Origin of the sequence: Actinomadura sp. J1-007, assembly GCF_009793335.1 — a bacterium.
GTDB classification, from domain to species: domain Bacteria; phylum Actinomycetota; class Actinomycetes; order Streptosporangiales; family Streptosporangiaceae; genus Spirillospora; species Spirillospora yumaensis.
The window spans coordinates 1310962-1367374 of the sequence record NZ_WING01000001.1 but is presented as its reverse complement, the minus strand read 5'-3'; the positions used below and the strand labels follow the sequence as shown (position 1 = coordinate 1367374).

Genomic DNA, 56413 nt, shown 5'->3' with positions numbered 1-56413 from the left:
CTCGGCCGCATCGAGCAGGTCTGCGGCGAGATCCGGTCCGGCGACGCGAAGACCACCGAACGCGCCTGACCCCCGAGCCCCTGCCCGCACGGGCGTCTGGCCACCCGGGGGCCCGAGCGCCTGACCGCGCCGGGGCCCGAGCATCTGGCCGCCCGCCCGCCTGGACGGCCTGGCACCTGGACGGCTGGGCGCTGAACGATCGGGCGCTGAACGATCGGGCGTACGGCGGCACCGGCGGCGCTGCGGGACGGTCCGTTGCGTTGCGGATATCGTGCTCGGGTGCTCGCACTCGTCACCGGCGCGGCCGGCTTCATCGGGTCCCACCTCGTCGACCGGCTCCTCGCCGACGGCCACGAGGTCATCGGCGTGGACGACCTGTCGTCGGGCTCCCACACCCGTTCCGACATCGAGTTCTGGGAGATGGACGTCGCCGACCCGGCCCTCGCCGAGCGGGCGGCCGGGCGGCGCCCGGAGGTCGTGTGCCACCTCGCGGCCCAGGTCAGCGTGCGCGCCAGCGTCGCCGACCCGCTGCACGACGCGCGGGTCAACGTCACCGGCACGGCCAACGTGCTGGAGGCCGCCCGCGCGGCCGGCGCGCGCAAGGTGGTGTTCACGTCGAGCTGCGCCGTCTACGGCGTGCCCGACGCGCTGCCCGTCCCGCCGGACGCGGAGCTGCGGCCCGCGTCGCCGTACGCGGCGTCCAAGGTGTCGGGCGAGGTGTACGCCGGGATGTACCGGGCGCTGCACGGCATCGACGTCACCACGCTCACCCTCGCCAACGTGTACGGCCCGCGGCAGACCCCCGAGGGCGAGGCGGGCGTGATCTCGATCTTCACCGACGCGCTGCTGGCCGGCCGGCCGACCAGGGTGTTCGGCGATGGCCGGCAGACCCGCGACTACGTCTACGTCCTCGACGTCGTCGACGCGTTCGCGCGCGCCGCGGGAGAGCGGGGCGGCGGGCGGCGCTTCAACGTGGGCACCGGCCTCCAGACCACCGACCGCGCCCTGCACACGCTGGTCGCCGAGGCGGCGGGCGCGCCGGACGAGCCGGAGTTCGCCCCGCCGCGCCTGGGGGATCTGCCCGCGATGTCGGTCGATCCCGGGCCGACCCGCCGGGACCTCGGCTGGGAGCCCCGCGTCGCCCTGCGCGAGGGGCTCGCCGAGACCGTCGCCTGGGCGCGCGAGCGCGCCGCCCGGACGATCCCGTGAGGCGAATGATCACCTAAGGTGACGATTGCTTCACGCTTTGCTCACGATTCGCCGCATGCCTGTGTGACCTGGGCATCCCGCGTTAGGCTTGTGCCGAAATCAGCGACGGGAGCAGGCGTGTGCCCGCCCGAAAAGTGGGTATGCGCTGGCCCGGGTGGCCTGGACCGTGCCGGTCCGGGCGGCCGGACCAGAGCGGTCCGGGCGACCCGGATACGGGGGGAGGCAAGGAGCCATGCACGAGCGTGTCACGACGTCCGGTCTCGGCCGGCGCGCCATGACGTCGTCGTCGCTGAAGATGCCCAAGGGCGTGTCCTGGGTCTAGTCGGAGGCCGGTCCCGCGGGCCGGCGCTGACGATCCTGGCGGCGGCCCGCTCATTCGTCACTCCCGAGGGGGCGGCAATGCGTGGACTACCTCTCGCTGCCTGGGCGTACGTCTGCGGAGTGGCCGCCCTCGCGGCGGGCCTCATCGCGACGTCGTCCTTCCACGAGCTGGACTGGTACAAGCTGGCCGTGCTGGCCGTGCTGTTCCTCATCTGCGACTCCGCGCCGGCGCAGCTCAACGTCGAGCGGGCGAGGGTGTCGCTCAGCTTCGCCGCGAGCCTGGCCGGCGTGGTGCTGCTCGGCCCGGCGGGCGCGGCGCTGCTCGGCCTGTGCGCGGTGGTCACCGGGCAGCGCTTCTTCGCGCCGGTCAAGCGGCTGTTCAACGGGGCGCAGTTCGCACTCAGCGGCTACACCGCCGGGGTCGTGTTCGACCTGCTCGGCGGGCACCGCTACGAGCCGCGCCAGCCCCGGTGGGTCGAGCACGTCAGCGTGCCGTTCCTCGGCGCGCTCGGCACGTTCGTCCTGGTCAACCTGACCCTGATGGGCGGGGTGCTGCTGCTGAGCCGGCAGGCCGAGCTGCGCGAGCTGCTGCGCGAGAGCGGCCAGCTCGCCTTCGGCTGCCTCGGCTACGGCATGTTCGGGCTGCTGATCGCGGGGCTGTGGCAGCGGGTCGGCCCGTTCGCGGCCGTGCTGGTGCTGCTGCCGCTGTTCATCGCCCGCTGGGCGATGGAGCAGGCGCACGCGCAGCAGCAGGCGCACGCCGCCACCCTCGCCGCGCTCTGCCAGGCCGTCGAGACCAAGGACTACTACACCCGCGGCCATTCCGAACGGGTCTCCCGCGGCTCGGTGATGATCGCGCAGGAGATCGGGATGCGGGCCGACCGCGTCGAGGCGATCCGCTACGCGGGGATGCTGCACGACGTCGGCAAGCTCGGCGTCCCGACCAAGGTGCTCCAGAAGTCGGGGTCGCTGACCGAGGAGGAGTTCGCCGCGATCCAGCTGCACCCGATGCGCGGGCTGGAGATCGTCCGCGAGATCGGGTTCCTGGACGAGGCGCTGGCCGGGATCATGCACCACCACGAGAAGATGAACGGCCGCGGCTACCCGATGGGCCTGGCGGGCGACGAGATCCCCGAGTTCGCCCGGGTGATCTCGGTCGCCGACGCGTTCGACTCGATGACCTCCACCCGCTCCTACCGGGCCGCCAGGACGATCGAGGAGGCCGTCGAGGAGCTGCGCCGCGGCATGGGCGACCACTTCGACCCGGCGATCGTCGAGGCGTTCCTGCGGGCGCTCGGCCGCGACGGGTGGGAGCCGCCGCAGCCGGTGGTGCTCCCGGACGACGACGTCGTCGAGACCACCCAGCAGGACCACGACGACCCGAGCACCCCGATCCGGGTGGCGGGCGACGGCGTCCGCCGGTGAGCGCGCAGCCGCACGGCCGCGAGCGCGCGGCCTGGCAGACGATCGACTCCGGCCAGCTCCTGCTGATCGCCACCGCGGGACTGATCGTGATCGTCGCGGTCACGCAGGTCGCGGCGGCCCGGCTGGAGCAGCCCGACGTCGCGATCGTGTTCGGCGTGCTGATCGCGCTCGGCGAGCTGTTCCGGATGGTGATGCCGGGCAACCGGGAGGTCGCCCCGATCGCGAGCGCGGGCGCGATCGGCTACGCGCTGCTGGTCGGCGTCGGCCCCGAGGGCGCCGCCGCCGACGACTGGCTGGGCGTGGTCGCGGCCCGCCACTCCCCGCTCCAGGTGGTCGCGGTCACCGCGGCCGGGATGCTGGTCGGATCGCTGCCGCACATCGCCGTCGGCCGCAGCCCGCGGTTCGACGCGATGGCCAGGCGGCTGCTGACCGTCGCGGTCGTCGCCCTGTGCTTCCGTCCCGTCCTCGGGCTGCACCTCGACTGGCGGCTGCTGCTCGCGGTGATGGGCGTGGTCGTCGTCGTCTCGTGCTTCACCGACGTGGTGACCGCCGCGATGATCCGCGCCGAGACCGTACGGGCCAGGTTCGGGATCGCGCTGCGCGACGAGATCCGCGCCAAGCTCGCGCTGTGCGCGGCGACCAGCGCCACCGCCATGCTGATCGCGGTCGCGACGACGGTGATGGGCCCGGCGGCGCTGCTGGTGTTCACCGTGCCGATCCTGGTCACGCAGTTCGCGTTCCGCCGCTACGCGGGCATCCGCGCGACCTACCTCCAGACCGTCCGGGCGCTGTCGCGGGTCACCGAGGTCGGCGGCTACGTCGAGACCGGCCACTCGCGCCGCGTCTCGCGCCTGGCGATCGCGATGGGCCGCGAGCTCGGCATGTCCGAGGAGGAGCTGCTGGAGCTGGAGTACGCGGCGCTCATGCACGACATCGGGCAGCTCTCGCTGGGCGACCCGATCCCGGGCGGCGCGACCGTGCTCGCGTCGCCGAGCGAGCAGCGCCGCATCGCCGAGCTGGGCGCCGAGGTCATCAAGCAGACCGGCGTGCTCGACCGCGTCGCCTACATCGTCCGGCTCTCGTCCCACCCCTACCGGACGGGCCACGCCGGAACGGCCGGCGAGGACCCCGCCGCCGCGCGCCCGCTGCCGCCGCCGCTCGCCGGGCGCATCATCAAGGTCGCCAACGCCTACGACGACCTCGTCGGCGACTCCGGCGACCGCGACCGCGGCGCGGCCGTGCTGGAACGCCTCCGCCTCGACTCCGCGTCCGAGTACGACCCGACCGTGGTCGAGGCGCTCAGCCGCGTCGTCGACCGCCGCCCCCGTCTGTGACGCGCCCCTCCCCGCCGGGCGCGCCGTACGGCCCGGAACGTTCCGGCCGTCTTTCGGACGGGTCTTCGTCGCCGACATGGTCCACCGGAGGGCCCCGCGCCCACTAGTCTCGGCGGCGTCCGGTGCGATGGCCGCCCGGCTGTGACGGAGGGAGGCCCGGTGTTCGAGTCGGTGCTCGTGGCCAACCGCGGCGAGGTCGCCAGCCGGATCGTGCACACCGTCCGCGCCATGGGGCTGAAGGCCATCGCGGTCTACTCCGACGCCGACGCCGACCTGCCGTTCGTCGCCGAGGCCGACGAGGCGATCCTGATCGGCCCGGCCCCGCCCGGCCGCAGCTACCTCAACGTCGCCGCGATCCTGGAGGCGGCCGAGCGGACGAACGCGCAGGCCGTCCACCCCGGCTACGGGTTCCTCGCCGAGAGCGCCGAGTTCGCCCGGCACGTGATCGAGCGCGAGCTGGTGTGGGTCGGCCCGCCGCCGCTCGCGATCGCCCGGATGGCCGACAAGATCAACGCCCGCAACCTGATGAAGGAGGCGGGCGTCCCGGTCGCGGCCGGCGTCTGGGAGCCGGTGCCCGACGCCGACACCGCCGCCGAGGAGGCCGAGCGGATCGGCTACCCCGTGATGGTGAAGGCCGCCGCGGGCAGCGGCGGCATCGGCCTGGCCGCGGCGCACGACGAGGCCGCGCTGCGCCGCGCGTTCGCGACCGTCCGCGCCGACGCCGAACGGTTCCTCGGGACGTCCGGCGGCGCGCCCGACATCCTGCTCGAACGGTACGTGGAGGGCGCCCGGCACGTCGAGGTGCAGATCCTCGGCCTCGCCGACGGCACCGTGGTCCCGCTCGGCGAGCGCGACTGCTCGGTGCAGCGCCGCCACCAGAAGGTGGTGGAGGAGGCCCCGTCGCCGGGTATCACCCCGGCCCTGCGCGAACGGCTGCTCGCCGCCGCCGTCCGCGCCGGGGAGGTCCTCGGCTACCGGGGCGCGGGCACCGTCGAGTGCCTGGTCGACCCCCTCGCCCAGGACTTCTTCTTCCTGGAGATGAACACCCGCCTCCAGGTCGAGCACCCCGTCACCGAGATGCTCACCGGCATCGACCTCGTGGAGCAGCAGCTCCGCATCGCGGCGGGCGAGCCCGTGTCGTTCGCCGGGCCGCCCCGTCCGCTCGGCCACGCGATCGAGTTCCGGGTGTACGCCGAGGACCCGCGGCGGTTCCTGCCGGGGCTCGGCGAGATCAAGGTGTGGGAGGAGCCGGTCGGCGACGGCATCCGCATCGACGCCGGCTACGCCGAGGGCACCGCCGTGACCGCCCACTACGACCCGCTGCTCGCCAAGCTGTGCGTGCGCGGCGACGACCGGCCCGCCGCACTCGCCAGGGCGCGCACCGCGATCGACGCGTTCCGCATCGAGGGCCCGGAGACCAACCTGCCGTTCCTCGCCGAACTACTCGACCACCCCGAGTTCGTGGACGGCACATACGACACCGGACTCGTAGACCGAATGCGAACGACCTGAGGCCCGGCCGCGCAAGGCTGGGGGCTGGGCGCGCAGGGCTGCGGACGGGCGCGAAGGCTGAGGGCCGCCCGCGTACGTGGCGGACCGGGCGCGTGAGGCTGGGGATCGGGCGCGCAGGGCTGGGAGCTGGGCGCGCAGGGCTGGGGACCGGTCGCGCACGGCTGGACCGGGCGCGAGGCTGCGGGCCGGGCGCGTGGGGCTGGGGGCCGGGCGCGCAAGGCGGGCTTGAGGTCTGCCGGGCAGAGTGGTGCGCCGGGGCTGTGCGTCAGTTCACGCGCCGGGCGGGACGCTCGGCGCGGCCGGAGAGGGGAGCGTCCGTGGCCGAGGTTCGCGCGGAGATGGTCGCCAGCGTGTGGCAGGTGCAGGTCGCCCAGGGCGACCGGGTGGCCGAGGGCGACACGCTCGTCGTCCTGGAGTCCATGAAGATGGAGATCCCCGTGCTCGCCGAGGACGCCGGGACCGTCGCCGCGCTGGCCGTGGCCGAGGGCGCCGTCGTCCAGGAGGGCGACCTGATCGCGGTCGTCGAGTAGCGGGCCGCCGGCCGCGCCGCTGTACCCTGCGGACGTGGAGAGCTACTGCGACCGTTGCGGCGAGCCCGCCGGAGAGGGCGGCCACGCGGCGTGCCGCGCCGCCCGCCGGATGGAGCCGCCCCGCTACTGCGCCCGCTGCCGCCGCCGCATGATCGTCCAGGTCACCCCCGCCGGATGGACGGCCCGCTGCTCCCAGCACGGCGACCTGACCTCGACCTGACCCGCCCCGGTGGGGTCCTGGCCCGTACCCGCGGCCGTGCCCACGCGGGTCCGTTCGACCTGTTGCGGCGCGGTCGTTCGCTTGGCCCCGTGCTGTTATGGCGGCCGTTCGCCTGGGGCCGTGCCGTCGTCGGCCGCTCGGGTGCCGGGGTCAGAGGTCTAGGACGTAGGTGATGAGGTCGACGTCGGGTGGGGCCGTCCAGTCGCGGTCGGGGGTGCGGGTGAAGCCCATCCGTTCGTAGATGGCGTGCGCTGCGGCCATGTTGCGCTGGGTGGTGAGCCGCATCCGGACGAGGCCCGCGGCGCGAGCCCGGTCCAGGCACGCGCGGACGAGGGCCGTGCCCGCGCCATGGCCGCGCGCCCGGTCCAGCACGGCCAGCATGCGGAACTCCGCCTCGTCCGGCCCGGCCAGCTCGGCGTACGCGCTGCCCGGCGGGCAGTAGGCCACCGCCCCGGCGAGCCGTCCGCCGACCTCGGCGACGAGCAGTTCGGACTTGGCGGCGCGGTCGGCGGCGTCGCGCAGCGTCGAGACGTACGGCGACGCGGGCGAGACCAGGCCGCCGTGCACGTACACCTCGACGGTCAGGTCGCCCACCGCGCCGTACTCCTCGGGCCGCGCGAGGCGGACGGCCACCTCCTGGCGCGCCTCAGTCATCGGCCGCGCTTCGCGTTCCGCGGGACGGACCGCGACCGTCGAACATGTTCATCGGGTGTCTCTCCAGCCCCCTGGCGCCGTTTCTGCCCACGACCATGTAGAGATCGTGCCGGATCAGAGTATCTGCGTCTATGGGGGATGAATCCTTGTTTGTCCGTCGCGGCCGCTCCGGCCCGCCGCCGTTCGCGCAATAGTCGTTAGGGGGTTGACGACGCCCGGTCCGGCGCGGTTGATTGGCGGCGACCGCTCGTTGTGGAGGCGTGATGCCGATTCCCCGCTCGATCCTCGGCAAGGACGACGTCGCGGACCTGGACCTCGAACTCGTCGCGGGCTCCTGGCCGGACGAGGTCACCGGGCATCTCGTCGTCAGCACGCCCGACCAGCGCACCCATCCCGTGCACGCGTTCTTCGGCGACGGGATCATGGTCCGGCTCGCGCTGCGCCCCGGCACGGACGGCGCCCCGGGCGGCCGGTGGGCGTGGCGCCCGCGCGTGATCGACACCCCGTCGGTGCGGCTGCGCCGCAAGCGCCCCGACCTGTTCACCGCCGGGCCGGTCGGGACGAGCTCGCCGTGGGGGTTCGTCAACTGCGCCAACACCGCGCCGCTGCCGTGGGGCGACCGGCTGTTCGCGACCTGGGACGCGGGCCGTCCCGTCGAGATCGACCCGGTCACCCTGGCGTTCGTCGCGGAGGTCGGGCACCGCGACGACTGGAAGCCCGCGATCGACCAGGCCGTGCTGCCGCTGGTGTCGTCGTCCGCGCACCCCGTCGTCGACCCCGAGCGCGGCTGCCTGTGGAGCGTCAGCCGCGACGTGCTGACCGGCGCGGTCTCGGTGATCCGCTACGACGGAACGGGCCGGCACGTGCGCCGCTGGGCCGTCGAGGGCGCGGCGCTCCCGCAGGCCACCCACACCGTCACCCAGACCCGCGACTGGCTGGTGCTCGCCGACACCGCGTACAAGATCGACACCGACGAGGTCTTCGGCGCGGACCGGACCGTCGCCAACAACCCCGGCGGACCCGTCCTGCTGGTCCGCAAGGCCGAGTTGGACGACCCCGACCCGGCCCGGACGACCGTGGCGTGCCGGACGTTCCACATCGCCCCCGAGGTGAACCACCTCTACGCCCGGTACGACGACTCCGACGGCGTCCAGGTCGTCATGGAGCACACGCCAGGCGTCGACATCGGCATGTACCTGCGCGAGGACGACGTCGACGCGTTCGGTCGCCCCGTCGACCCGGCGCTGCGCGGCATGTACTGCCACGGCATGACGCCCGCGCTGACGACCGTGCTCCGCTTCGACCCCGAGACGGGCGAGGTCCGCGAGCGCGCCCGCGCGTACGACCCGGAGCGCTGGTGGCAGGCCGAGCTGTCCGCGATCGACTGGAGCGGGGAGGGGCAGCTCGACCCGACCCGCCATCACATGGTCTTCCTCGGCTTCCATCCCGAGGCGGTCAACCGCCGCGCCCTCGCCAACTACGGCGACCGGATCGACACCTCCCTGTTCCCGAAGGAGGAGACCCCCGCCGTCCTCGTCACCTTCGACCGCGACGACCTGAAGCCGCTCGCGGAGTGGACGTACGCGCTGGACGACTACCCGACCTCGCCCGCGTTCGTTCCGCGCGGCCTGGGGGCGCCCGGCCGTTCCCGCTACGCGGGCGAACGTCCCGGCGGCCATGACGGCTACCTCGTCGTGGCCGTCCACAACGACGACCGGTTCCGCGTCGAACTGTTCGACGCGTCCGATGTCGCCCGCGGCCCCGTCGCTGTCCTCGCCCCGCCGCGCGGCACGACCGTCCCGTTCCTGATCCACTCGGCCTGGATGCCCGAGGCCCGTCCCGCCCGGCCGGTCTCGACCGCCTCTCGTTCGCGGACGACCTGGACGATCGCCTCGACCAGCTCCCGCCGGACCTCGCGGCGGTGGCCCGGGAGGTCGCCGCCGAACTCGCCGATCCGGACCGGTAGGCCGCGGCCGTGCGCAGCGGTCCCGGCCCGGCGCGCCCGCCCTCGCTCGGGCGTTTACAAAAAACGCTCGCTGAAGACTGTGGGGTTCTGCGAGCGCCGCTCTAGCGCCCCCGCGCTAATCTGCCGTTCGTGAGCGTGCTCGTGGTGACCGGAACCTGCACCGGGGTCGGCAAGACGGTGGTGACCGCCGCGCTGGCGGCGCTCTCCGCCGCCCGCGGAGCGCCCGTCGCCGTCGTCAAGCCCGCGCAGACGGGCGTCGCGCCCGGCGAGCCCGGCGACCTGGACGACGTCCGACGCCTCGCCGCGATCGACGACGTGCACGAGTTCGCCCGGTTCCCCGACCCGCTGTCGCCCGCCGCCGCGGCCCGGCGCTCCGGGACCCCGCCCGTACGGCTCGCCGACGTCGCCAAGAGCGTCGGGGAGCTGTCGCGCAGCCGCCGGCTCGTCCTCATCGAGGGCGCGGGCGGCCTCCTGGTCCGCTTCGACGAGGAGGGCGGCACGGTCGCCGACCTCGCGCGCTGGCTCGGCGCGGCCGTCGTCGTCGTGACCCGTCCGGGCCTCGGCGCCCTCAACCACACCGCGCTGACGCTGGAGGCCCTCGCGCACCGCGGCGTCCAGCTCGCGGGCGTCGTCATCGGCGCGTGGCCGGACGAGCCCGACCTCGCGATGCGCAGCAACGTGCGCGACCTGGAGACCATCGCGGCCCGCCCCCTCGCCGGGGCGCTCCCCGCCGGGGCGGGCGCCCTGGACCCCGCCGAGTTCCTCGCCGCCGCGCACCGGGGGCTGTCCCCGCTGTTCGGGGGCTCGTTCGACGCCGCCGCGTTCCGCGACGGCTGCGGCCTCACAAAGGAGAACCCGTGACCGACATCCTCGACGTGGCCCGCGAGCAGGTGCTGGAAGGCGGCAGGGGCCTGACGGCGGCACAGGCCCTGGAGTGCCTCACCCTTCCGGACGATCGGGTCGCGGACCTGCTCGCCCTCGCCCACGACGTGCGGATGCGCTGGTGCGGGCCCGAGGTGGAGGTCGAGGGGATCGTCTCCCTGAAGACCGGCGGCTGCCCCGAGGACTGCCACTTCTGCTCGCAGTCGGGCCAGTTCGAGTCGCCCGTCCGCTCGGTGTGGCTGAACATCCCCGAGCTGGTGCGGGCGGCGAAGGAGACCGCAGAGACGGGCGCCACCGAGTTCTGCATCGTCGCCGCCGTCCGCGGCCCCGACGAGCGGCTGATGTCGCAGGTGCGCGACGGCGTCAAGGCCATCAACGACGCCGTCGAGATCAACATCGCCTGCTCGCTCGGCATGCTCACCCAGGCCCAGGTGGACGAGCTGGCGGCCCTCGGCGTCCACCGCTACAACCACAACCTCGAGACGGCCCGCTCGCACTTCCCCAACGTCGTCACCACCCACTCGTGGGAGGAGCGCTGGGAGACCCTCCGCATGGTCAAGGAGGCGGGCATGGAGGTCTGCTGCGGCGGCATCGTCGGCATGGGCGAGACCGTCGAGCAGCGCGCCGAGTTCGCCGCCCAGCTCGCCGAGCTGGACCCCGACGAGGTGCCCCTCAACTTCCTCGCGCCCCGCCCCGGCACCCCGTTCGCCGACCTGCCGCTGGTCGAGGGCACCGAGGCCCTCAAGACCATCGCCGCGTTCCGCCTCGCGCTGCCCCGCACGATCCTCCGCTACGCCGGCGGACGCGAACTCACCCTCGGCGACCTCGGCACCCGCGACGGCATGCTCGGCGGCGTCAACGCCATCATCGTCGGCAACTACCTGACCACCCTCGGCCGCCCCGCCGAGCAGGACCTGGCACTCCTCACCGACCTCCAGATGCCCATCAAGGCCCTCTCCAAGACCCTCTAGCGAACGGCCCGGAGAGGGCCCCGACGAGCACCCGGCGCTCCCTTCAGCGGAGCGCCGCTCCCGCGGTCAGGTCTTCCAGGGCTTCCAGAGGCCGGTCGCGATGTCGAGGCCGAACGGCTCCGGCAGCCGGACGGTCTCGCCGAAGTCCCAGCTCTCCTGGTGGAGGTAGGCCGCCGCCCCCTGATCGGGGATCGAGTACAGCGTCGTGCGCCCGGCCTTGGGCGAGCGGTCGACGAGCAGGTAGTAGGGGATCTCCGCGTGGGCGTACCAGTTCCACTTCGTGCGCGTGCGCCTGTCGGCCGGGGGCAGGTCGTTCTCGGCGCCGCGCTTGGAGGTGACCTCGACGACCAGCTCGATCTCGTCCGGCGCGAGCTTCGGGAGGTCGGCCTCCCGGGCCCGGTCGAGGGCCTCGGCGGCCAGGACGATCAGGTCGGGGATGTAGCCGTCGCCCGTCCCGAGGTAGTCGATTCCGGTGACCTGCAAGGTCCTCCAGGCGAACTCCGGATCGGCGGAGCGGGCGGCCGACACGGCGTCCGCGACGTCCTGGACGATGCCCCCATGGGGGACTCCGGGGGGTGGGGACACGACGACTCTTCCTCCGATGACCTCGACGCGGGTTCCGTCGTGGGGGAGGTGCAGGTAGTCGTGCAGCTCGCCGCTCGCCCACAGGGCGTACGGCGTGTCCGGCAGTACGGCGACATGCTGCGGTATCTCGGCGGTTTGCACTCTCGGTGGCCTTTCCCTCACGATCTGTCTCCGGGTCATCGTAGGGAACGTGTGTTCTAAGCGTACCCAGAACGGGTGATCCGGTCGCCGAGCGTAGTCGAGGTGTCAGGACCTGCGGAGACGCGTGATGAACTTGTAGCGGTCGCCCCGGTAGAGCGACTGGGCCCACTCGACGGGCTGGCCCGTGGAGTCGAACGCGTGCCGGGAGAGCAGCAGCATCGGCAGGCCCACGTCGACGCCGAGGAGCTGCGCGTCGTGGGGCGTGGCGAGGACGGTCTCGATGGTCTCCTCGGCCTCCGCCAGGTGGACGTCGTAGGCGGTGGCGAGCGTCTCGTAGAGGGAGCGGTGCCGGGGCAGCTCGCGGCGCAGGCCGGGGAAGCGGCGGGCCGGGAGGTGCGAGGTGTCGATCGACATCGGCTCGCCGTCGGCGAGGCGGAGCCGGTGGATGCGCAGGACGCGCCCGCCGGGGCGGATGCCGAGCAGCCCGGCGAGGTGCTCGTCGGCGCTGACGTACCCGGCTTCGAGGATGCGGGTCTCGGGCCGCAGCCCGTGGTGGCGCATGTCCTCGGTGTAGGAGACGAGGTTGAGCTCCTGCGACACCTTCGGCTTGGCGACGAACGTGCCCTTGCCCTGGATCCGCTGGAGCCGTCCCTCCACGACCAGCTCGGCGAGCGCCTGGCGGACCGTCGTACGGGACGTCTCGTACTTCTCGGCGAGGGTCCGTTCGGGCGGGAGAGGGCTGCCGGGCGGGAGCGAGAGGATCAGCTCGACCAGCAGCTCCTTGAGCTTGTAGTACTTGGGGATGCGGGGGGCCTGCGCCGAGTGGTGCCTACCGATGTCGCTGAGCGGCGCGCGTTCGTAGCCCCCGTGCCGGGGCCCGCCCCTGACCTCCGTCACGGCATCTCCTCACGTTCATCATCGGTTGACCCCGATGTTACGTGTGAAGACTACGGGCGGTAGAGCACGCCACGGCGGCCAGGGCGTCCGCAAGGACGGTGAGGTCCGCCTCGTCCACGGAGGCGCGCGCGGTGAGCCGCAGGCAGGCCCGTCCCTTCGGCACGGACGGGGGGCGGAAGCAGCCGACCCGCGCGCCGTGGTCGGCGCAGATCGCGGCGGCGCGGACGGCCGCGCCGGGCTCGCCGAGGAACACCGGGACGACGGCCGCGGCGGGTGTGACGACCGTCTCCAGACCGGATGCGGCCGCGAGGTCCGCCATCCGGCGGGCCCGGTCGCGGGCGCGGGCGGGCAGGCCGGGGTCGCCCTCCAGCACGTCGAGAGCGGCGAGGGCCGCGCCCGCGGCGGGCGGGTTCAGGCCGGTGTCGAAGATGAACGCCCGGCCGGTGTCGATCAGCGTGTCGATGACCTCGGGCGCGCCGAGGACCGCGCCGCCCTGGGAGGCGAGGGACTTGGAGAGGGTGAGGGTGAGGACGACGTCGGGCTCGCCCGCGAGGCCCGCGGCGTGCGCGGCGCCCTGCCCGCGCTCGCCGACGACGCCGAACGCGTGGGCCTCGTCGATCACCAGCAGCGCCCCGTGCGCGCGGGCCGCGCGGTGCAGGTCGCGCAGGGGCGCGAGGTCGCCGTCCACGGAGAACACCGCGTCGGTGACCACGACGGCGTGCTCCTCGTCGCGTCCGGCGAGGAGCCGTTCGACGGCGGCGGCGTCGCGGTGCGGGGCGATCGCCGTACGGGCCCGGGAGAGCCGGCAGCCGTCCACGATCGAGGCGTGGTTGACCTGGTCGGACACCACGAGCGTGCCGGGGCCGGCGAGCGCGGTGACCGCCCCGAGGTTGGCGAGGAAGCCGGAGGAGAACACCAGCCCGGCGGCGCTGCCGGTGAACGCGGCGAGCCGGCGGTCGAGCTCGGCGTGCAGCCCGGTGGTGCCCGTGACCAGCCGCGACCCGGTCGAGCCCGTGCCCCACGCCCGCGCCGCCGCCGCGGCGCCCTCGGCCAGCCGCGGGTCGCGCGACAGCCCGAGGTAGTCGTTGGACGCCAGGTCGATGAGGCCGTCGTGGTCGCCGGTGCGGGGCCGCAGCGTCCGCCGCAGCCCGTCGGCCTCGCGGCGCGCGGCGGCCGCCCGGAACCTGGCCAGCGGATCGTGTCCCATGCGGGCATCCTGCCAGGCGGCCCGGCGGCGGTACGCGCGCGCGGGCACCAAATCCGATGGGCGATGATGGTCGCGTGCCTACCTTGACCGACCTGGTCCGCGACCAGACCGACCTCACCGACACCGATCTGGAGTGGCTGCACGCCCTGGTGTCCGACTGGCAGCTCCTCGCCGACCTGTCGTTCGCGGACCTGCTGCTGTGGGTGCCGCTGCGGTCCGCCGACGACCTGCCGTCCTCCGACGGCGGGGGCCGCCCGTCGCTCCGCGCGGACACCGGCGCGACCGTCCCCGGGTGGGTCGCGATCGCGCAGATGCGCCCGACGACCGGCCCGACCGCGTACCCCGAGGACCTGGTCGGCAAGGTCGTGCGCACCGGGCGGCGGGGGCTGATCGACGTGGCCTGGCGGGAGCGGCGCATCGTCCGCGAGGGCGACCCCGAATGGGGCAGCGGCATCCCGGTCCGGGAGGAGTCGATCCCCGTACGGCGCGGGGCCAAGGTCCTCGGCGTGATCCAGCGCAGCACGAACCTCTCGTCCGCCCGGACGCCGAGCCGCCTGGAGCTGACCTACCTCCAGAGCGCCAGCGACCTCGCGCAGATGATCGCCGAGGGGCGGTTCCCGGTGCCGGGGGAGGAGCCCAACCTGGTCCGCTCGCCGCGGGTCGGCGACGGGCTGATCCGGCTGGACCGTTCCGGCCGGGTGACGTACGCGAGCCCGAACGCGCAGTCGGCGTTCCGGCGGCTCGGCTTCCCGACCGACCTCGTCGGCGAGTCGCTGGGGGCCGTCACCACCGAGCTGTGCGACACCGGCGAGCCGCTGGAGGAGGCGCTGAGCGTGATCCTCAGCGGCCGGGCGCCGCGCGAGGTGGAGGTCGAGGCGCACGGCTCGGTCATGCAGCTGCGGACGATCCCGCTGGTCGTCGGCGGGACGCGCATCGGCGCGATCGTGCTGTGCCGCGACGTGACCGAGCTGCGCTGGCGCGACCGGGAGCTGATGACCAAGGACGCGACGATCCGCGAGATCCACCATCGGGTCAAGAACAACCTCCAGACGGTCGCCGCGCTGCTCCGCCTCCAGGCCCGCCGGCTGCGGATCCCCGAGGGGCGCGCCGCGCTGGACGAGGCGGTACGGCGCGTCGGGTCGATCGCGATCGTGCACGAGACGCTCTCGCACACCCCCGACGAGCTGATCGACTTCGACGACATCGCCGACCGGGTGATCCAGATGGCGGGCGAGGTCTCCACCCCCGAGTCGAACGTGACACCGAAGCGCACCGGCAGCTTCGGCGTGCTGCCCGCCGAGATCGCGACGCCGCTCGCCATGGCGCTGACCGAGCTGCTCCAGAACGCGCTCGAACACGGGCTGTCCGACCGGTTCGGCACCCTGGAGGTCGTCGCCTGCCGCTACGGGGAGGGCAACGCGCCCGCCGACCCGTTCGGCGTCGCGGTCTGGGGCGACTGGCCGGGCGGCTCGCCCGAGGCCCCGGCCGCGAACGGCGCGCCCGAGGGCGAGGGCCGCCGCCTCATCGCGGTCGTGGTGGACGACGGCGTCGGGCTGCCCGACGACTTCGACGTGGAGAGCAGCAACAGCCTCGGGCTCCAGATCGTCCGCACCCTGATCGTCGGCGAACTGGGCGGACGCCTGGACTTCCGGGCCCGCCAGGGAGGCGGCACGGAGGTCGTAGTGGACGTCCCACTGGAACACCACCGCCCAGGCCCACCCCCCCGCTGACCCCTACGGCCCCCGGCCCTGCGCTGATGTCTGCGGGTGGCGTCCGGCCCGCGCTGATCCGTGCGGTGCCCGGTCCTGCGCTGATGTCTGCGGGCGGCGCCCGGCCCGCAGTGATCCGCGTCGGCACGCGGCCCCGTGCTGCTGCGTGCGGGCGGTGCCCGGCCCTGCGCTGATCCGTGCGGTGCCCGGTTCCGCGCTGACGTGTGCGGGTGGCGGCTGGCGGGCGCTGGTGTGTGCGGGAGGCGTGTGTCCGGATGTGACAAGCGCCCGCGACGGGGTCGCGGGCGCTTGATGTCAGCGCGCGGGCGGCGGGTGCTGTCCGGCCCCGGAGGGTTCGGAGGCGTGCCGCTCGCGGGTGGGTTCCGCCGGGAGCCGGTGCGCGCGGGCCGTCAGGCGCGCGGCATGAGGCCGGTCGCGGCGGCGCGGGCGCGGGCCCGCGCGGTGCGGCGCTTGAGGGCGCGGCGCTCGTCCTCGCCCATTCCGCCCCAGACGCCCGAGTCCTGCCCGGACTCCAGCGCCCAGCGCAGGCACGCGTCGGTCACGTCGCAGCGCCTGCATACCTGCTTGGCCTCTTCGATCTGCAGAATCGCGGGCCCGGTGTTTCCGATCGGGAAGAACAACTCGGGGTCCACGTCACGGCAGGCTGCGCGGTGGCGCCAGTCCATGCGGTCCACTCCTCTGTCAGCGTGGCGGAGATACTCCACTTGTGAACGGTTTCACATGTCGCGACACACCCCGGGCGCTGATGGCTTGCCTCAGGGATGATTGTTGTGCGGCGCCGCGTGTCAGGAGGCCGACGGCGTTGGGGCCCCTGGCGGCTGGCGCACTTTGAGCGTGTCAGGGGCGTCTGGCCAGGCGCAAGACCTTTGAGAAGGGATTCTCAAAGTATGGGTGTCGCATGTGTCACATCAGTGGGTCGGGCCGGTTGCTTTGTTGTTAACAGGCGGCCCGTTCGGCCTCATATGACGATCCGTACCGCCTTGGGCACCGCCCGGAACACGATGTGCTCTCGCTCACCAAGGTAGTCGCCGTCCAGTTGAAAGGCCACGGGACGCTCCGCGCGCAATGTGAGCTCCGCCGCGTCGTGCACGTTCAGCACGTTGCGGCCCTGAACGGGGCGGGTGCGCGCGACCAGCATCTGCGCGAGCGCGGCGAGCGTCGGCGCCACGCCCAGCGAGCGCATCCCGAACACGTCCAGGCCGCGGGAGAAGTTGGCCTTCGGACTCGGATTCACCGGAAGGCTGCCGACGAAAGTCCATGGCGAGGTATTGGAGACGAACGCGAGAAACAGCCCCGATTCGGCGGGGCGTCCCGGCACTTCCAGCGTTACCGCGGGCCGCCTCCGGTCGGTGCCGGAGAAGAAATGGCGGACGGCGGTGCGCACATAGAGCGACGGGTCGGCGCGGGCGCCCTCGTCCCGCCGCCGCTCGACCTCGCGGACGACCTCCGCGTCCAGCCCGACGCCGCCGCAGAACGTGAAGTAACGCTCGGTGACGCCGTCGTACGAGGCGGAGCCGAGGCCGACGGTGCGGTGCCGGCCCGCGCGCAGCGCCTCCAGGACGACCCGGGTCGCGCCGAGCGGGTCGCCGGGCAGCCCGACCGCGCGGGCGAACACGTTGGCGCTGCCGCACGGCACGACGGCGAGCGCGGGCAGGTCGGGGGAGGGGCCGTCGACGAGCAGCCCGTTGACGGTCTCGTTGACGGTGCCGTCGCCGCCGAGCGCGATCACCACGTCGAACCCGTCGTCCGCCGCGCGGCGCGCGAGCTCGGTCGCGTGGCCGCGGTGCCCGGTCTCGGCGGTGACGAGGTCGAGATCGCCGGCGAAGGCCCGCACGAGCAGGTCGCGGGCCCGCCGGGAGGTCGAGGTCGCCATCGGGTTGGCGATCAGCATGGCGCGCACGGCGTCAGCGTATCGATGTCGGCAGGGCCCGGCGCCGGGCGACCGGCCGAACGCCCTTCCGCGCGCCCTTCCAGGCGGCCGCGCGGGCGGGGCGGAGGCCCGGCGGGACGGCGCGCGGGGGCGAGTAGGGTTTCGGATTGTGCAGAAGCGTCCCAGCGCCGTGATCGCCGCCGCCGCCCTCGAAGCCGCCGAAGGGCTGGCCGCCGTCGCCTTCGGCGCGTACGTGGGGGTGGAGACGGCCGTCGGGGCCGCCGTCGACCCGATGAGCGGGATCGGCGTGACCCTCCTCGCGCTCGCGGGCGGCATCGGGATGCTCGCCTGCGCGCGGGGGATCCTGCGCGCCGAGCCGTGGAGCCGCGCGCCGACGGTGCTGACGCAGCTGTTCGCGCTGCCGGTGGCGTGGTCGCTGTGGCAGAGCGACCAGCCGTTCTACGCGGTCCCGCTCGGCGTCGTCGCCGTGCTGGCGCTGATCACGGTCCTCAGCCCGCCGAGCACCGCGTGGCTCGTCCAGGACCGGGAGCTGGACGACGAGGACGACGAGGACGCCACGGCCGACGTGAACGACACCGGCACCGCTACAGGCGGGGCGAAGGGCGCGGGCCGGGAGGTCAAGGTCGGCGAGCCCGTTCAGGGGGGCAAGGGCGCTCAGGCCGCGAAGGGCGGCAAGGGGGCCGGGAACGCGAAGGGCGGTAAGGGGGCCGGGGGCGGGAAGGGCTCTCCGGCCGCGAAGAGTCCCAAGAGCCCCAAGAGTGCCAACGGCCCCAAGGGCGGCAAGAGCGCCTAGGCGGGTGGACGGGGCTCGTCCGCGCGGAGCCACCGGCGGGACGGCCGGGGCGCCCCTCGGCCGGGGCCCGCTCCGAGGATTCCAGGGAGGGCCGGCCGGGGGCGCCGGGGTCGGGCGTCGGTCACTCGTCGGCGGTGAGGCCCTCGCGGAGCTGGGCGAGGGTGCGGGCCAGCAGCCGCGAGACGTGCATCTGGGAGATGCCGAGCTCGGCGGCGATCTGCGACTGGGTCATGTTGCCGAAGAACCTCAGCAGGAGGATCTTCTTCTCGCGCGCGGGCAGCTTCTCCAGCAGCGGCTTGAGGGACTCGCGGTACTCCACGCCCTCCAGCGACTCGTCGATCATGCCGAGCGAGTCGGCGACGGCGGGGGCGTCCTCGTCCCCGGAGTCGGGGGCGTCGAGGGACACCGTGGAGTAGGCGTTGGCCGACTCCAGCCCTTCGAGCACCTCCTCCTCGGTCATCTGGAGGTGGGCGGCGAGCTCGCTGACCGTGGGCGCCCGGCCCTCGCGCTGGGCGAGGTCGCTGATCGCCTTGGTGAGCGAGAGCTTGAGCTCCTGGAGCCGGCGCGGCACCCGGACGGCCCAGCCCTTGTCGCGGAAGTGCCGCTTGATCTCGCCGACGATCGTGGGCGTGGCGTAGGTGGAGAACTCCACGCCGCGGCCGAGGTCGAACCGGTCGATCGACTTGATCAGCCCGATGGTCGCGACCTGGATCAGGTCGTCGAGCCACTCGCCGCGGTTGCGGAACCTGCGGGCCAGGTACTCCACCAGCGGCAGGTGCAGCTCGACGAGCTGGTCGCGGATGCGCTGGCGCTCCGGGTCGCCCTCGGGGAGCTGCGCGAGGCGCTCGAACAGGGCGCGGGCCCGCGCGCGGTCGGGGACCGCGCTGTCGGTGCGCTCGGTGCTCGCCGCGGCGTCGGTGGCGCCCGCGACGGTCGTCTTCTCTGTCACGGGGCCCCCGCACCGCCGCGGCGCTTCTGTAGCGTCACGGTCACCCGGTCGTCGGCGCCGACCCGGGCGTCCACCTCGCCCGCGAGGGACGAGAGGACCGTCCAGGCGAACGTGTCGCGGCTCGGCTCGCGCCCGTCCACGGTCAGCACCGCGACGGAGATCCGCATCGCGTCGCCGTTGAGCTCGAACTCGCAGATCAGGTCCGTGCCGGGCACCGCCTGGGCGAGGAGCATCGCGCACGCCTCGTCCACCGCGATGCGCAGGTCCTCGATCTCGTCCAGCGTGAAGTCGAGTCTGGCCGCGAGCCCCGCGGTGGCGGTCCGCAGGACGGACAGGTACGCGCTGGCGGCGGGAAGCTTCACCGTCACCACATCGCGTACGGACAACTTGGTACTGGCCGGCATTGCAGCGGTTTCCTCTGTCACGTCACTCCCTCGCAGGATGGTCCCGCTCCTTTGAAACTACCGCCTGCGGAGGCCGCTGCGAGACTTCGGCGCGCGTGGCTTTCGCACCAATGTCCGCGCTGACGAGACAGAAAGCTCGCTAAACGTTCTTCAACGGAGAAAATGGTCACCTTTCGCTCGCGGCGGCGGCGGCCTCCGGGGACCGCCGGGGCGGCGGCAGCAGGGCGCCGCGATGCCCGATGACGCGGGCCGCGAGGCGGTTGGCGGCCTCGGCCGCCGCGCGCGGCGGGGCTCCGCCGATCCGGGCCGCGAGGTAGCCGCCGTTGAACGAGTCGCCCGCCGCCGTGGTGTCGATCACCCGGGCGCCCCGGACCGCGGGGACCGCCTCGGCGTTCTCCGCGTCCGCGACGACGCAGCCCTGCTCGCCGACCTTGACGACGATCTCGCCGACCCCGGCGGCGCGGAGCCGCCGGACCGAGTCGCGGGCGGACGCGTCGCCGAAGACCGCGCGGTCGTCGGCCAGCGTCGGCAGCGCCACGTCCGTGCGGGCGAGCACCGCCGACATCGCCGCCGCCGCGAGGGCCGGGGAGGGCCATCCGGACGGCCGGTAGTTGCCGTCGAACGCCACGAGCCCGCCCCGGCGGCGCGTCTCGTCCAGCACGCCGAGCAGGCGGTCGCGGGCGGGCGGCGTCAGGATCGACAGCGTGATCCCGGACAGGTAGACCAGGTCGTGGTCGGCGATCGCGTCGTCCACCGAGTCCGGGTGGGCGGGGCCGAACAGGCCGCGCGCCGCCGACTGCGACCGGTAGTAGTGGAATGTCCGCTCTCCGTGCTCGTCGGTGCGGATCAGGTAGAGGCCGGCCTGGCCTCCGGGTCGGGCGAGCGCGTGCGCCGCGCCGACCCCGTGCTCGGCCCACGCGGCGCGCATCCGCTCGCTGTACGGGTCGTCGCCCACGATCGTCACGAACTGCGCGTCGACCGCGCCGGGCGGGGCGTCGCGCGCCAGGTAGGCGGCGGTGTTGAAGACGTCGCCCGCGTAGCCGACGGCGAGCCGGTCGGGCGCCACGTGACTCAGTTCGATCATGCATTCGCCGATGAGCGCGACCCGGGCGGGTGCGCGCCTTCCGATCGTCTCCAGAGCGGCCATGGGGCTCCAAAATCTCGTCGCTCCGCTCGACGATACATCTAGACAGCAAGTGATCTGATGACTAAGACTGCGGGTGCCGTGGTCCACAGGCCGCGCCCCGCCGTCCGTGCCGACACCCGCGAGGGACACCCACCAAGGAGGGCCGCCATGCAGGCGCCGACCGACCGCCCCGCCTTCGACGCAGACCCGATGCGGCGCTACGAGACCGACGGATACGCGATCTTCAGGAACGTGCTGGACGCGGAGCTGATCGAGGAGGCCGACCGGCACGTCCGCTGGCTCCAGGAGCGCCACCCCGACCGCACCGGCGAGGACCTGTCGCACGACCTGGTCGCCAAGGACCCGTTCTGGGTGCGGCTCGTCTCCGACGACCGCCTGCTCGACGTGGCGCAGCGCTTCGTCGGCCCCGACATCGCGCTGTTCGCGTCGGCCTACATCTCCAAGCCGCCGTTCACCGGCAAGCCCGTGCTGTGGCACCAGGACGGCGCGTTCTGGCCGCTCGACCCGATGCGGGTCGTGACGCTCTGGCTCGCGGTGGACCGCTCGACGCCCGAGAACGGCTGCCTGCGCGTCATCCCCGGCAGCCACAAGGAGGTGCTCCACGAGGTCCGCGAGCGCGGCGACGCGGGCGCGGTCTTCGGCGTGGAGAGCGCCGCCGGGGTGGACGAGTCGGAGGCCGCCGACCTGGTCCTGGAGCCGGGCGACGTCGAGGTCCACCACCCGAACATCATGCACGGCAGCGAGGCGAACGACTCGCCGTACCGGCGCTGCGGCCTCACCATCCGCTACATCCCGACCTCCACCCGCATCATCGAGGAGCCGCTGCCGTACCCGAGCGCGCTGCTGCTGCGCGGCGAGCCGGGCGTGAACGAGTACCAGCCGCGCCCGCGCTACGTCGAGGGACTGCACATGCCGTTCCGCGGCTGCGAGGACTGGGCGTAGGGGACCGCGCGTGACGTACCGACGCCATCGCCCCGCCCGCAACTGGGGCGCCCGCGTGCACGAGATCACCTGGGCCGGACTGCGCGCCGTGGTCCTGGAGAACGAGCTGCTGCGCGTCACCGTCCTGGCGGGCAAGGGCGGCGACGTCGCCGAGTTCTGCCACAAGCCCAGCGACACCGACTTCGTGTGGCTGTCGCCGGACGGGCTCCGCAACCCGCGCGACGTGGCGGGCGGCGCGTCCGACGACACCGCCGCGTTCCTCGACCACTACGAGGGCGGCTGGCAGGAGGTGCTCCCGAACGGCGGCGCGCCCTCCTCCTACCGGGGCGCCGCGCTCGCGCAGCACGGCGAGGTCGCGAGCCTGCCGTGGGACGCGGACATCGTGGCCGACGACGCGGGTGAGGTCGCGGTCAGGCTGACCGTCCGGGGCCGCCGGATGCCGCTGCGCCTGGCCAAGACGTTCCGGCTCCGCTCCGGCGAGGCCGAGCTGGTCGTCGAGGAGGAGCTGGAGAACGAGGCGGGCGTGCCGCTGGAGGTGATGTGGGGGCACCACATCGTGTTCGGCGCGCCGTTCCTGCGGCCGGGGCACCGGATCAGGCTCCCCGCCGGGGCCGAGGTGGTCCCGCATCCGGAGGCGATCGGCCCGGGAGGGCGGCGCCGCGTCCGGGAGGGCGGGCCGTACGCCTGGCCGCACGTCCCGTCCGCGGACGGCGGCGGGACGGTGGACCTCAGCGTGGTCCCCGAACGCGGCGCGCCGAGCGAGATCGTCTACCTGACCGGCCTCGGCGAGGGACGCTACGAGGTGATCGACCCGGGCGGGGGGCCCGGCCTGCGGGTCCGCTGGGACGCGGCGGTGCTGCCGTACCTGTGGCTCTGGCAGGAGCTCGGCGCGACCGTCGACCACCCCTGGTGGGGCCGGGCGTACGTGGTGGGGCTGGAGCCGTTCGCCGGATACCCGACGGACGGGCTCGCGGCGGCCGTCGAGAACGGCTCCGCGCTCCGCCTCGCCCCGTACGGCACGAGGAAGCTGTGGCTGCGCGCGGGCGTGGTCGAGGAGAGGGAGCGGCAGTGACGGAGCACGAGGACAGCGGCCGGAGTGCGGGCGCGCAGGGGGCGCCCGGTGCGGGCGGGCGGGACTTCGCGGGCAAGGTCGCCCTGGTCACCGGGGGCTCGCTCGGCATCGGCAGGGCCGTCGTCGAACGGCTCGCCGCGGACGGCGCGGCGGTGGCGTTCTGCGGGATCGGCGAGGACGCCGTCTGCGAGGCCGAACGCGACCTGCGCGCGGCGGGCGCGGACGTCACCGGCGTGACGGCGGACGTGACCGACGCCGCGGCGATGCGGGACCTCGTGGCGACCGCCGTGTCCCGGTACGGCGGCCTCGACACCGTGGTGACCTGCGCGGGCGTCCAGCGGTACGGCACGGTCGAGGACACCTCCGAGGAGGTCTGGGACGAGGTCCTCGACGTCAACGTCAAGGGCGTCTACCTGGCCTGCCGCGCGGCGGTGCCCGAACTGCGCCGGCGCGGCGGCGGGACGATCGTCACCGTCTCGTCGGTGCAGGCGTTCGTGTCGCAGGCCCGCGTCGCCGCGTACAGCGCCAGCAAGGCCGCGATCAACGCGCTGACCCGTTCGATGGCGCTCGACCACGCGGCCGACGGCATCCGCGCGAACACGGTCTGCCCCGGCTCGGTCGACACCCCCATGCTGCGCTGGGCGGCCGACCTGTTCCGCGGCGACAGGCCCCAGGACGAGCAGGTCGCCGAGTGGGGCCGCACCCATCCGCTCGGCCGCGTCGCGCGCCCGGAGGAGGTGGCCGAGGTCGTCGCGTTCCTGGCCGGACCGCGCTCCTCGTTCGTCACGGGCGCGGAGCACCGCGTGGACGGCGGCCTCCTCGCCGTCAACCCGGCCGCCCTCCCCGACTGACCCACTGGCCTGCTGCCTCACTGTCCCGCTGCCTCAGTGACCCACTGCCCCGCTGACCCACTGCCCCGCTGACCGAGTCCGCCGACCGACTCCCGGCCGTCACGGCCGTTCTTCGGCCACCCCGAGGCCGGGGCCACCCCCGAGACCAGGTTCCGGTTCAGGTTCACCGTTCTGCTGGAGGTTTCGCATGCACGGAAAAACCCCCTCAAGGCGAGCGCGCGCGCTGCTCGCGTCCGCGCTCGCGGCGGCGGGGATCGCCGCCGTCACGGGCGCGGTTCCCGCGAACGCCCAGGCGGGGGCGTCCGCCGGGCCGGTGTGCGCCGGCAAGCCCGCGCCGACGTTCGCCCAGGGCACGAAGAACGCCGCTCTGAACGACAAGTTCACCGCCTACGGCAACGACAACACCCGCCTGGACGACTGGACGGGCGCCGACTCCACCTACTCGCTGAAGCTGTCGGACGGGCGGATCGTCTACGCCTACTCCGACACGTTCCTCGGCAAGGTCAACCCGGACGGCTCGCGGCCGCTCGTCACGGACGAGGGCGGGACGACGCCGTTCCTCAACAACTCGTTCGTCGTGCAGTCCACCGCGGGCAGGCTCAGCACGGTCCACCGGGGCCCGGCCGCCGACCCGGTCGAGCCGATGCCGCCGCCCGCGCCCGCGCACTGGTACTGGGCGGGCGACCTGACCCAGAGCGGCTCGGACGTCCAGCAGATCTACCGCGAGTACTACGACCCCGACCCTGACAACGGCAATCCGTGGGACATGAAGTTCACCCGCAACGTCCTCGCGCGCTTCCCGACCACCTCGCTCGCCAAGCCGACCGAGGTGCGCGAGATGCCGTCGGCGACGGGCGTCCAGTGGGGCTCGGCGCTGCTCAAGGACGGCGGCTACACCTACGTCTACGGCACCGAGGACCACATTGGCAGCGACAACAAGAACGTCAAGTACCTGCACGCGGCGCGGGTGAAGGGCACCGACCTGCGCGGCGAGTGGGAGTTCCGGACCGCGGGCGGCGGCTGGTCGTCCGAGGAGGTCGACTCGGCCCGGCTGCTGAGCGGCGTCTCCAACGAGTTCAGCGTCACGCGGCGCGGCTCGCACTACATCCTGGTCAACCAGGACACCGAGATCGCGTTCGGCGCGGAGATCGACGTGCTGACCTCGTGCTCGGCGGACGGCCCGTTCAGCGGCGAGCAGACCGTGTACACCACGCCCGAGACCGGCGAGTTCGGCGACTACAGGAACAAGAACATCTACACCTACAACGCCCACCAGCACGCGTCCCTCTCGACCTCCGGAAAGCTCGTGATCTCCTACAACGTCAACAGCCTGGACCCGGACAAGGGGATCGACAACGACAACTACCAGCAGGTCAGCATCTACCGGGCCCGGTACGTCGACGTCCGGGTGAGCGGCTGACATGAACCCGGAGCCCACCGCCCGGCCGGCGTCCGCAGCGCGCGACCGCATGGACCCCGAGCTCGCCGGCGCCCTCACCGGGATGCCGTACGTCGGGCTGGCCGACCCCGGCGCGGCCCGCGCCGCGATGCGCGACCTGGTCGCCGTGCTGAGCGAGCCCGCGTCCGACGAGCGCGTCGAAGTGGCGGACCGGGAGGTCCCCGGGCCGCCCGGCGCCCCGCCGGTCCCGGTACGGACCTACCGGCCGCGGTGGGCTCCGGGCGCGTCCCCCTCCCGCGCCCCGGCGGCGGAAGGCGGCCCGGAGCCGGGACGCGACCGTTCGCCGGTGCTCGTCTACTTCCACGGGGGCGGCTTCGTCACCGGCGACCTCGGGAACGAGCACGCCCGCTGCCTGGACATCGCCGCGGACGGCATCGCGGTCGTGTCGGTGGACTACCGCCTCGCTCCCGAGCACCCGTTCCCCGCCGGGTTCCTCGACTGCTACGCCGCGACGGTCTGGGCGTACGAGCACGCGGCGGAGCTCGGCGCGGACCCGTCCCGGATCGCGGTCGGAGGCGGCAGCGCGGGCGGCGGCCTCGCGGCGGCCGTCGCCCTGCGCGCCCGCGACGAGAACGGCCCGCCGCTCGCGTTCCAGCTCCTGCTGTACCCGGTCCTGGACGACCGCATGGACACCCCGTCCATGCGGGCGTTCACCGAGCCGCCCCTGTTCAACCGCGGCGACGTCGCCCACATGTGGCGCCACTACCTCAAGGGCTCCCCGGACGCGGCGAGTCGCGGCGCGCCGGTGTACGCGGCGCCCGCGCGGGCCGGCGACCTGCGCGGGCTGCCGCCCGCCTACGTGCTCGCGGCCGAGTTCGACCCGTTGCGGGACGAGGACCTGGACTACGCGCGGCGGCTGATCGAGGCCGGGGTGCCGACCGAGCTGCGGCACGTCCCGGGCGTCTACCACGGGTTCGACGGCGTCGTTCAGGCGCGGGTGGCGCGTCGGGCGCTCGCCGAGCAGCGGCGCGCGCTGCGGGAGGCGCTGGGAAGTGCCGGCCGGGTGCTGGACATCACAGTCGACTAAGTGATTAGATGACTTTACTTCTTTCGGATGGTGAGGTGGCGATGTCCCAGGATGTGGCCCGGCCCAGCCTCTCGGACGCTCTGACCGAGCGGATGCTGGAGCTGATCAGGTCGGGCGGCCTGCGCGCCGGCGACCGGCTGCCGTCGGCCCGGGAGCTCTCGCGGCGGTTCGCGGTGACCACGCCGACGCTGCGGGAGGCGCTGCGGCGCCTGGAGGCCACCGGGGCGATCCAGCTCCGGCACGGCTCGGGCATCTACGTGGGCGCCGACCTGGAACGGGTCGTGATCCCCAACCCCAACGTCCGCACCCTCGGCGGCGGCCGGCTGCTCCAGCTCCTGGACGCCCGGCTGCTGATCGAGCCGCCGCTCGCCGCGCAGGCGGCGCGCCGGTCCGAGGCGGCCGACCTGGACCGGCTGCGGTCCGTCCTGGACGACGCGAGCCACCACCTGTCGGGCGACGACAACCGGCTGCACGACGCCAACATGGCGTTCCACCGCGCCGCCGCCACCGCCGCCGGCAACTCCGTCCTGGAGGAGGTCATCGACTCGCTGCTGTCGGTGCACGCCTCCGAGCAGCGCGAGATACAGCGGATCTTCGACGACCGCACCCGCGACTACGAGGAGCACCGGGCGATCCTCGGCGCCATCGAGCGCGGCGACGGCCCCGGGGCCGAGGACCACATGCGGGCCCACCTCGCCGAGGTCAAGGACGTCATCGAGGAACGCATCGCGGAGGGCTGAGCCCACCCGCTCGCCCACCCGCTCGCCCGTCCCTCCCACGCCCCACTCCCACTTCCACTCCCACTCCTGCGACGGCCGCACCCCCTCGGTTCGTCCGCCCCGTTCGCAACCCCGTTCGTCCACCCGTTCGTCCGCCCCGTTTGGCACGATCCAGGCGGCGGGGACCCGAGCCGCCCGGCGGCCCCCCGACCCACCACCCACCCCGAACGACCGATCTCGACTCTCGATCCCTCAGGGCACCCACCCCGAAGCAAGGAGGCCCCCCATGATGTCGTCGAAGCGACTGCGGGTGACCGCACTCACCATGGGCGCGCTGCTCGTCGCCACCGGCTGCGGCTCCGGCTCAGACGGCTCCGGCGGGAAGAAGTCGGAGCTGAAGCTCTACAACGACAAGGGCGCGTGGACGCCGTTCTTCGAGCAGATGGGCGCCCTGTCCAAGCAGCAGAACGGGCTCGGCGTGAAGCCGGTCGGCTACACCGACGAGCCGACCTACACCGCGTTCATCAAGACCTCGTTCCGCACCAAGGTCAAGCCGGACCTGTTCACCTGGACGACCGGCGGCCGCCTTGAGGAGATCGTCAAGCAGAACCAGGTCGCCGACACCAGCGACATCTGGCGCGCGGGCGTCCAGAGCGGCGACCTGAGCGCGGCGCTCCAGAAGTACTACACGGTGAAGGGCAAGCAGTACTGCGTGCCGCTGAACACCGCCTACTGGGGCATGTTCTACAACAAGAAGATCTTCGACCGGTACAAGCTGAAGCCGCCGACGACCTGGGCCGAGCTGATGAAGGCCGCCGAGACGCTGAAGTCGAAGGGCCAGGTGCCGTTCCACCACTCCTCGCCGACGTCGCTGTTCTCGTTCGTCTGGTTCGAGCAGCTCCTCGCGGGCACCGACCCCGACCTCTACGAGCGGCTGAGCAACGGGCAGGCGTCCTACACCGACCCGGGCGTGGTCAAGGTGATGGAGCAGTGGAAGTCGATGATCGAGGGCGGCTACTTCAGCAACCCCGGCGACAAGAACGACCCCGCCGACCACTTCAAGTCCGGCAAGGCCGCGATGGCGCTGATGGGCACGTGGTTCAACACGAGCATGACGCAGCGCGGGCTGAAGCAGGGCAAGGACTACGGCTTCTTCATGATGCCGAACGTCGCGCCGAGCCTGCCGAAGCGCTCGCTGGTCTTCGAGAGCGGCCCGCTCTGCTCGCTGCGCAAGGCGCCCGACGGCGAGGCCAGCACCAAGTTCCTCAAGTGGTGGGTGACGCCGCCCGCGCAGGAGAAGTGGGCCAACACCCGCGGCGACGTCTCCGGCAACCCGAAGGTCAAGGTCGCCGACCCCGCGCTCGACAAGATCACCAAGGAGGCCGGGGGCGCGGGCAACCGGCTCGTGCTGCGCTACTTCGAGGCCGCGCCGCCGCCCGTGCTGACCGAGGCGCTGAGCGGCTTCGACGGGTTCCTCGGCAAGCCCGGCACCTACCTGGACGTGCTCAAGAAGATCCAGAAGGTGAACGAGGAGTACTGGAAGACCCACGAGGACGGAAGCTGAGCCCGCCATGACAGCCAACGACGTCCTGCCGGGCCGCGCCCCGGTGATCAAGGGCAAGGGATCGGGACCCGGAGGCCGGGGCCGCGCGCGCGGCGGGCCGGGCGGAGGGCGCGGCCGCGGCCGCGCCGGACGGTTCGCGCTGTTCGGCCGGTTCCGGTTCCTGTACGTGTCGCCCGCGCTCGTCTTCGTGGCGGTGCTGCTGTACCTGCCGTTCCTGTGGACGGCGTACCTCAGCCTGACCACGTACGACGGGCTCGGCTCGCCCGCGTTCACTGGCCTGGACAACTACCGGCGGCTGCTGGAGGACGAGGCGCTGCTCACCTCGATCCGCAACACGCTCCTGTGGGTCGCCGGCACGACGCTCCTGCCGGTCGGGCTCGGCCTGCTCGTCGCCGTCCTGTCGTACGACCTGAAGGGCGGCTCGTGGTTCCGGCTGCCGTTCCTGCTGCCGTACGCGATGTCCGGCGCGGGCCTCGGCCTGATCTGGGGGTTCATCCTCCAGCCGGAAGGCATGGCCAACCAGGTGCTGTCGTTCCTCGGGATGCCGGGCGGGAACACCGAGTTCCTCCAGGACGGCCCGCGCAACACGATCGCGATGATCGTCGTGTGGGCGTGGCAGCAGCTCGGCGTCAACATGCTGCTGTTCGTCGTCGGGCTCCAGTCGATCCCGAAGGCGCCGATCGAGGCCGCCCGGCTGGACGGCGCGTCCGGCTGGCGGATGTTCCGGCACGTGATCTGGCCGCTGATGCGCCCGCTGACCACGGTCGTGTTCGGGCTGGCGCTGGTCGCGAGCCTGAAGACGTTCGACATCGTCTGGGTGATGACGCAGGGCGGCCCCGGGCGGACGTCGGAGACCCTCGCGGTGACCATGTACCGCGACGTGTTCGTGGCCGACGAGTACGGCTACGGCTCGGCCGTCGCCGTCCTGCTCACCACCATCACCGGCCTGGCCTCGTACATCTACCTGCGCAGGCAGGCCGGACGGGAGGGGACCTGACATGCGCGCCCGCGACCTGAGCGGCGCCGCGCGCCGCACGCTGCTGGTCGTCCTCGGCCTCGTCTGGCTGTTCCCGACGTACCTGATCGTGGCGAACGCGGTCCGCCCGGCGACCGACTACGACCCGTCCGACGCGGTGAAGCCGCCGTCGAAGCTGGGCCTGTTCGACAACATCGGCGAGGCGTGGGACCGGACGAACGTCGGCGACACCCTCCTCAGCACCGGCCTCTACAGCATCGTCGCCCCCGCCCTCGCCGTCCTCGTCGGCGCGCTCGCCGGGTACGCGATCGTGGTGCTGCGGCTCAGGCACGGCTTCGCCTGGTTCGTGGTGATCTTCGCCGGGACCGTCGTGCCGTTCCAGATGCTGCTGGTCCCGCTGTTCATCGGCTACAGCAAGGTCTCGCTGTACGACAACCGGCTCGGCCTGATCCTGGTCTACACCGCGATCAACGTGCCGCTCGCCGCCCTGGTCATGCGCAACTTCTTCGGCAACATGGCGGTCTCGATCTACGAGGCGGCCCGGATGGACGGCGCGTCCACGTTCCGCATCTTCTGGCGGATCTACCTGCCGCTGTCGTCGGCCGCGCTCGCCGCCGTGTTCATCCTGGAGTTCACCTACGTCTGGAACGACCTGCTGTTCGGCCTCACGCTCTCGCAGACCGAGACCGTCCGGCCGGTGTGGGCCGAGCTGTCGGCCCTCACCACCGACGTGTACGCCGGGACGCCCGTGCCGATCGCGCTCGCCGCCGGGCTCGTCGTGTCGCTCCCGACCGTCGTGCTGTTCCTGGTGACGCAGCGGCTGTTCACCCGCGGGCTCACGCTCGCCCAGTTCTAGTACCCACCAGAGAGGGGGAGACGGCTTCCGATGACGAGTCGTCTGCTACAGGCGAGCCTCGGCTCGCCCGACTACGACGGGATCCGCGACGCCCTGCGCCGCGACACTTCCACCGAGGTGCTCGCGGTGCGCGGCCTCGCCGTCCGCGCCGCCGTCCTGCCGCTGTTCAAGAGGGACGCCTCGGGCGCCCTGCTCCAGGCCGTCCGGATCACCGTGACCGGCTCCGAACGGCTCGGCGTCGCGCTCAAGGACGCCGGCGGCGCCGTCGCCGAGGGCACCACGAGCGTGGCCGCCGGCGCCCGCGCGGGCGCGCAGGGGGTCGCCACGCTGCTCGTTCCCGAGGTGGACGAGACGCGCCGGTTCACGCTGGAGGTGCGCACCGCCGGCGGCGACCTCGTCGGCGCCGCGCCGCTGGACGTCGCGCCGCAGCGCAAGTGGAACGTGTTCGTCGTCCACCACTCCCACCTGGACATCGGCTACACCGACACGCAGGGCACCGTCCTGCGCCACCACCTCGACTACCTCGACGCCGCGCTGCGGCTCGCCCGCGAGACCGACGGCCGCCCGGACGACGCGCGCTTCCGCTGGTCGGTGGAGTCGTCGATGCCCGCGCTGCGCTGGCTCGCGACCCGGCCGCGCGAGCTGGTCGCCGAGTTCGAGGAACGCGCCCGCGCCGGGAACATCGAGGTCACCGCGTTCCCCATGCAGCTGCACACCGAGGCGTGCTCGACCGACGAGCTGTACCGGCAGCTCCGCTTCGCCGAGCACCTGCGCGAACGGCACGGCATCGACGTCCGCTCCGCCATGCACACCGACATCCCCGGCGCCGTCGTCGGCGTCGTGGACGCGCTCAACGCCGCCGGCGTCCGCTACCTGGCCGCCGCGCACAACTGGGCCGGACGGTCCGTGCCGTACATCACCGGCGGCGACAGGCTCGGCCGCCCGTTCCGCTGGCGCTCGCCGGGCGGCGGCGAGCTGATCGTGTGGTTCACCGACACCCCGCACGGCATGGCGTACATGGAGGGCAACACCGTCGGCCTCGTCGACGGCTACGACCTGGCCGAGGACCTGCTGCCGCGCTACCTCGGCTCCCTCGCCGACCGCCCCTACCCGTACGGGCCTGGCACGTTCGGCTGGTACGCCGCGCCCGGCCAGGTCGGCGCCGCCAAGGACCCCGACGCGCTCGACGCCGTCCACCTGCGCGTCCAGGGCGCCCACGCCGACAACGCGGGCCCCTCGCTCGTCCCCGCCGACATCGCGCTGCGCTGGAACGAGACGTGGGCCTACCCGCGGCTGCGGATGGCGACCAACGCCGACTTCTTCGAGTACGTCGAGGAGCATCACGGCGACCGCCTCCAGACCCACGAGGGCGACTGGACCGACTGGTGGGCCGACGGCCTCGGCTCCGGCGCCCGCCCCCTCGGCTACGTCCGGCGCGCCCAGAACGTGCTGCGCGCCGCCGAGACCCTGCACGCCGTCGCCGACGACCGCGCGGGCGAGAGCACCGGCGCGTCCGCGTCGGTCGACGCCGCGTACGACCTCGCGGCCCTGTTCGACGAGCACACCTGGGGCGCCGCGAACCCGTGGGAGGACGCGGAGGAGGGCGGCGACTCCGGCGGCCTCCAGTGGACCCGCAAGTCGCAGGTCGGCTACCAGGCCCACGACGACGCGCTCGACCTGCTCCAGGCGGGCGCCGGCCGCCTCGGCGCCACGTTCGGCCCCGCGCCGGAGGCCCTCGCGTCGTTCGTCGTCGTGAACCCCGGCACGGCCGCCCGCACCGACGTGGCCCGCGCGTTCCTGCCGCGCGACGTCGTCGCCGTGGACGTCCCGATCGCCCTGGTGGACGCCCGCACCGGCGAGCGCGTCCCGCACCGCGAGGAGGAGGTCGACCCGGACGAGTGGCCCACCCGCCCCATCGGCCGCCACCTGGAGGCCGTCCTGCCGGACGTCCCCGGCCTCGGCCACGTCCGCGTGGACGTCGTCCCCGCCGCGGAGGCCGTGCCCGAGGGCGAGTCCGGCGGCGGCCGCGTGACGGGGCGGGAGGCGGAGGCTCTGGACACCAGGGACGCGACGATCGAGAACGAGTTCTACCGCGTCGCGTTCGACGTCGAGGAGGGCCACCTCGCCTCGGTCTTCGACAAGGCCGCGGGCCGCGAGCTCGTGAACCCGGACGCCGTGGCGGGCTTCGGCCAGTACGTCTACGACCGGTACGCGACCGCGCCCCACCACAACCACCTGTCCGGGCACGTGCTCGTCCACGACACCACGCTCCTCGGCGACCGCGCGATCGGCACCCACGCCACGGTCACCCGCCGCGAACGCACCCCCGCGGGCGAACGGCTCGTCGTCGAGCTGCGCGGCAAGGGCGTCGACTGGCTGCGCGTGACGCTCGACCTGTACGCGGGCGTTCCGCGCCTCGACATCCGCTACCAGCTCGGCAAGCAGCCGACCGCCACCAAGGAGGCGGTGTTCTTCGCGTTCCCGTTCGCGGTGCAGGGGCCGCCCGCCGCGTGGGAGCTGACCGGCGGCGTCGGCGGTACGCACGTCCCGAGCGTGCCGGGCTCGGCCGAGCACATGCGGCCGATCCGGCACTGGGTCGCGTTCGAGGAGCCCGGCCTGACCGTCGCGTGGGCGACGCTGGAGGCGCCCCTCGTGCAGTTCGGCTCGATCCACATGCCGTACGCGCCGTTCCCCCCGACGCTCGACGTCGAGGACGGCACGGTCTACTCCTGGGCGCTGAACAACATCTGGGACACCAACTTCCCGTCCCAGCAGAGCGGCGAGACGACGTTCCGCTACGCCCTCTCCTCGGCCGCCGCCGAGCAGGGCCACCGCCTGGGCGCCTCCACCGCCGCCGGGCTGACCGACCCGTTCGTCGCGGCGCTCGCGACCGGGACCGCGCCCGCCGCCGCGTCCGGCGCCTTCCTGGAGGTCGACGACCCCGACGTGCAGGTCACGTCCGTCGGCCGCTCCCGGCACGACCCCGCCGACCTGGTCGTACGGCTCCAGTCCCTGGCCGCGAGCCCGGTCGACGCCGGGCTGCGCGTGCCCGGCATGACCGCGGCGGCGGCGAGCGCCGGCCTGGAACGGGACGCCCGCGACCTCCCCGTCGAGGACGGCGCCACGACGGTCCGCCTTCCCGCGCGCGGGGTCGCGGCCGTCACCATCAAGCGGGTCGCGGCCGTCACCAACAAGCGCTGAGGACAACCACATATGAAGATCACCGATATCCGGGCCACCACGGTCGCCGTCCCCCTCGAAGCCCCGCTGCTGCACAGCAACGGCGCCCACTGGGGCCGGTTCGTCCGGACGATCGTGGAGGTCGAGGCCGACAACGGCCTGGTCGGCCTGGGGGAGATGGGCGGCGGGGGCAGAGCGCCGAGGTCGCGTTCGAGGCCCTCGCGCCCTACCTGGAGGGGCACGACCCGTTCGAGCTGGAGGCCCTCCGCTTCAAGATCGCGAATCCGACCGCGAGCCTCTACAACAACCGGACGCAGATGCTCGCCGCCATCGAGTTCGCCTGCGTCGACCTCATCGGCAAGCACCTGAACGTCCCCGCGTACGACCTGCTGGGCGGCCGGATCAGGGACAGCGTGCCGTTCGCCTCGTACCTCTTCTTCCGCAACCCTGGGCCCGGCGGCGCCGTCCCGGAGGTCCGGACCCCCGAGCAACTGGTCGAGCACGCCCGCGCGTTGAAGAAGGAACACGGATTCAGCGTCCACAAACTCAAGGGCGGCGTGTTCCCGCCGTCGCACGAACTTGAGTGCTATCGGGCTTTGGCGGAGGCGTTCCCGGGCGACCGCCTGCGCTACGACCCCAACGCGGTACTGAGCCTGGACGAAGGGCTGCGCTTCGGCAAGGCCATCGAGGATCTGGACAACGACTACCTCGAAGACCCGGTCCTCGGTCTGGAGGGCCTCCGCGCGGTCCGCGAACGCGTGAACGTTCCTCTGGCCACGAATACGGTTGTGGTGAACTTCGAACAACTGGCCGCGAATGTCCTGCGTCGTTCAGCGGATGTGGTCCTGCTCGACACCACGTTCTGGGGCGGCATCCGTCCGTGCATCAAGGCGGCCGGAGTGTGCGAGACGTTCCAACTCGGACTCGCCGTCCACTCCTCGGGAGAACTGGGCATCCAGTTGGCCACCATGCTCCACCTGGGAGCCGTCCTGCCCAACCTCACATACGCGGCGGACGCGCACTACCACCACTTGTCGGATGACGTGATCGAGGGCGGAAAGCTGCCTTATGAAAACGGAAGGATCGCCGTTCCGCAGGGGCCTGGCCTGGGTGTCTCCTTGGACCGTGACAAGGTCGCCGAGTATGCCGAGCATTACCGAGAGGTGGGCGACTATCCGTACGACCGCGACCCGAGCCGGCCTGGCTGGTACCCGATCGTTCCCAATGAGCGATGGGCCGATCCGGATTCGCCACTGATTCCTATTGGGTGATGAGGTGACCCCCCGTCGCGTTGTCATTGGGGGGCGGGCGCCTTCAAGGTGGCGGCGCGGCGGGGGAGGGGTGGCGGCGGGGGTTGGGTGGTGTTGGAGTTGGTGGAGCAGGGCCGCTGTAACGGGGGCGAGGCTGGTTTTGGTGAGTCGGGTTGGTGCACGTGATCGGTTGATGCTGGTGAGTTTCTGACGGGTTGGGGTGCGTGGCTGAGGTTGTTGTTTGTGTTGCGGTGGTCACGTGGCTGGGCTTGGTGAAAAGCGGGCAGCTAGGAAGGGAGTGGGCAGGGGGCGGTGGGGATGGCTCGGGAAAGGCGTTGGCTGGGCTTACTGCTTTCTCCTGTGGAGCTGGAGGCTGCGCAAGGTTGCGGCGGCTGGCCGCTTTCTTCTTTCGGGCGGGCTGGCGGAACGGCCGGCCTGTGGAACGGCGGGCCGGCTGCATAGAGAATGTTGGACAGAATTGGATTCTGTCTGATATGTCGTTTGCCCTTTCTTGTGTGGTCGAATAAACTGTGAGTGGTTGGTGGCGGAGAGTTAGATGGGGGGTGAGATCATGGCGGTGGCAATGGTGATGGCAGCGGAGAACGCAGTGGCGTTGCGCTGTGTGGGGGAGTTCGGGGAGTTGGACGACGCCGAATTGGTCGCGGCCGTCTCCGCGGCTCATCGGCAGGCCGCCCGTGCCCAGGCTCGCGAGCTGGAGGCCATCGCCGAATTGCGTCGCCGTCGAATTGCCGCCGAAGCGGACGGCGACCCCGACTACCGTGTCCTGACCGCACACGAATCGGTCGTTGAAGAAATCGCGGTCGCTCTGGCTGTCACAGGAAATGCCGCCGCCACGTTGGTGCACGTCGCCGAGCGGTTGTCGACCGATCTGCCCGCCACCGGTGAAGCGCTGGCGGCCGGACGCATCGATCTCGCCAAGGCCCGCGTGATCTGCGATCTGTCCGACGACCTGCCCGATGGCATCGCCGAACGAGCCGAAGCCGCCGTCCTCGACAAGGCGGCCGAGCAGACCACAGGCCAGCTCCGCCGACGCCTCAAGCGCATCATCGGAAGGCTCGCCCCGATGCCGCGCGGCAGCGGACTCGCGACACCGTTCAGGGACGGCGGCTGGAGGTCTGGGAGACCGGTACGGGCGTCGGGAACCTGTCCCTGCTGGACCTGCCCGCCGAGGACGCCCACGCCATCTTCAACAAGATCTCGGCCGCCGCGCGAGGTCTCAAGGGCGACGGCGACGACCGGCCCCTGGACATGATCCGCGCCGACCTGGCCAAAGGGTTGCTGAACGGGGCCGTACTGCCGGACGCCGTACGCGCCGTCCTCGTCCAAGCGCAGGCCGAGCCAGGGGAGCAGAGCGACGTCGCTCCCGCCGCCGCGCCGGTGGAGACCGAGGTCGAGACCCTCGCGGAGACCATCGACGAACGGCTGCACCGCGTCCGCCACGACGCGCGCCTTGGCCGTCGCGTGAACGAACTGCCCAGGCTGATCGGACGCGCCGTCCGGCAGATCCAGGACGACGTCGCCGCGCAACGCGACGGACTCTGCCAGGGCAACGAGCCCCAGCACGGGCACCCGAGCTACCGGCCTCCAGCGGAACTCCGCCGCGAGATCGAGGCCAGGCACGCGACCTGCGTGTTCCCGACCTGCAACCAGCCGTCCCGGCGCTGCGACCTGGACCATACGAGAGCCTGGAGACCCGGGACCCCAGGAATCACATGCAGATGCAACCTCGCCCCGGTGTGCAGGCGGCACCATCGCACCAAACAAAGCCCCGGCTGGAGGCTGCATCAAATCTGGCCCGGACTCCTGGTCTGGACGACCCCTTCGGGTGCCTGGCACATAGTCCGCCCCGAACGCCAGTGAGTTCCCAACCCTCCAAAACGCGCAGGTGCTGTGCGGCATCGGAAATCACGGACGGTGCCTCGCCATCCCGGACGATCCGTTCGCAGACGACGCGCAGCAGTTTCGCCGTCCGTCCTCGGCGCACAGCGCGGCCATCGAATGCGGCGATCACCTCTTCCGCCCGCCGCCATTCGCGCACCTGAACCAATGAGTTCAACAGCAGAACGAGATCGAGGCCCGCGTAAAGGCCCCCGTCCGCCGCAATCTGCTCCTGGAGCGGTATAGCCAAGTCCCAGCGCCCCAGGTGCCCGTACGCGACGGCCCGATGCCTGGCCAGTTCCGTAGCGTCGAGCCACCACGTCCACTGCGGATCCCGCGAACCGACACTCTCGCCCAACACCTGCCCGGCCCTGCCGAACGCAAGGAGCGCCCCGCGCTCGTCACCCAACTGCGCGAGCGCCCGGCCCCGCCGGATCTCGAACAACGCCCCACCCGCGCCGGCTGCGCTACTCCCAACGCACAGTCCGTGATCCGCACAGCTTCGGCGGCGCGCCGCACATAGGTGGCATGCATCGCTAGATGGGTGAGCTGGAAGCGTTCCATGTCACGGTCACCGGCTCTCCGCGAAAAAACCAGCGCATCCCGAACGAGACGTCGCGACAGGGCAGGCCGATCCGCGTCGTACGCCAGCCACGCGGCGATCTCCCCGGCTTCCCCCGCAGCGGCCAGCAAATCCCTCTCGACCCGAACGTCATATGCCCCGGCTCGGACCGTACGGCTCACGTCCCGAAAGAGCCGCAACGCCTGCGGCAGCACGGCACTCCCACCCCACACCCCATCAAGCCCAACCAGCCGCGCATTACCTTCCCGAACAGCTTCAACAAAGCAAACCCCGACCGGACGGCTGCGCTCCACTCTGCTCCCCGTACCCATCCCTCCCAACCACCCAAAGCGCTCACCCCCAACAACCACACGAACACCCACCAGCAACAAAGCGACCCGCCCGCTCCCCAGCCAGCGGCGGGACCGGTCGTCCTTTGACCTGATTGCCTGCAACCGCGAAAGCAGATCGGGGGCCCGCGGCACTCTCCACATCGGGCAGTGCGTCTCCGCGCTGAACCTTCAGCCGTTCAATCGCCTGAGGAACCCCAGAAGACGATTTCCGTCGGTCGGCCCTCCGGATCATGCAGGACGGTGCAGCGAGCGCAATGCCCTTCTGTCGGGTGAAGGGCGTGCGGGCAGTCGGGCGGGCAAGGGAGGGTTGGCTGGGAAAGGCGTTGTAGTGGCGTCCTGTGCTCGCGGAGGCGTATGTGCGTTCGAAGTCGTTCCGCGTGGGGCGGTCGGTGCCGAAGAAGATGCGGACCTCCTCGGACGCCAGCAGGCGGACGGCGCGGTATTCGTCCTCGCCACCGGGGCCGATCAGCCGGTCGTCGAGTTCGAGGATGCCGTTGTCGTTGGAGGCTGTCTCGTCCAGCAGGTTCCGGTAGTCCTCGATGCTGGTGGGGCGGCGCCACTCGTCCGGCCAGTCGGTGGACTGGAGCACATCGGCGAATTCCCGTTCCCGTAGGGCCGACATCGCGGCTGCGATGTCCTCCTGAAAGGGAACGAAGTACGTCCAGGGCTCGGCTCCCATGTCGTTCCTCCCACTCAGTGCGGGTTGTGGGTGGCTGGTTGGGGATAGTGCTGTGGCGGGTGGTCGTGGTTGTGTGGCGCGCGGTGTACGTTCGAGCTGCCTGGGGTGGGCGCAGTGGATATTGCCGGTCATGGCTCCCGGAAGCGCGGGGTTCCGTCACATGAAGTGTCCCAGGTGTGGCAGCAAGGACATGAAGGCCAGCGATGTCGGGCGGGCCGGGCGGCAGGTCGTCCGGATCGTCAGGAATCCCGTTCGGGGCTGGAAGGTCGGCAAGGTGTTCGTGGCCGACCACATCGCCAACATGTACCGGTGCGCCGACTGCGGGCACCGGTTCGCGCGGTGTTCCAACTGCCACAAGAAGTGGCCCGTCAACGCCAACGTCGAGGTCGGGGAGACCTACCGGTGCCAGCGGTGCGGTGAGCGGGTCGTGATGGCGGGGCGGTATGTGTGAACGCTCAGGAACGGGCCGTGTCGGTGAGGGCGTCGCCGGTGAGGCGGTAGACGGTCCACTCGTCCTGGGGGCGGGCGCCGAGCGACTCGTAGAAGCCGATGGCGGGGGTGTTCCAGTTGAGGACGGCCCATTCGACGCGGCCGTAGCCGCGTTCGTCGGCGATGCGGGCGAGCTCGGTGAGCAGGGCCTTGCCGTGGCCGCCGCCCCGGGCGGCGGGGGCCACGTAGAGGTCTTCGAGGTAGATGCCGTGGCGGCCGATCCAGGTCGAGAACGAGAGGAACCAGAGGGCGAACCCCACGACCTCGCCTTGGTGCTCGGCCACGTGGGCGAAGACCTTCGGCTCGGCTCCGAACAGGTGCTCCCGCAGATCCCCCTCCGTCGCCTTGGCCTCGGGGAGCGCTCGTTCGTACTCGGCGAGGTCGCGGATCAGGCGGAGGATCGTCGGGACGTCGTCAGGGGTCGCGGGCCGGATCATGCCTGCCAGGTTATCGGGGCGTCACCACTTGACCGGCTTGGTCTGGGTGTAGAGCCAGGTGTGGAACAGGCCGTCGAGGTCCTTGTGCGAGATCTTCTCCGCGAGGGCGATGAACTGCCGCGTGGTGACGTTGCCGTCGCGGTGCGCCTTCGTCCACGCCTTGATGAGGGCGAAGAACGCCTTGTCGCCGATCCGCCCGCGCAGCGCGTGCAGCGTCATCGCGCCCCGGTAGTACGCGGTGATCTCGAACAGCTCGTCGCGTCCCGGGTCGCCCGTCTTCCGGTTGAGCCACAGGTCGTTGTAGTACTTCCAGGTGGACGGCTGGTTGTAGAGGTAGTCGAACGTCTGCTGCGCGGTCTCGATGCCGTGCTGCTCGTTGTAGAGCCACTCGGCGTACGTCGCGAAGCCCTCGTTGAGCCAGATGTCCTTCCAGCGCGCCACGCTGACGCTGTCGCCGAACCACTGGTGCGACAGCTCGTGCACGATGGTCGGGGTGTCGGGCTGGTAGCCGTAGATCGGACGGCTCTGGGTCTCCAGCGAGAACGCCACGTCCACGCCGACCCGGATGCCGCCCGTGGACGCGAACGGGTACTTGCCGAAGACCTTCTCCTCCCAGTCGATCGCGTCGATCGTGCCCTGGTGGATGGGCTTCAGCTCGTCCGCGCGGTTCGGCGCGACGCCGGTGATGACCGGGATGCCGCTCGCGGTGCGGCCCTTGGCCACCTGGAACTTGCCGATCGCGAGCATGGCCAGGTAGCTGGCCATCGGGGAGCGCTCGTTCCAGATGAACGTGGACTTGCCGCCCCGGGTGCTCTCGCCGCCCGGCACGCCGTTCGACAGCACCTGCGTGCCCTTCGGAACGGTCACGCGGTAGGTGTAGGTCGCCTTGTCGAGCGGGTGGTCGTTGCTCGGGAACCACGTCGACGCGCCGTCCGGCTCGCTGACCACGTACGCGCCGTCCGGCGTCTTGATCCAGCCGAACGTGCCGAGGTCGGGCCGCGAGATCGGCTTCGGGGTGCCGGAGTACGCGACCGTGACGGTGAAGCGAGTGCCCTTGCGCAGGCCCCTGGCCGGGGTGACGGTCAGTTCCTGCCCCTTGCGGGAGAAGCCGGCCTTTCTGCCGTCGACCTGGACGCTCTTCACGGTGAGCTGCTTCAGGTCGAGGTTGAAGCGCGAGAGGTCCTGAGTGGCGCGCGCCTTGACCTTGGCGGTCGCGACCAGGGCGTTGGACGCCGGGTCGTAGTCGAGCGCGAGGTCGTAGTGGCCGACGTCGTAGCCGCCGTTCCCCTCCTCGGGAAAGTACGCGTCGCCGAGGCCGGGGGAGCCGGGCCGGTAGCCGTGGCCGCCGGAGGCGGCGGCGGGAACGGCCGGGACGAGCAGGCAGGCCGTCGCCGTCAGCGTCGCGACGGTGCGGGTGGATCGGATCCTGGGGGGCATGGATCATCCTCTCTGTGACCGACGCGGCATAGAAGATCACGCCTTGCCCGGCGTTGTCAGCAGTTCTTCCGCACCTGGACACGGCGCGAAACGGCCGCGGGCCCCCGCGCGCGCCGGGGCCCGACATGGGTCAGGGGCGCCCCGCCGGTGCGGGGCGCCCCTGATCCGTCGGGCGGTCAGCCCTTCTTGGTCTCCCAGAAGATCTTGTCGATCTCCGCGATCTTGTTGAGCAGCTCGTCGGCCGTCTTCACGTCGACGCTGCCCTTCGTGCCGGACGCGCCCGCGAGCTTCGTCGCCTCGTTGAACAGCGTGTGGAGCTGCGGGTACTTCTCGAAGTGCGGCGGCTTGAAGTAGTCCGTCCACAGCACCCACAGGTGGTGCTTGACCAGCTCGGAGCGCTGCTCCTTGATCATGATGGCGCGGGCCCGGAACTCCGGGTCCTCGTTGGCGGCGTACTTCTCCGCGATCGCCTTGACCGACTCGGCCTCGATCCTGGCCTGCGCCGGGTCGTAGACGCCGCACGGCAGGTCGCAGTGCGCGGAGACCGTGGTCTTCGGACGCAGAAGGTTGACGAGCACCTGCGTTTCCCTTCCCTCGTTACGGATCATGCTCAGGCCACCGACATTACTCTTGTGGCCTCGGGGCCGTACGCCCAGGGCGCTCGGTAATTCGGCCTAGGCCCCCAACCGGTACGGCCCGGATGCCGCCCCTCCGGCGTGTTCTCACCGCTGGACGGCGGACTATGCGATAAGGCGGGCAAAGGAGTGTCAATGCGGGGTCGAACGGCGGCGCTGCTGGTCATCGGCGCGGCGGCGGGCGGTCACGCGCTCGTGCGGCGGCTGCGCGCGGTCGAGGTCGAGGGCGCGTCGATGCTGCCCGCGCTGCGGCCCGGCGACTGGCTGCTGGTGCTGAACGGGGCGCGCGTCGCGCCCGGCGACCTCGTGGTCGCGCGCCATCCGCGGCGGGACGGGCTGCTCGTCGTCAAGCGCGCGGCGCACCGCGAGGCGGGCGGCTGGTGGCTGGAGAGCGACAACCAGGGCGCGCCCGGCCGGCAGGACAGCTGGGACTTCGGCGCCGTGCCGGACGGGCTCGTCGAGGGGCGCGTGGTGGCGCGCTACTGGCCGTTCGGCCGGTTCGCCCTGCTCGCGCCGCCGCGCCCGCTCAGCTCGGGCAGCCCGTCCGGACGGGGCCGTTCGAGCTCGGCGGAGACGCGCGGGTGGGGAGGGTGGCTCGCGGCGGCGACGCTCGGCCGCCCGGCGCAGCGGTCGGAGCAGTAGCGCCGCGAACGGTTGGCGGTGGTGTCGAAGAACACGCGGCCGCAGCCGGCGGCCCGGCAGATCCCGAGCCGGTCCAGGCCGTGCTCGCCGACCTTGACGGTGAGGCCCATCGCGGCGCGCGCCGCGTACCGGTCGGGGATCGATCCGCCCTCGTTCAGGTGCAGGTGCGGGCGCAGCCCGTCGTGGGCGGACAGCTGCGGATGGATCGGATGGTGGATGAGCAGCGCGTTGAGGCGTTCGATCGCGTCCTCCTCGTCGCCGCGGGCGGCGGCGAGGAAGACGGCGTGCAGCTGCTCGCGCAGCGCGCGCATGGCGTCGAGGTCGCGGTGGCCGAGGCGGCCGCCGAGATGCGGACGGCGTACGAGCAGCGCGTGCAGCCCTTCGAGGTCCCGGAGGGAGTCGCCGGCGGGGCCCCGGGTGTTCACGAGTTCGATCGCCAGGTCTGCGTAGGAGGAGAGGTCCACGGGCGCTCCCAACGGACTCGACCTGTTCGTGCGAATCGTTAGCGTCATTCCCCTATGCCGAGGATTACACCTGGTTCCGGCATGCGGCTTGGGGCACGATATGAAATATTGTGCGGTCGCGTCGACCATGGGCCGACAAATTGATCGTCATGGGACCGAACCGGCGGAGGTTTCATGGTCGTTGACGCGTCATCCGTCCGCCCGCGCGGTTACGGCCCGTGACCCCGGGGCGGGGAGCACGGGCCGTAACCGGCGTTCGAGCGGCCGGGGCCGTCCGTTCGAGCGGTCAGATCCGGTTGACGCCCTCGCGGCGCGCCTGCTCGGCGACGGCGGCGGTCACGGCGGGCGCGACGCGCGCGTCGAACGGCCCGGGGATCACGTAGTCGGCGGTGAGGTCGTCGCCGACGATCCCGGCCAGCGCGTCGGCGGCGGCGAGCTTCATGCCCTCGGTGATCGAGTGCGCCCGCACGTCCAGCGCGCCGCGGAAGATGCCGGGGAACGCCAGCACGTTGTTGATCTGGTTGGGGAAGTCGCTGCGGCCGGTGGCGACGACGCGCGCGTGCCGCCGGGCCACCTCGGGGTGCACCTCGGGGGTGGGGTTGGACAGCGCGAACACGATCGCGTCCGGCGCCATCGTCGCGACGCACGACTCCTGCACGGTGCTGCCGGACAGGCCGATGAACACGTCGGCGCCGCGCAGCGCCTCCTCGGTCGAGCCGGTGCGGCGGGTCCGGTTGGTGATCGCGGCGATGCGCTCCTTGACCGGGTTGAGCCCGTCGCGGCCCTCGTGGATGAGGCCCTTGCTGTCGGACAGGGCGATGTCGCCGATGCCCGCCTCGATCAGGATCTGCGAGACGGCGATGCCGGACGCGCCCGCGCCCGCGACGACCGCGCGCAGGTCCGACAGCGGCCGGCCGGTCAGGCGGGCGGCGTTCTTCAGCGCCGCGAGCGCGACGATGGCCGTGCCGTGCTGGTCGTCGTGGAAGACGGGGATGTCCAGGGCCTCGCGGAGCCGGTCCTCGATCTCGAAGCAGCGCGGCGCGCTGATGTCCTCCAGGTTGATGCCGCCGAAGCTCGGCGCCAGCCGGACCACGGTCTCGACGATCGCGTCCACGTCGGTGGTGTCGAGCGCGATCGGCACCGAGTCGACCCCGGCGAACTCCTTGAACAGCAGCGACTTGCCCTCCATCACGGGCATCGACGCGGCCGGGCCGATGTCGCCGAGGCCGAGCACGGCGGTGCCGTCGGTGACGACGGCGACGACCTTGGAGGTCCAGGTGTACTCGTAGGCGAGCTCGGGGTTGTCGGCGATCGCGGTGCAGACCCGCGCGACGCCCGGGGTGTAGGCCAGGGAGAGATCGTCGGCGTTGCGGACCGGGATGGTGGAGCGGACCTCCAGCTTCCCGCCGCGGTGCAGCGGGAACGCCGGATCGTCATCGAGGGAGAGCGGTTCGGTGGGAATGGGCTCAGCAGCCACAGCGACCCCTGTCAGTGAAAGATGGGCTTGCGGGCGATGCCGCCGCGGTGGTGTGGTCTGGTGGCCGGTCACCTGGTGGACATCTCGCGACGTACGGGGGTCACCCGTTGTCCGATTGTGCCACATGCGGTACCGGCGGCCCGGGGACGGGACGGTGGCGGCCGTCACGTGACCGCCCCCGGCCGTCACGGTCCGCGGCGGCCGCCGCGCGGCCGGCCCCGGGCCGTCACGGTGCGCGGCGGGCCGTGCGCGCACCGTCCGCCGGGTGATCGGGACGTCCGTAGCCGGGCTTCCTTGTTGTCCGATTGTTTCGGAGCCTTAATCCAGATCACGCCACGTGTGCGCCAAAATGTGCTCTTGACCTCGGATCTGCCCGGATCCACCGAACCACCTGGAGGGGGACCTGTGATCACCGGTTCTCTGCGCAGCCGCGCCGTCGCGGCGAGCGCACTCGTGCTGACGGGCGCCCTCGCGCTGTCGGCCTGCGGCGAGAAGAAGGACGACTCGGCCGAGCCGACCGCCAGCGTCACCTCGAAGACGGGCGCCGACCAGGCCCTCGCCGCGAAGGTCCCCGCCGACGTCAAGGCCGACGGCACCCTGTCGGTCGGCACGGACCCCACCTACGCGCCGATGGAGTTCCTCGACACCGACAACAAGACCGTCATCGGCTTCGACACCGACGTGATCAGCGCGGTCGCCGCCAAGCTCGGCCTGAAGGCCGCGTTCACCCCGGCGCCGTTCGACTCGGTGATCCCGGGCGTCCAGTCGGGCAAGACCGAGACCGCGATCTCCTCGTTCACCATCAACGCCGACCGCGAGAAGCAGGTCAACATGGTGAGCTACTTCCAGGGCAGCACGCACTGGCTGGTCAAGAGCGGCAACCCCGCCAAGATCGACATCGAGAACACGTGCGGCAAGAAGGTGGCGGTGCAGAAGGCCACCACCCAGGCCGACGTGGACATCCCGAAGCGCCAGGCGGCCTGCAAGAAGGCCGGCAAGCCGGCCATCTCGGTCGACCCGTACCAGGGGCAGGACCAGGCCACCACCGCGGTCACCTCCGGCAAGGACGACGCGATGCTCGCCGACGCCACGATCGTCCAGTACGCCGTCAAGAAGCTGAACGGCCAGCTCGAGACGCTCGGCCAGCCGTACGACGCGTTCGACTACGGCATCGTCGTCAAGAAGGACCAGACCCAGCTCGCGCAGGCCGTGCAGGGCGCGGTGCAGGCGCTGATCGCAGAGGGGACCATCAAGCAGATCGCGTCCAAGTGGGGCCTGACCTCTGGCTCGATCGCCACCTCGAAGATCAACCCCTGATCCCATGACCGATCTGTCCAAGAGCGGGGAGCCGGAGCGGGCACGGCCGGAGGCCATCAAGGCCGTGCCCGTCCGGCACCCCGGCCGGTGGGTCGCCACGGTCGTCCTGCTCGTGCTCGCCGCGATGTTCGTGCACATGCTGGTCACGAACAAGGCGTTCGACTGGTCGTTCATCGTCGACAACGCGTTCCGGCCCAACATCGTCGAGGGCGTGCGGACCACCGTGCTGCTCACCGTCTTCGCGATGGTGATCGGCATCCTGCTCGGCGCCGTGCTCGCGGTCATGCGGCTGTCGCCGAACCCCCTGGTCAGCGGCACCTCGTGGCTCTACACCTGGTTCTTCCGCGCCGCGCCCCGGCTGGTCCTCGCGATCCTGTTCGGCAACATGGCGATCCTGTACGCCAAGGTCGAGTTCGGGCTGCCGTTCGACGCGCAGCTCGCCGACCTGCTCGGCGTCGACATCGACGGGACGCTGTTCAGCATCAACACCCGCACGTTCCTCACCGGGTTCATGGCGGGCCTGCTCGCGCTGGCGCTGTCGGAGGCGGCGTACATGGCCGAGATCGTCCGCGCGGGCATCATGTCCGTGGACCCGGGCCAGAGCGAGGCGGCGGCGGCGCTCGGCATGTCCCGGCTGCGGATCATGCGGCGGGTGGTGCTGCCGCAGGCGATGCGGGTCATCATCCCGCCGACCGGCAACGAGACGATCGCGATGCTCAAGGACACCTCGCTCGTCGCGTTCGTCCCGGTCACCAACGAACTGTTCTTCCGCCTCCAGGCGGTCGGCAACCGCACCTTCCACCCGTTCCCGATGCTGGTCGCGGCCGTCGGATGGTACGTGGCCATCACCAGCGTGCTGCTGGTCGGGCAGTACTTCATCGAGCGGCACTTCGCCCGCGGCGCCGCCGGCCAGGGCGACGCGCGGCAGCGCGGGCGGCTGCGGGTCAGGGGCATCGGATTCGGCGGCGGAGGAGGAGGCGCCTCATGAGCGGGAACGAGCCGGTGGACGACGCCCGCGAGGGCGCGCCCGAACCCGCGAAGGACGCGGGCCCCGCCAAGGACGCGGCGCCGCCGGAGGGCGCCGCCGGCGGTGCGGGCCAGGCGCCCGACGCGTCCGAGCTGATGGTCAAGGCCGAGCAGGTGCACAAGAGCTTCGGCCGCCTGGAGGTGCTCAAGGGCATCGACCTGAACGTCAGGCCCGGCGAGGTCATGTGCGTGATCGGCCCGTCCGGGTCGGGCAAGTCGACGTTCCTGCGGTGCGTCAACCACCTGGAGAAGATCGACGCCGGGCGGCTCTGGGTGAACGGCCACCTCGTCGGCTACCGGGAGAAGGGTGGCCGCCTCTACGAGCTGCGCGACCGGGAGGTGTCGGCGCAGCGCCGCGAGATCGGCATGGTGTTCCAGCGCTTCAACCTCTTCCCGCACATGACGGCGCTGGAGAACGTCATGGAGGCGCCCTGCGGCGTGAAGCGGCAGCCGAAGGCGCAGGTCCGCGAGCGGGCGCTCAAGCTGCTGGACCGCGTCGGCCTCGCCGACAAGGTGCACGGCTACCCGGCGCAGCTGTCGGGCGGCCAGCAGCAGCGGGTCGCGATCGCGCGGGCCCTCGCGATGGAGCCCGCGCTGATGCTGTTCGACGAGCCGACGTCCGCGCTGGACCCCGAGCTGGTCGGGGACGTGCTGGAGGTCATGAAGCAGCTCGCCCTGGACGGCATGACGATGGTCGTCGTCACCCACGAGATCGGCTTCGCCCGCGAGGTCGGCGACTCGCTCGTCTTCATGGACGGCGGGAGGGTCCTTGAGGAGGGCCGCCCCCGGGAGGTCCTCGCCAACCCCCGCCACCCCCGCACCCGGGACTTCCTCTCCAAGGTGCTCTGACGCGCGGCCCGGCGCGCTCCGGCCCGCACCGCCCTCGGCCCGCACCGCCCTCGGGCGGGTGCGGGCCGGGCTCGTAGGGTGGGGCGCATGTTCGCTGCCACCGCCACGAAACTCGACGCAGACAACCCCCTCGACGGGCTCGCGCTCGGCGAGCGCCCCGACCCCGAGGCGCCGGACGGGTGGACGACCGTCACGGTCCGGGCGACCTCCCTCAACCATCACGACCTGTGGTCCCTCAAGGGCGTCGGGCTCTCCGCCGACCGGCTCCCGATGGTCCTCGGCTGCGACGCGGCCGGGGTGGACGAGGACGGCAACGAGGTCATCGTCCACGCGGTCGTCGGCGACCCGGAGCGCGGCGGCGGCGACGAGACCCTCGACCCGAAGCGGTCGCTGCTGTCGGAGGAGTACGACGGGACGTTCGCCGAGAAGGTCGCGGTGCCGCGCCGCAACCTCGTGCCGAAGCCGCCTGAGCTGTCGTTCGAGGAGGCCGCGTGCCTGCCGACGGCGTGGCTCACCGCCTACCGGATGCTGTTCGACAAGGCCGGGCTCCAGCCGGGCTCGACCGTGCTCGTGCAGGGTGCGGGGGGCGGCGTCGCGACCGCGCTGATCACGCTCGGCGCGGCGGCCGGCTACCGGGTCTGGGCGACCAGCCGGGACGAGGCCAAGCTCACCCGCGCCGTCGACCTCGGCGCGGACGCCGCGTTCGAGAGCGGGGCGCGGCTGCCCGAACGGGTCGACGCGGTGATGGAGACCGTGGGCCAGGCGACCTGGTCGCACTCGCTGAAGTCGCTGCGGCCCGGCGGCCGGATCGTGGTGTCCGGCGCGACCAGCGGCCAGGTGCCGCCCGCCGAGCTGAACCGGGTGTTCTTCCTCCAGCTCTCGGTCGTCGGGTCCACGATGGGCACCCGCGCGCAGCTCGAACGGCTCGCGCGGTTCCTGGTGAAGACCGGCGCCCGCCCGCGCGTGGACCGCACGCTGCCGCTCGCGCGGGCCCGCGACGGGTTCGCCGCGATGGCCGACGGTGACCTCTTCGGCAAGATCGTCTTCACGCCCTGACCGTCCGTCCCGCGCGCCGTCCCGCGCCGCCGCCGCAGCGGGGCGGGGCGGGACGCGGCCCGTGGCCGGGGCGGCCCGGCCACGGGTCAGCGGTCGCGGCGGAAGATGTCGTCGCGGAGGCGTTCTCGGGCGTCGTCCAGCAGGTCCTGGACGGCTTCGAGGTCGTGCTCGCCGAGGCGGGCGTGCTTGGCGCTCTTGCGGACCTCCTCGACGAACCCGCGCAGCAGGCGCTCCAGCTTGAGGCGCGCGACGTCGTCCTTGGTGCCGGTCGCCGTCTTCCAGGCGTCCTCCCAGTTCTGCCGCCACTCCTCCTTCCACGCCTGCTTCTGCTCGCGCCAGTACTCCCGCTGGCGCCTCCACTCGTCCTTCTGCCGGTCGGTGGTCTCGCGCCACGCCTCCTTGGACGTGGCCCGGCCCTGGTCGCGCATCGTACGGGCGGCCTCGGACAGCTCCTCGCGCAGCGTGCGGACCGTCTGCCGGACGTCCTCCTGGACGCCCTTGGCGAACTCCTGGGCCGAGGCGGTGATCTCCTCCTCCAGCTCGGCCAGCTCGTCCATCCGGTGCTCCAGCTCCGCGCGGCCCTTGTCGGTCAGCGAGTACACCTTCTTGCCCTTGACCACCTCGTGGCTGACCAGGCCCTCCGACTCCAGCCGGGCGAGCCGCGGGTAGATCGTTCCGGGGGAGGGGGAGTAGACCCCGAGGAACCGGTCCTGGAGCAGCCGGATCACCTCGTAGCCGTGCCGCGGGCTCTCCTCCAGCAGCTTGAGCAGGTACAGCCGCAGGCGGCCGTGGCCGAAGACGGGGCTCAACTCACTTCTCCGTTCGGGGTGTGGTGATCTCGGGGGCGTCGGCCACGGGGCGGCCGAGGAGCGTGACGCTCCCGGACACCGTGTTGACCGACAGCCGGCCCGAGCCGTCGCCGAGCTTGCCGTTGACGCTGCGCGCGACGGCCCGGTCCTGGCGTCCGAGCTCGGGGAACGAGGTGTCGATGCGCCCGGTGGCCGAGTTCAGCGAGACCTCGGCGCCCGCGTCCTCGGGGATGCGCAGCGCCACCTCGCCGGACACGGTGTTGGCCTCGACGCGGCTCTCGCCCGCGAGGTCCACGTCGGCGGCGACGCGGCCGCTGACCGTACGGGCGGCGAGCCGGTCGATGGAGCCGCCGGCGAGCGTGAGGTCGCCGGAGACCGAGGTGAACGTGACGGCGCCGTCGAGGCCCTGCGCTTCGAGCGCGCCGGACACGGTGTTGGCGTCGACGGTGCCGAGCAGGCCGTCGAGGGTGACGTCGCCGGACGCGCTCTTGATCGAGGCGCGGGCGGTCAGCCCGCTGACGACGGCGTCGGCGGAGACCAGGTTGAGGGTGACCGGGCAGTCGCGGGGAACGGTCACGGTGATGTCGGCGTGGCACTTCTGGGTGCGCAGCCAGCTCAGCACGCCCTCCCACAGCCGCTCGTGGGTGATGGTGAGCATCCCGGCCTCGTGGCCGATCACCAGCGGCGGCCCGTCCACCCCCGTGATCTTGATCGAGGGCCGCTCGGCGCCCGCGCCCCCGGGGCCTCGCCCGCGGAGAAGTCGGAGGCCAGCACCGACACGCTTCCCGAGATCAGGGTGGCCTTGAGGGCGACCACGCCGTCGAAGTCGAGCGTGGTCGGTTCGTCGATCGTCCAACGCGACATCGCGTCCTGCCTTTCGTCCGGGCGTCGTGCGAAGGCGAGTGCTGGGGCACCGGAAGCGGCCCGCTGCGGCGCGGGGGCCCGCGCCGGTCCGCGCGGGCGCCGCTTCCAGTAAACACGATATGTCGCGTCCTCGGAAAGTCAAGATGTATCGCGTTTCGGCCGCAGCTCGATGGCCCCGCGGCCCGATGACCCGGCGGTCCCGGCGCGGGGCCCGGTGGACGGCTCAGTCCTCGTCGGCGTCGTCGTCCAGCCGGGCGAGCCAGGTCGCGAGCCGCTCGACGGGCGTCTCGAACTCGGGGTTGAGGTCCACGAACTCGCGCAGCCGCGAGGCCAGCCACTCCAGGCTGACCTCCTCGGGTCCGCGCCGTTCGGAGAGCTCCTCGATCCCCCGATCGGTGAAGTACACGAACGATCTCCTAGCGGAACGAAGGGGCGGGACGGCGAAGGCTCCGGCGCGCCGCCGCGCCGGAGCCCTCGTCAGGTGGGTGTGCCTACTCGCCGTCGCCGAACAGGCGCGACAGCAGGGCGTCCTGCTCGGCGGCGTGCAGCTTGGCCGACCCGACCGCGGGCGAGGACGACGCCGGGCGCGAGACCCGCGTCATCGTGAGGCCCTCGATGTGGTGCGGCAGCTTCAGCGCCATGAACGGCCACGCGCCCATGTTGGCGGGCTCGTCCTGCACCCAGACGACCTCCGCGCCCTCGGGGTACTTGGCGAGCTCGGCCTTGATCTCGTCGACCGGCGGCGGGTAGAGCCGCTCGACCCGGACCACGGCGGTGTCGTTCGCCCCGGCGGCGTCGCGGGCGTTGACCACGTCGTAGTAGATCTTGCCGGTGGTGAGCAGCACCCGGCGGACCCCGGCCGGGTCGAGGTCGGCGCTGCGCTCCGGGATCACCGGCTGGAACTGGCCGCCCGTGATCTGCTCGACCGTGGACGTCGCCGCCTTCAGCCGCAGCAGGTACTTCGGCGTGAAGATGATCAGCGGCTTGCCCCGGCCCGACAGCACCTGCCAGCGCAGCAGGTGGAAGTAGTTGGCCGGGGTGGTCGGGTAGGCCACCGTCATGTTGTCCTGCGCGCAGAGCTGGAGGTAGCGCTCGATCCGCGCGGAGGAGTGGTCGGGGCCCTGGCCCTCGTAGCCGTGCGGCAGCAGCAGGACGACGCTGGAGTGCTGGCCCCACTTCTGCTCGCCGGACGAGATGTACTCGTCCATGATCGACTGGGCGCCGTTGGCGAAGTCGCCGAACTGGGCCTCCCATGCGACCAGCGCGTCCGGGCGGGTCATCGAGTAGCCGTACTCGAAGCCCATCGCCGCGTACTCGCTGAGCAGCGAGTCGTGCACGTAGAACTTCGACACGCCCTGGCTGAACTGCTTGAGCGGCGTGTACTCCTCGCCGGTCCTGCGGTCGACCAGCACCGAGTGCCGCTGCCCGAACGTGCCGCGCCGGGTGTCCTGGCCGACCAGCCGGACCGGGTGCCCGTCGATCAGCAGCGAGCCGAGCGCCAGCAGCTCGCCGGTCGCCCAGTCGAGCGCGTCGTCCTCGACCATCTGCGCGCGGCGCTGGAGGATCGGCTGGAGCCGCGGGTGGACGCTGAAGCCCTCGGGCAGGCTGACCTGCGAGTCGATGATCCGCTTGACGGTCTCGGCGGAGATCGCCGTGCCCGCCGAGCCGTGGTCGATCGGGATGCGCTCCTCGACGTCGGGCTTGACGACCGAGCCCGGCTCCAGCGGCTTCTTGACCGCCTCGCGGGTCTCGGTGAACGCCCGTTCGAGCTGCTCCTGGTAGTCGCGGAGCGCGGCCTCGGCCTCCTCGACGGTGATGTCGCCGCGGCCGATCAGCGCCTCGGTGTAGAGCTTGCGGACCGAGCGCTTGGCGTCGATCAGGTCGTACATGAGCGGCTGGGTGAACGAGGGGTTGTCCGACTCGTTGTGGCCCCGCCGCCGGTAGCAGACCATGTCGATGACGACGTCCTTCTTGAACGTCTGCCGGTACTCGAACGCGAGCCGCGCGACCCGGGCGCACGCCTCGGGGTCGTCGCCGTTCACGTGGAAGATCGGCGCCTGGATCATCCGGGCCACGTCGGTGGAGTAGACGCTGGAGCGCGAGTACTCGGGCGCGGTGGTGAACCCGACCTGGTTGTTGATGACCACGTGCACGGTGCCGCCGGTGCGGTAGCCGCGCAGCTGCGACAGGTTGAGGGTCTCGGCGACCACGCCCTGCCCGGCGAACGCGGCGTCGCCGTGCACCAGGACGGGCAGCACGCTGAAGCCGGCCTCGCCGACGTCCAGGATGTCCTGCTTGGCGCGGACGACGCCCTCCAGCACCGGGTCGACCGTCTCCAGGTGGGACGGGTTGGCGACCAGCTCGGTGTGGATCTTGGAGCCGTCGCTGGCGACGAAGTCGCCCTCGGCCCCGAGGTGGTACTTGACGTCGCCGGAGCCCTGGGCGCTGCGCGGGTCGAGGTTGCCCTCGAACTCGCCGAAGATCTGCCCGTAGGACTTGCCGATGATGTTGGCCAGCACGTTCAGCCGGCCGCGGTGCGCCATGCCGACGACGACCTCGTCGAGGTGCGCCTTGGCGGCGGCGGAGATCACCGAGTCGAGCAGCGGGATGACCGACTCGCCGCCCTCCAGCGAGAACCGCTTCTGCCCGACGAACTTGGTCTGGAGGAACGTCTCGAACGCCTCGGCGCTGTTGAGGCGGCGCAGCACGTGGAGCTGCTCCTCGCGCGACGGCTTGTCGTGCGGGACCTCGACGCGCTCCTGGATCCAGGCGCGCTCCTCGGGGTCCTGGATGTGCATGTACTCGATGCCGACCGTGCGGCAGTAGGCCATGCGCAGCACGCCGAGGATGTCGCGCAGCTTCATGGTCGGCTTGCCGCCGAACCCGCCGGTCGCGAACTCGCGCTCCAGGTCCCACAGGGTGAGGCCGTGCTGGAGGATGTCGAGGTCGGGGTGGCGGCGCTGCTTGTACTCCAGCGGGTCGGTGTCGGCCATCAGGTGGCCGCGGACCCGGTAGGCGTGGATCAGCTCGTGGACGCGGGCGACCTTGGCGACGTCCTCGTCGTGCCCGGTGGAGATGTCCTTGACCCACCGGACGGGCTCGTACGGGATCCGCAGGGCCTCGAAGATGTCGTCGTAGAAGCCCTCCTCGCCGAGGAGCAGCTCGTGGATCCGGCGCAGGAAGTCGCCGGACTGCGCGCCCTGGATGATCCGGTGGTCGTAGGTGGAGGTCAGCGTCATGACCTTGCTGATCCCCATCCGCGACAGGGTCTCGGAGGACGCGCCCGCGAACTCGGCGGGGTACTCCATCGCGCCGACGCCGATGATCGTGCCCTGGCCCGGCATCAGCCGCGGCACCGAGTGCACGGTGCCGATCGTGCCGGGGTTGGTCAGGCTGATCGTGGTGCCCTGGAAGTCGTCGAGGGTCAGCTTGTTGCCGCGCGCCTTGCGGACGATCTCCTCGTAGGCCGCCCAGAACTGGCGGAAGTCGAGGGTCTCGGCGGCCTTGATGCTCGGCACGACGAGCTGCCGCTGGCCGTCGGGCTTCTGCAGGTCGATGGCCAGGCCGAAGTTGACGTGCTCGGGCCTGATCAGCACCGGCTTGCCGTCGACCTCGGTGAACGCGGCGTTCATCTCGGGCATCGCGGCGAGCGCCTTGACGATCGCGTAGCCGATGAGGTGGGTGAAGGAGACCTTGCCGCCGCGACCGCGCTTCAGATGGTTGTTGATCACGATGCGGTTGTCGATCAGCAGCTTGGCCGGGACGGCGCGCACGCTCGTCGCGGTCGGCACCCCGAGGCTGGACTCCATGTTGGCGGCGGTCCGGGCGGCGACGCCGCGCAGCCGGATCTCCTCCGCGCCCGCGGGGACCGGCGGGGGCGCCGGCCGTGCGGCGGGCTTGGCCTCGGGCTTCGCGCCCGCGGGGGCGCGGTCGGCCGGGGGGCGGTGGCCGGGGGCTTCGGTGTCGGCGGAGCCGCCGTGCCGTTCGCGGCCTTCGGGGCCGTTCCGTCGGTGGCCTGGGGGACCCGGGGCGCCTCGGGGGAGGCGGGGGTCACGGACGTCGGCCGGGAGTCCGGCTGGTAGTCCGCGAAGAAGTTCCACCAGGCTTCGTCAACCGAGTTGGGGTCTTCGAGGTACTTCTGGTACAGCTCGTCGACCAGCCACTCGTTGGCACCGAAATCTGTGTTCTTTGGGTCGGCACTAGTTTGCGACGACTCTGTCGACACGGCGGAGATCGCCCTCTTCCGCAGCTCGCAGGTGAGTTCTGAGACGAGTCAAGGCTACTCGCCTTTCGACCTCGACCATGCAAGTGCGGGGCGACCTCCGCCCGCGACCCCCGTGAAACGGTCGATACCGCCCAATACTTCCGGGCGATCCGGCGGCTTCGGACAGCGGCGAGACGGGATCGGACCAGGGTCCGATCAGTGCGTGTGCGGGGGCACCGTGGGGCCCTCGCTGGCCTGGACGAGCACGAAGCCCTGGCCCTGGTAGGCGAGCTGCATGGCCTCCCCGCTGCCGCGCCCGATGAGCGCTCCCGCCTTGAACGTCCGGTTGACCCCGACCTGGAGGCTGGTGCTCCACGCCACCGCGGACTGGCCGTCGGCGAACGTCGGGGCGCGGCTCGCGTCGAGCATGACCGGGGTGCCGTGCGTCGTCAGCGCCACCCAGCCGGTGCCCTGGAGGGTGGTGTTGAACAGGCCGCCCGCCGCGATCCCGGCGCCCTGGACGCGCTGGATGTCGGACTGGAGGTGCGCGTCGTAGGCGAGGATGTTGGCGCCGTTGACGGTGATGCCCTCGTTCTCCAGGTAGAACAGGTGGATGTCGTCGGCGTCGTTGGCGACGAACAGCAGGCCCTGGCCCTTGACACGCATCGTCGGCACGCCCTCGCCGGTCACGGCCTTCTTGATGAACTTGCCGATGCCGCCGGCGCCCTCGTAGTCGAAGTCCATCTGGCCCTGGAAGGCGACCATGGACCCCTGGCGCGCGAGCACGTCCCCGTTGAGGTGGATCCGGAGCATCTTGGAGTTCTGGAGCGCGAAGTGGCCAGGGAGCTGCTGGCCCTGGTCCATGTTTCCGAAGAACGAACTGCGCATGGTAGGGGGGACCTTTCGTGTCCTGTCGCTGGTTCCCGGACGTGCTAGTGGCCCGGTGAGCCCGTCAGCATAACGGCCGCCCGCGACAGGACCCGAACCTCCGGCCCGCGCCGGGCCCGGCCGCCAAGATCATCGACCGTCCGGCGCCCCCCGGCCGGCGAGGCGCTCGCGGCCGTGCGGGGCCGTCCAGTCGATCAGCGGGCCCTTCGGCACGACGCCGGACGGGTTCACGTTCCGCTGGGTCACGTAGTAGTGCCGCTTGATCTGGTCGAAGTCGGTCGTCTCGCCGAACGCGGGGACGGAATAGAGGTCCCGCGCGTACGCCCACAGGTTGGGATAGTCGACCAGCCGCCGCAGATTGCACTTGAAATGCGAGTGGTAGACGGCGTCGAACCGGGCGAGCGTCGGGTAGAGGCGGACGTCGGCCTCGGTGATGGCGTCGCCGAGCAGATAACGGCGGTCGGACAACCGTTCCTCCAGCCGGTCGAACGTGGCGAACAGCGCGTCGAACGCCTTCTCGTAGGGCTCCTGGGCGGTCGCGAATCCCGCCCTGTAGACGCCGTTGTTGACGGTCGTGTAGACGAGCTCGTTCAGCTCGTCGATCTCCGGGCGCAGCGGCTCGGGGTAGAGGTCGGGCGCGCCGGGGCGGTGCCAGGCCGTGAACTGCGTCTCCATCGTCGTGGTGATCGCGGGGAAGTCGTTGGTCACCATCCGCCCGGCCGCGGTGTCCCACACGCAGGGGACGGTGTAGCGGCCCTGGTAGTCCGGGTCGGTCGACAGGTACAGCTCGGACAGGAACCCGGCGCCGGTCACGGGGTCGGGCTCGGGGAACCGCCAGCCCCGCTCGTCCCGGATCGGGTCGACGACGCCGACGCCGATCGCGTCCTCCAGGCCGAGCAGCCTGCGGACGATCAGCGACCGGTGCGCCCAGGGGCAGGCGTACGAGACGAACAGGCGGTAGCGGCCCGCCTCGGCGGGATGCCCGCTGGACCCGTCGGCGGTGATGGTGTCGGTGAACCGGTTGGCCTGCCGGACGAACCGGCCGCTCTCGATCTCCTGTGCGGTCATGCCCGCACTCCTCCTCCGGTCGTCCCGCGCGAACGGCGGCGTCGTCCTGAGGGCGGAACGCCCCAGAACCCGGGGCCCCGTCCCGATCGTCCTTGAGAGGGATTCGGGGAGGGGCCCCCGTGGCTACGATAACTGTCGGCGCCGCGCGAGGAACCTGGCGCGAGACCCGCACACGCACCGCACCGGACGAGGTGGCCGAAAGCCCATGCTGGAGAACTTCAACGCGCTGGTGGACGGCCTCCCGCCCGCGCTGATCTACCTGCTGATCGCCGCCCTGGTCTTCGCCGAGGCGGCGCTGTTCTTCGGCTTCCTGTTCCCCGGCGAGACGGCGATCGTCGTCGGCGGCGTCCTCGCCAGCCAGGACAAGCTGTCGCTGCCGCTGCTGCTGGTCCTGTCGATCGTCGCGGCGGTGGCCGGCGACTCGGTCGGCTACGAGATCGGCCGCAAGTACGGGACGCGGCTGCTCGACACCCGCGCGATGAGGAAGCACCGGGCCAAGGTCGTCAAGGCGCAGGACCTGATCCGCAGGCGCGGCGCGGTCGCGGTGTTCATCGGCCGGTTCACCGCGCTGCTGCGGGCGCTGATGCCCGCGCT

53 protein-coding genes and 2 pseudogenes (2 of these 55 running past the window's edge) are annotated in these 56413 nt (G+C 72.1%); 33 read left to right on the top strand and 22 right to left on the bottom strand.

What is annotated here, in order from left to right; genetic code table 11:
* From rsrA to GEV43_RS06150, 7 genes are all read left to right on the top strand, one after another.
* Positions 1-69: the final stretch of a mycothiol system anti-sigma-R factor gene (rsrA, locus tag GEV43_RS06180; protein ID WP_160819853.1), read on the top strand. Its footprint begins 225 nt before the window's first position; the window shows 69 of its 294 coding nt (coding positions 226-294); the start codon falls outside the window, past its left edge; its stop codon occupies positions 67-69.
* Between the two features lie 210 nt (positions 70-279).
* Positions 280-1209: an NAD-dependent epimerase/dehydratase family protein gene (locus tag GEV43_RS06175; RefSeq protein WP_160819852.1), complete on the top strand. Its 930-nt coding sequence runs from the start codon at positions 280-282 to the stop codon at positions 1207-1209.
* A 399-nt stretch (positions 1210-1608) separates the two neighbouring features.
* Positions 1609-2955 (top strand): HD-GYP domain-containing protein, encoded by a 1347-nt coding sequence (locus GEV43_RS06170; RefSeq protein ID WP_160819851.1) that lies wholly within the window; start codon positions 1609-1611, stop codon positions 2953-2955.
* Positions 2952-4289: an HD domain-containing protein gene (locus tag GEV43_RS06165; protein ID WP_160819850.1), complete on the top strand. Its 1338-nt coding sequence runs from the start codon at positions 2952-2954 to the stop codon at positions 4287-4289. The genes GEV43_RS06170 and GEV43_RS06165 overlap by 4 nt, the downstream gene beginning before the upstream one ends.
* Before the next feature lie 159 nt (positions 4290-4448).
* Positions 4449-5801 (top strand): acetyl/propionyl/methylcrotonyl-CoA carboxylase subunit alpha, encoded by a 1353-nt coding sequence (locus GEV43_RS06160; RefSeq protein WP_160819849.1) that lies wholly within the window; start codon positions 4449-4451, stop codon positions 5799-5801.
* Between the two features lie 317 nt (positions 5802-6118).
* Entirely contained in the window at positions 6119-6331 is a 213-nt protein-coding gene (locus tag GEV43_RS06155; RefSeq protein WP_160819848.1) for a biotin/lipoyl-binding carrier protein, read from the top strand.
* A 34-nt stretch (positions 6332-6365) separates the two neighbouring features.
* Entirely contained in the window at positions 6366-6551 is a 186-nt protein-coding gene (locus GEV43_RS06150; RefSeq protein WP_160819847.1) for a hypothetical protein, read from the top strand.
* 150 nt (positions 6552-6701) lie between these two features.
* On the opposite strand, the gene GEV43_RS06145 is transcribed toward GEV43_RS06150, so the two are convergent.
* Positions 6702-7205 (bottom strand): GNAT family N-acetyltransferase, encoded by a 504-nt coding sequence (locus GEV43_RS06145; protein ID WP_160819846.1) that lies wholly within the window; start codon positions 7203-7205, stop codon positions 6702-6704.
* Between the two features lie 263 nt (positions 7206-7468).
* Here GEV43_RS06145 and GEV43_RS06140 point away from each other — a divergent pair, with 263 nt between their 5' ends.
* The 3 genes from GEV43_RS06140 to bioB are packed head-to-tail and all read left to right on the top strand — an operon-like array spanning position 7469 to position 11024.
* Entirely contained in the window at positions 7469-9304 is a 1836-nt protein-coding gene (locus GEV43_RS06140; protein ID WP_241682804.1) for a carotenoid oxygenase family protein, read from the top strand.
* Positions 9301-10032: a dethiobiotin synthase gene (bioD, locus tag GEV43_RS06135; protein ID WP_160819845.1), complete on the top strand. Its 732-nt coding sequence runs from the start codon at positions 9301-9303 to the stop codon at positions 10030-10032. The genes GEV43_RS06140 and bioD overlap by 4 nt, the downstream gene beginning before the upstream one ends.
* On the top strand, positions 10029-11024 hold the full coding sequence (gene bioB / locus GEV43_RS06130; protein ID WP_309239478.1) for a biotin synthase BioB: 996 nt from the start codon (positions 10029-10031) through the stop codon (positions 11022-11024). Before bioD ends, bioB begins: the two co-directional genes overlap by 4 nt.
* 66 nt (positions 11025-11090) lie before the next feature.
* On the opposite strand, the gene GEV43_RS06125 is transcribed toward bioB, so the two are convergent.
* The 3 genes from GEV43_RS06125 to GEV43_RS06115 form a co-directional block, all read right to left on the bottom strand.
* Positions 11091-11750, bottom strand: a complete 660-nt coding sequence (locus tag GEV43_RS06125) for a Uma2 family endonuclease (protein ID WP_309239477.1) — start codon at positions 11748-11750, stop codon at positions 11091-11093.
* 105 nt (positions 11751-11855) lie between these two features.
* The gene (locus GEV43_RS06120; RefSeq protein WP_160824342.1) at positions 11856-12587 is read right to left on the bottom strand and encodes a GntR family transcriptional regulator; all 732 of its coding nucleotides are present in this window, start codon (positions 12585-12587) and stop codon (positions 11856-11858) included.
* Between the two features lie 97 nt (positions 12588-12684).
* Positions 12685-13854, bottom strand: coding sequence for an 8-amino-7-oxononanoate synthase (locus GEV43_RS06115; protein WP_160819843.1), 1170 nt, complete (start codon positions 13852-13854; stop codon positions 12685-12687).
* Positions 13855-13928: 74 nt separating this feature from the next.
* Between GEV43_RS06115 and GEV43_RS06110 the strand changes: the two genes are divergently transcribed.
* Positions 13929-15584 carry a PAS domain-containing sensor histidine kinase gene (locus GEV43_RS06110; protein ID WP_160819842.1) on the top strand — a complete coding sequence of 552 codons (1656 nt, stop codon included), beginning with the start codon at positions 13929-13931 and terminating at the stop codon, positions 15582-15584.
* Between the two features lie 389 nt (positions 15585-15973).
* Here the strand turns inward: GEV43_RS06110 and GEV43_RS06105 are convergent, their stop codons facing one another.
* Positions 15974-16249 (bottom strand): WhiB family transcriptional regulator, encoded by a 276-nt coding sequence (locus GEV43_RS06105; protein ID WP_160819841.1) that lies wholly within the window; start codon positions 16247-16249, stop codon positions 15974-15976.
* A gap of 293 nt (positions 16250-16542) precedes the next feature.
* Positions 16543-17484 carry a diacylglycerol kinase family protein gene (locus tag GEV43_RS06100; protein WP_160819840.1) on the bottom strand — a complete coding sequence of 314 codons (942 nt, stop codon included), beginning with the start codon at positions 17482-17484 and terminating at the stop codon, positions 16543-16545.
* A gap of 139 nt (positions 17485-17623) precedes the next feature.
* Here GEV43_RS06100 and GEV43_RS47140 point away from each other — a divergent pair, with 139 nt between their 5' ends.
* Positions 17624-18268: a hypothetical protein gene (locus GEV43_RS47140; protein ID WP_206681075.1), complete on the top strand. Its 645-nt coding sequence runs from the start codon at positions 17624-17626 to the stop codon at positions 18266-18268.
* A 121-nt stretch (positions 18269-18389) separates the two neighbouring features.
* Here GEV43_RS47140 and GEV43_RS06090 read toward each other — a convergent pair whose 3' ends face one another.
* From GEV43_RS06090 to GEV43_RS06080, 3 genes are all read right to left on the bottom strand, one after another.
* On the bottom strand, positions 18390-19217 hold the full coding sequence (locus tag GEV43_RS06090; protein ID WP_164717176.1) for an RNA polymerase sigma factor SigF: 828 nt from the start codon (positions 19215-19217) through the stop codon (positions 18390-18392).
* A complete protein-coding gene (locus tag GEV43_RS06085; RefSeq protein WP_160819839.1) occupies positions 19214-19642 on the bottom strand; it encodes an anti-sigma factor in 429 nt (142 codons plus the stop codon). Before GEV43_RS06085 ends, GEV43_RS06090 begins: the two co-directional genes overlap by 4 nt.
* Before the next feature lie 145 nt (positions 19643-19787).
* Positions 19788-20768: a sugar kinase gene (locus GEV43_RS06080; protein WP_160819838.1), complete on the bottom strand. Its 981-nt coding sequence runs from the start codon at positions 20766-20768 to the stop codon at positions 19788-19790.
* A gap of 147 nt (positions 20769-20915) precedes the next feature.
* On the opposite strand from GEV43_RS06080, the gene GEV43_RS06075 reads away from it, so the two are divergent.
* The 14 genes from GEV43_RS06075 to GEV43_RS06010 all read left to right on the top strand — a co-directional run bounded on the left by GEV43_RS06075 (position 20916) and on the right by GEV43_RS06010 (position 36735).
* Positions 20916-21710 (top strand): phytanoyl-CoA dioxygenase family protein, encoded by a 795-nt coding sequence (locus tag GEV43_RS06075; protein WP_160819837.1) that lies wholly within the window; start codon positions 20916-20918, stop codon positions 21708-21710.
* A 10-nt stretch (positions 21711-21720) separates the two neighbouring features.
* Positions 21721-22782 carry a DUF4432 family protein gene (locus GEV43_RS06070; protein ID WP_160819836.1) on the top strand — a complete coding sequence of 354 codons (1062 nt, stop codon included), beginning with the start codon at positions 21721-21723 and terminating at the stop codon, positions 22780-22782.
* Entirely contained in the window at positions 22779-23633 is an 855-nt protein-coding gene (locus GEV43_RS06065) for an SDR family NAD(P)-dependent oxidoreductase (protein ID WP_160819835.1), read from the top strand. The genes GEV43_RS06070 and GEV43_RS06065 overlap by 4 nt, the downstream gene beginning before the upstream one ends.
* A 187-nt stretch (positions 23634-23820) precedes the next feature.
* Positions 23821-25053, top strand: a complete 1233-nt coding sequence (locus GEV43_RS06060; protein WP_160819834.1) for a DUF5005 domain-containing protein — start codon at positions 23821-23823, stop codon at positions 25051-25053.
* Between the two features lies 1 nt (position 25054).
* The gene (locus GEV43_RS06055; RefSeq protein ID WP_241682802.1) at positions 25055-26119 is read left to right on the top strand and encodes an alpha/beta hydrolase; all 1065 of its coding nucleotides are present in this window, start codon (positions 25055-25057) and stop codon (positions 26117-26119) included.
* A 41-nt stretch (positions 26120-26160) separates the two neighbouring features.
* The gene (locus GEV43_RS06050) at positions 26161-26859 is read left to right on the top strand and encodes a FadR/GntR family transcriptional regulator (protein ID WP_160819833.1); all 699 of its coding nucleotides are present in this window, start codon (positions 26161-26163) and stop codon (positions 26857-26859) included.
* Positions 26860-27124: 265 nt separating this feature from the next.
* Positions 27125-28402: an ABC transporter substrate-binding protein gene (locus tag GEV43_RS06045; protein ID WP_241682801.1), complete on the top strand. Its 1278-nt coding sequence runs from the start codon at positions 27125-27127 to the stop codon at positions 28400-28402.
* Positions 28403-28409: 7 nt separating this feature from the next.
* Positions 28410-29399 (top strand): carbohydrate ABC transporter permease, encoded by a 990-nt coding sequence (locus tag GEV43_RS06040; RefSeq protein ID WP_160819832.1) that lies wholly within the window; start codon positions 28410-28412, stop codon positions 29397-29399.
* Between the two features lies 1 nt (position 29400).
* Positions 29401-30234, top strand: a complete 834-nt coding sequence (locus GEV43_RS06035; protein WP_160819831.1) for a carbohydrate ABC transporter permease — start codon at positions 29401-29403, stop codon at positions 30232-30234.
* 30 nt (positions 30235-30264) lie between these two features.
* Complete coding sequence (locus GEV43_RS06030; RefSeq protein WP_160819830.1) at positions 30265-33435, top strand: glycoside hydrolase family 38 C-terminal domain-containing protein; 3171 nt, start codon at positions 30265-30267, stop codon at positions 33433-33435.
* Between the two features lie 296 nt (positions 33436-33731).
* A complete protein-coding gene (locus tag GEV43_RS06025; protein WP_241682800.1) occupies positions 33732-34685 on the top strand; it encodes an enolase C-terminal domain-like protein in 954 nt (317 codons plus the stop codon).
* Between the two features lie 535 nt (positions 34686-35220).
* Positions 35221-35937, top strand: a complete 717-nt coding sequence (locus GEV43_RS06020) for a DUF222 domain-containing protein (RefSeq protein WP_160819829.1) — start codon at positions 35221-35223, stop codon at positions 35935-35937.
* Positions 35934-36545, top strand: coding sequence for an HNH endonuclease signature motif containing protein (locus GEV43_RS06015; protein WP_160819828.1), 612 nt, complete (start codon positions 35934-35936; stop codon positions 36543-36545). The genes GEV43_RS06020 and GEV43_RS06015 overlap by 4 nt, the downstream gene beginning before the upstream one ends.
* Positions 36546-36570: 25 nt before the next feature.
* The gene (locus GEV43_RS06010; RefSeq protein ID WP_160819827.1) at positions 36571-36735 is read left to right on the top strand and encodes a hypothetical protein; all 165 of its coding nucleotides are present in this window, start codon (positions 36571-36573) and stop codon (positions 36733-36735) included.
* 744 nt (positions 36736-37479) lie between these two features.
* On the opposite strand, the gene GEV43_RS06005 is transcribed toward GEV43_RS06010, so the two are convergent.
* On the bottom strand, positions 37480-38157 hold the full coding sequence (locus tag GEV43_RS06005) for a hypothetical protein (protein WP_160819826.1): 678 nt from the start codon (positions 38155-38157) through the stop codon (positions 37480-37482).
* 190 nt (positions 38158-38347) lie between these two features.
* On the opposite strand from GEV43_RS06005, the gene GEV43_RS06000 reads away from it, so the two are divergent.
* Entirely contained in the window at positions 38348-38608 is a 261-nt protein-coding gene (locus GEV43_RS06000; protein ID WP_160819825.1) for a hypothetical protein, read from the top strand.
* 4 nt (positions 38609-38612) lie between these two features.
* On the opposite strand, the gene GEV43_RS05995 is transcribed toward GEV43_RS06000, so the two are convergent.
* From GEV43_RS05995 to sodN, 3 genes are all read right to left on the bottom strand, one after another.
* Entirely contained in the window at positions 38613-39083 is a 471-nt protein-coding gene (locus GEV43_RS05995; RefSeq protein ID WP_160819824.1) for a GNAT family N-acetyltransferase, read from the bottom strand.
* Positions 39084-39104: 21 nt separating this feature from the next.
* Positions 39105-40520, bottom strand: a complete 1416-nt coding sequence (locus GEV43_RS05990; protein WP_160819823.1) for a M1 family metallopeptidase — start codon at positions 40518-40520, stop codon at positions 39105-39107.
* A 176-nt stretch (positions 40521-40696) separates the two neighbouring features.
* Complete coding sequence (gene sodN / locus GEV43_RS05985) at positions 40697-41098, bottom strand: superoxide dismutase, Ni (RefSeq protein WP_309239476.1); 402 nt, start codon at positions 41096-41098, stop codon at positions 40697-40699.
* Positions 41099-41290: 192 nt separating this feature from the next.
* Here sodN and GEV43_RS49510 point away from each other — a divergent pair.
* Positions 41291-41617: pseudogene (locus tag GEV43_RS49510) on the top strand (S24 family peptidase); the annotation flags it as partial.
* Positions 41618-41634: 17 nt separating this feature from the next.
* Here the strand turns inward: GEV43_RS49510 and GEV43_RS05975 are convergent.
* Together GEV43_RS05975 and GEV43_RS05970 are read right to left on the bottom strand one after the other, a co-directional pair.
* Entirely contained in the window at positions 41635-42261 is a 627-nt protein-coding gene (locus GEV43_RS05975; protein ID WP_160819820.1) for an ABATE domain-containing protein, read from the bottom strand.
* A gap of 286 nt (positions 42262-42547) precedes the next feature.
* Complete coding sequence (locus GEV43_RS05970; protein ID WP_160819819.1) at positions 42548-43738, bottom strand: NADP-dependent malic enzyme; 1191 nt, start codon at positions 43736-43738, stop codon at positions 42548-42550.
* Positions 43739-44143: 405 nt separating this feature from the next.
* On the opposite strand from GEV43_RS05970, the gene GEV43_RS05965 reads away from it, so the two are divergent.
* The 4 genes from GEV43_RS05965 (at position 44144) to GEV43_RS05950 (ending at position 47986) form a co-directional block, all read left to right on the top strand.
* A complete protein-coding gene (locus tag GEV43_RS05965) occupies positions 44144-45055 on the top strand; it encodes an ABC transporter substrate-binding protein (protein WP_309239475.1) in 912 nt (303 codons plus the stop codon).
* A 4-nt stretch (positions 45056-45059) separates the two neighbouring features.
* Entirely contained in the window at positions 45060-46043 is a 984-nt protein-coding gene (locus tag GEV43_RS05960; protein ID WP_160819818.1) for an amino acid ABC transporter permease, read from the top strand.
* Between the two features lie 134 nt (positions 46044-46177).
* A complete protein-coding gene (locus GEV43_RS05955; protein ID WP_160824337.1) occupies positions 46178-46930 on the top strand; it encodes an amino acid ABC transporter ATP-binding protein in 753 nt (250 codons plus the stop codon).
* 87 nt (positions 46931-47017) lie between these two features.
* Positions 47018-47986, top strand: a complete 969-nt coding sequence (locus GEV43_RS05950) for a zinc-binding dehydrogenase (RefSeq protein ID WP_160819817.1) — start codon at positions 47018-47020, stop codon at positions 47984-47986.
* An 86-nt stretch (positions 47987-48072) separates the two neighbouring features.
* Here the strand turns inward: GEV43_RS05950 and GEV43_RS05945 are convergent, their stop codons facing one another.
* The 7 genes and pseudogenes from GEV43_RS05945 to GEV43_RS05915 all read right to left on the bottom strand — a co-directional run bounded on the left by GEV43_RS05945 (position 48073) and on the right by GEV43_RS05915 (position 55819).
* Complete coding sequence (locus GEV43_RS05945; RefSeq protein WP_160819816.1) at positions 48073-48795, bottom strand: PadR family transcriptional regulator; 723 nt, start codon at positions 48793-48795, stop codon at positions 48073-48075.
* A gap of 1 nt (position 48796) precedes the next feature.
* On the bottom strand, positions 48797-49492 hold the full coding sequence (locus GEV43_RS05940; RefSeq protein WP_160819815.1) for a DUF4097 family beta strand repeat-containing protein: 696 nt from the start codon (positions 49490-49492) through the stop codon (positions 48797-48799).
* Positions 49471-49659 (bottom strand): hypothetical protein, encoded by a 189-nt coding sequence (locus GEV43_RS05935; protein ID WP_160819814.1) that lies wholly within the window; start codon positions 49657-49659, stop codon positions 49471-49473. The genes GEV43_RS05940 and GEV43_RS05935 overlap by 22 nt, the downstream gene beginning before the upstream one ends.
* Positions 49660-49882: 223 nt before the next feature.
* Complete coding sequence (locus GEV43_RS05930) at positions 49883-50065, bottom strand: DUF6104 family protein (protein ID WP_160819813.1); 183 nt, start codon at positions 50063-50065, stop codon at positions 49883-49885.
* Positions 50066-50150: 85 nt separating this feature from the next.
* Positions 50151-53884 (bottom strand): annotated as a pseudogene (locus GEV43_RS05925) (multifunctional oxoglutarate decarboxylase/oxoglutarate dehydrogenase thiamine pyrophosphate-binding subunit/dihydrolipoyllysine-residue succinyltransferase subunit).
* Between the two features lie 195 nt (positions 53885-54079).
* Entirely contained in the window at positions 54080-54751 is a 672-nt protein-coding gene (locus tag GEV43_RS05920) for an AIM24 family protein (RefSeq protein WP_160819812.1), read from the bottom strand.
* A 129-nt stretch (positions 54752-54880) separates the two neighbouring features.
* Complete coding sequence (locus GEV43_RS05915; protein WP_160819811.1) at positions 54881-55819, bottom strand: glutathione S-transferase family protein; 939 nt, start codon at positions 55817-55819, stop codon at positions 54881-54883.
* A gap of 205 nt (positions 55820-56024) precedes the next feature.
* Between GEV43_RS05915 and GEV43_RS05910 the strand changes: the two genes are divergently transcribed.
* On the top strand, positions 56025-56413 hold the 5' portion of the coding sequence (locus GEV43_RS05910; RefSeq protein ID WP_160819810.1) for a DedA family protein. Its footprint extends 292 nt past the window's final position; only the first 389 of its 681 coding nucleotides appear in the window; it begins with the start codon at positions 56025-56027; the stop codon falls past the right edge of the window.

Excerpts from the sequence above, each read along its gene's own strand:
- GEV43_RS05990 (WP_160819823.1), bottom strand. The coding sequence starts at position 40,520 with ATGCCCCCCAGGATCCGATCCACCCGCACCGTCGCGACGCTGACGGCG.
- GEV43_RS06020 (WP_160819829.1), top strand. The coding sequence starts at position 35,221 with ATGGGGGGTGAGATCATGGCGGTGGCAATGGTGATGGCAGCGGAGAAC.
- GEV43_RS06075 (WP_160819837.1), top strand. The coding sequence starts at position 20,916 with ATGCAGGCGCCGACCGACCGCCCCGCCTTCGACGCAGACCCGATGCGG.
- GEV43_RS06115 (WP_160819843.1), bottom strand. The coding sequence starts at position 13,854 with ATGGGACACGATCCGCTGGCCAGGTTCCGGGCGGCCGCCGCGCGCCGC.
- GEV43_RS05950 (WP_160819817.1), top strand. The coding sequence starts at position 47,018 with ATGTTCGCTGCCACCGCCACGAAACTCGACGCAGACAACCCCCTCGAC.
- GEV43_RS06030 (WP_160819830.1), top strand. The coding sequence starts at position 30,265 with ATGACGAGTCGTCTGCTACAGGCGAGCCTCGGCTCGCCCGACTACGAC.
- GEV43_RS06080 (WP_160819838.1), bottom strand. The coding sequence starts at position 20,768 with ATGGCCGCTCTGGAGACGATCGGAAGGCGCGCACCCGCCCGGGTCGCG.
- GEV43_RS06025 (WP_241682800.1), top strand. The coding sequence starts at position 33,732 with ATGCTCGCCGCCATCGAGTTCGCCTGCGTCGACCTCATCGGCAAGCAC.
- GEV43_RS06035 (WP_160819831.1), top strand. The coding sequence starts at position 29,401 with ATGCGCGCCCGCGACCTGAGCGGCGCCGCGCGCCGCACGCTGCTGGTC.
- GEV43_RS06040 (WP_160819832.1), top strand. The coding sequence starts at position 28,410 with ATGACAGCCAACGACGTCCTGCCGGGCCGCGCCCCGGTGATCAAGGGC.
- GEV43_RS06050 (WP_160819833.1), top strand. The coding sequence starts at position 26,161 with ATGTCCCAGGATGTGGCCCGGCCCAGCCTCTCGGACGCTCTGACCGAG.
- GEV43_RS05955 (WP_160824337.1), top strand. The coding sequence starts at position 46,178 with ATGGTCAAGGCCGAGCAGGTGCACAAGAGCTTCGGCCGCCTGGAGGTG.
- GEV43_RS06045 (WP_241682801.1), top strand. The coding sequence starts at position 27,125 with ATGATGTCGTCGAAGCGACTGCGGGTGACCGCACTCACCATGGGCGCG.
- GEV43_RS05935 (WP_160819814.1), bottom strand. The coding sequence starts at position 49,659 with ATGTCGCGTTGGACGATCGACGAACCGACCACGCTCGACTTCGACGGC.
- GEV43_RS06170 (WP_160819851.1), top strand. The coding sequence starts at position 1,609 with ATGCGTGGACTACCTCTCGCTGCCTGGGCGTACGTCTGCGGAGTGGCC.
- GEV43_RS06140 (WP_241682804.1), top strand. The coding sequence starts at position 7,469 with ATGCCGATTCCCCGCTCGATCCTCGGCAAGGACGACGTCGCGGACCTG.
- GEV43_RS05920 (WP_160819812.1), bottom strand. The coding sequence starts at position 54,751 with ATGCGCAGTTCGTTCTTCGGAAACATGGACCAGGGCCAGCAGCTCCCT.
- GEV43_RS06015 (WP_160819828.1), top strand. The coding sequence starts at position 35,934 with ATGATCCGCGCCGACCTGGCCAAAGGGTTGCTGAACGGGGCCGTACTG.
- GEV43_RS06005 (WP_160819826.1), bottom strand. The coding sequence starts at position 38,157 with ATGGGAGCCGAGCCCTGGACGTACTTCGTTCCCTTTCAGGAGGACATC.
- GEV43_RS06145 (WP_160819846.1), bottom strand. The coding sequence starts at position 7,205 with ATGACTGAGGCGCGCCAGGAGGTGGCCGTCCGCCTCGCGCGGCCCGAG.
- GEV43_RS06055 (WP_241682802.1), top strand. The coding sequence starts at position 25,055 with ATGAACCCGGAGCCCACCGCCCGGCCGGCGTCCGCAGCGCGCGACCGC.
- GEV43_RS06060 (WP_160819834.1), top strand. The coding sequence starts at position 23,821 with ATGCACGGAAAAACCCCCTCAAGGCGAGCGCGCGCGCTGCTCGCGTCC.
- GEV43_RS05995 (WP_160819824.1), bottom strand. The coding sequence starts at position 39,083 with ATGATCCGGCCCGCGACCCCTGACGACGTCCCGACGATCCTCCGCCTG.
- GEV43_RS05915 (WP_160819811.1), bottom strand. The coding sequence starts at position 55,819 with ATGACCGCACAGGAGATCGAGAGCGGCCGGTTCGTCCGGCAGGCCAAC.
- GEV43_RS06000 (WP_160819825.1), top strand. The coding sequence starts at position 38,348 with ATGAAGGCCAGCGATGTCGGGCGGGCCGGGCGGCAGGTCGTCCGGATC.
- GEV43_RS06105 (WP_160819841.1), bottom strand. The coding sequence starts at position 16,249 with ATGGACTGGCGCCACCGCGCAGCCTGCCGTGACGTGGACCCCGAGTTG.
- GEV43_RS05960 (WP_160819818.1), top strand. The coding sequence starts at position 45,060 with ATGACCGATCTGTCCAAGAGCGGGGAGCCGGAGCGGGCACGGCCGGAG.